We start from the raw sequence: 57,671 nt of genomic DNA, 5'->3' as shown, positions 1-57,671 counted from the left end.
GCATAGAGGTTTTGTTTTGTGCGTACGCAAAAAATGTAAACAAAGCTGGTATAAGTGTAATAATAAGGTTTTTGTACAACATACCTTGTAAAGGTTTGGTAACTGAATGGGTGTTATTTTATGGAGGAGTTTAGTTCTGTATGAGTATTATACAAGTTAGTTGCCCTCGTAAGGCAATCGTTAACATACAGACTCTACTATTAGATTCAAAATTATTTTTGATTCCATAAAAGAATTGCCTGTAAGGTTTGCAACCAGATAGAGCTAACCTGTCCTTACATTCAAATAGATTGTCTATGAACGGATTGTCACTTCAAAAAATCAAGTAGGCGCTTTTATTAATCTGTAAAAATCTTCGAATCCGTGCTACCCATGATTCAGACAACCGACAAACAAGTCGTCACTAAACTGAAATCCGATTAACGAGATTACACATGAGCCATTAACCTAAAAACGGATCGACACAACAAACAACTGGCATCCAGGTTAGATTCAAAAATAACTTGTAGTCAGGTTGCTTTTAAAAATTACCTGCATACAGGTTGAAACCTGTGAACAAGTGGATTTCCGGTTGACTCTCTGAACAACCTGAACTCCAGTTAAAATAAAAAAAGACCTGAGTTCCGGTCAAAAAAGTTTTTGCCGTGAGTTAGGCACACGAGGTCTCTTGCCGTGAATTCATAGCAAAACAAAATTTGCCGTGAATTATGATCAAATCCTGTTTTCATGACCAGGCAACCGAGACAGGCTCAAACAGGAACCGTGCCGTGAACTATGCGCAAAAATAAAATTGCAGTGAATAAAGAGAAAGCACTCTGCTGGTCGAACTGACTACCTTGTCCTTTCTAAAAATCATTTTGCATTGAACTAAGCGTATTCATGGAGATTGATTTACTGCTCTTTAAATTGGAGATAGCTCCTGTTTCAATCTTTTTCAGGGTACTAATATCCCTGCAACATGACACCCGTTTACAGAAAAAGCCTTTTTGTTCAGAAACAAAAAGGCTTTTTCTGTATTACTAGAAGAGAATTTACTAACAAGCTGCCACAGCTTCTTCTTTGAATGACTTACGAGGTTTCAGATTTAATGTCTGGAACAACATTTTATCTGCATCTACTTCTGGGTTTGGAGTTGTCAGCAGTTTATCTCCGGCAAAAATAGAGTTAGCTCCTGCCAGAAAGCATAGTGCCTGCTCTTCTGTATTCATACGTATACGACCTGCGGATAAACGCACCATTGCACGTGGCATAATAATACGTGCAGTAGCAATCATTCGTACCATTTCCCATACAGAAACACGTTCTTGATCTTCCAGTGGAGTACCTTCTACAGGGACTAATGCATTCACAGGCACAGACTCAGGATGTTCAGGAAGGGTCGACAGTACATGCAACATGCCAATACGATCGTTTTCAGTTTCTCCTAATCCAATGATACCACCCGCACATACAGAGATACCAGACTTACGTACATGTTCAATTGTTTCCAGGCGATCGTCGTAATTACGGGTAGTGATGATTTCGTTGTAGAACTCCTCACTCGTATCCAGGTTATGGTTATAAGCATACAAACCTGCATCTTTCAGTTTCATTGCCTGATCAGGTGTCAGCATACCCAATGTACAGCATACTTCCATACCCATTTGGTTTACACCTTTGACCATATCCAGTACTTTGTCAAAGTCTTTGTTGTCACGTACTTCCCGCCAGGCAGCTCCCATACAAAAACGAGTACTGCCATTGTCTTTGGCTCGCTGGGCTGTTTCCAGCACTTCCTCTACCTCCAGCAATCTATGCACTTTTACATTAGTCTGATAGCGTGCGGCTTGTGGACAATAGGCACAGTCTTCCGGACAACCACCTGTTTTCACTGAAAGTAAAGTACAAACTTGCACTTCCTGTGGGTCGTGGTGCTGACGATGTACAGTGCCTGCACGATAAATCAAATCTAATATAGGAGAGTTGAAAATTTCAGCGATTTCTTCGCGGGTCCAGTCGTTACGAATCATAATTAATTAAGTTCTGGGTTCTTGGTTTGAAGTTTAACGTTGGCAAATCATCCCTTATTCAGAAAGAACGCAAGACGTATATTATCTTAGCGAGGCAAAATTACGATAAAAGTACAACAAAAAATCTACCCTTGATAAGGTTTCTGTGTTTTGGATGGAAACGAAGGAATCGCAAATAGAGTTTCCTAAGGTTATTCAAATAGAGTTTCCTAAGGTTATTGATGAGTAAATATACTTTCTAATAGGCGTATACCTTAGAATGGGAAGTCAACAGACTACATAAACAATTAAAGTTAATATCCCATTCTTATACAATTCTTGTCTACTTTCTAAGAAAAGCTGTGAGAGTCTGATTTATACATTTTCTAAAAATAAATAACCTTATCTATTTCGGGTAGCATATAGTTAAGTTGACTTAAAATAAATGGAATTTCTGTTATATTCTTTTGGAGGATATATGTGCTTGTTAATGAGGCGATTTAGGTCTGTAGTTATTCTAGTCCAGTTTTTAATCATGGAAAAAGCATATTTTATTTTTATGTTCTCACAGGTGGTAACCGGAAGATAGTTCACTCTTTTTGTTAAACAAGAAGAATAATTTGCCCCAGGAAGAAAAAATATGCATTTTGCCTGAATAAAAAGCGCATATCTGCATCAAATCTTACGTGAGGTATATATCTTATTATTTTCATATCTGCCTTTTTTTAATTACCTCGCTGTAAATCAGTTGAATAAAATAAAATTATTACATGCGCGTAACATACACATCATATTGCACGTATTGAGTACGAGTAAGCTAATTTATGAAAATTAATAGTTTAGATAAAGAAGACCTGACCATTCTGGTAGTAGATGGAGAGTTGGATGCAAGTTCTTCCATTTTGCTGGATGAATCAATTGAATCGGTAGTTGCGCAGGGAAAGAAGAAAATACTAATTGACGGACAATCCTTGAATTATATTTCTTCTGCGGGGTTAGGTGTTTTCATGTCACATGTACAGGAATTTGAAGAAAAAGGAATACAAATGATTCTTTTCGGCCTGAACGAGAAAGTTCTGCGGGTATTTCAGATACTAGGCCTGGACCAGCTCCTTTCCATTACAGCTTCAGAGGACGAAGCCATACAATTGTTAAATGCAAGTTTGTAATATTGGATGACAAAATATTTACTAATTACAAAGCCTGCATAGGATGTCAAATCAATATGTAAGTGAGATGAATTACCACTATCAGTTTTCGTGTGACCGGAGGAATCTGAAATCAGTGCGGGATTTTGTAGCATCTGTACTGCGTGACGAGAATTTTTCTGAAAATGAGATTCCTGCAGTTGTATTGGCTGTAGATGAAATCTGTGCTAATCTGATTGTTCACTCCCATCAGTCAGATCCTAATGATGTAATCGAAATTTGGTTGAAAGTTACTCTTGAAACCGTAATTTGTGAGATTATTGATCAGGACAGTATGTTCTATGACTTTTCAGCCCATAAAAATCCGGATATTCACCAGATTGTACGGGAAGGAAAAAATGGAGGAGTTGGCTTGATGCTTGTTAAATGTCTGGTTGATAAAGTAGAAGTAGAACGTCATGGTACACAAAGTATATGGCGTTTGACTAAAGAATCTCCACGCCCTGTATTTAATTCATAATCAGGATAAACTATTGTTTTTTGCTGATCCAGAGTTATTGCTCTGGATTTTTATTTTCTGGTTTGTATGTGTGATTACCAGTTGTATGTTTGGTAAGTAAAAAACACAGAAAACTTACAACTATCTCTTTATTTTCTGAGGGACAGACTATTTACTTTAAAAAATCGTTAAAATTGCGTTCTGTTTTTACGAAACTTTACGTATGCGAATTTTTCACCGAATAATGATTGTAGTGGCCCTGGTTTTGTATTGGGGATGTAAGACCAATAAATCGGCTACTCAAAACACTACTACCAATCCAGCAGACCCTGTTATTGCCTACCTTGGCCAGACGCCAGTGTATCGTTCAGAGTTTTTATATGTATATGATAAAAATGGCGGTATTGCAGATACTACCAATCAGGTAAAAAGTATTGCAGAATACCTGGATCTGTATCTCAACTTCAGGTTAAAAGTTCAGGAAGCTGAAAGCATGGGACTCGATACACTAGGTTCATTTAAACAAGAGCTTTCCGGCTACCGTGAACAATTGGGAGAGCCTTACTTGGTTGACAGCAGTGTAACACGTACGCTAATACGAGAAGCCTATGAGCACATGAAAGAAGAAATCCGGGCTTCACATATTCTGCTTTCTGTATCTCCTGAAGCTCCTCCTGAAGATACAGCAAAAATATATAACCAGATTCTGGAAATCAGACAAAAGGCACTCAATGGCCAGGACTTTAATGAACTGGCACGACAAAGTTCCCAAGATCCTTCTGTACAAACAAATGGTGGTGATCTGGGATACTTTACTGCTTTGCAGATGGTGTATCCTTTTGAGAAAGCTGCCTATCAGACTCCGGTAGGTTCTATTTCACAACCTGTACGTACTAAGTTCGGCTATCACCTGCTGAAAATAGCAGATCGTCGTCCTAGTCGCGGAAAAGTAACCGTAGCACATATTATGGTACGTATCAATCCGGATGCTCCGGAAGCTGATGCCAAAGCTGCAAAGCAGAAGATAGACGAGATCTACAGTCGTATTCAAAAAGGCGAAAGCTGGGATAAATTATGTGCTGATTTCTCAGAAGATGGCAACTCACGTAACAAAGGTGGTGTATTAGCACCATTCAGTACAGGTAGTACACTTCCTGAATTTGAAAATGTTGCCTTTGCACTAAATAATAAAGGTGATATCAGTCAACCTATACAAACACCTTATGGCTGGCATATTCTGAAGTTAATTGAGAAGAAGAATCTGGAAACTTTTACCCAACTGGAACCAACCTTACGCCAAAAGGTAACGAAAGATTCCCGTTCAGAACTCAATCGTAAACTACTTTTAGACCGATTGCGTAAAGAAGATAAACTGGTTGAGAATGCAGATGTCCGGAAAATTGCTTTTGCTCAGGCTACAGACTCACTAAAGAGAGCTGTATGGAAATACAATGAGACGGATAAAAACTTGGGTCTGACGTTATTTACAATCAAAAATCAGAAATACACAGTTAAAGAATTTTTTAACTATGTAAAAGCCAATCAACAGCCTCGTGAGAAACTGACACCAGTTTATCAGATGCAATTGCTTTATACAGAGTTTGTCAATGAGTCTCTTATCAAATATGAAAAGCAACATCTGGAAGAGAAGTATCCTGATTTCAAATATCTTTTAAAAGAGTACCATGATGGGATCCTGCTGTTTCAACGGATGGAGTCAGAGGTATGGTCTAAATCATTATCTGATACAATCGGACAAAAGCGATATTATGAAGCCAACAAGACTAATTATCAGTGGAAGCAACGGGTAATAGGGACTATTTATAATGCAGCAGATAACAGTGTACTTACAGAACTAAAATCCAAACTGGCTAGCCGACCTTTTGCGGTGACCAATCCAAAGTATCCGGCATTGTCTTTTGCAAAGAATGTAACTACATTGACCCCTCAACAAAAAGAACAGCTTGATCAGATTATTCAAACGTTGAATCTGGACAAAGCACTCATAGTGGAAATTTCCGGACACGCAGATAAGAGCGAAAAAGCTGGGACATCAGCGGCCCGTAATCAGGCAGTAAGCACCTATCTGACAGAACACGGCGCAGATATCACACAATTGATTATTCGCGATTTTGGCTCTTCTACTCCAGCGTCTCGTACTGATGCTAAACGCAATTCGCGTGTAGCATTTGCGATGGTGAGCAATGATAAGAGTGTTCTGGAAAGACAGCTGAATGCGAAAAAGCCATTGAGCATCGAAATTACGGAAGGTATCTTCCAAAAAGGAGATAATGCAGTACTTGATCAGATTACCTGGAAACCTGGTACATATACAATCAATAATAATGGACGTGTTGTATATATAGAGATCGTAAGTGTAGAGGAACCTCGGGTTAAAACATTTGAAGAAGCACGTGGTCAACTGATTTCAGATTACCAGAGTTATCTTGAAAAAGACTGGCTGAATAGTCTTCGCCAGAAATTCCCGATAAAACTGGTAGATACAGAAATTGAAGCCTTGAAGAACAGAAAATAAGTAAAGTCCCGCCCCGGCGGGATTTTTTGTATACCAACCATTTGCATTCATTAAAATGAAGTTTATACTCCATACTATCCTTTTTCTTGGGTTTCTGTATTTGCTTGTATGTGTCATTCTGTTTTTCCTACAGGAAAAGTTATTATTCTACCCTGAGAAATTATCTTCTGACCATAAATTCAGTTTTTTAACTTCGTTTGAAGAAATTAATCTTCATCCAGATTCCAGTACTACAATTAATGCCTTACTATTCAAACATCCTGATCCCAAAGGTGTAATTCTGTATTTTCATGGCAATGCTGGTTCGCTGCAAAGTTGGGGAGCAGAAGGAGAATACCTAAGTCGGTTTAAATATGATGTACTGATGGTTGATTATAGGGAATATGGAAAGAGCCGAGGTGTGGTAAGCGAACAAAATATATATAAGGATGCACAATATATATACGAATATCTAAAGAAAGCCTATACAGAAGAAGAGATAATCGTTTTTGGAAGATCACTGGGTACAGGCATCGCTACATTTGTAGCCTCTCAAAATTCTCCGGAAAAACTGATTCTGGAAAGTCCTTATTATAGTATGCGAGCTGTTGCTCAGGATCGGTTTCCATGGCTTCCCATTCGATTATTGTTACGATATCCCCTTCTGACCTATACCTTTATTGACAAGGTACGCTGCCCTATCTGTATTTTTCATGGAACTCAGGATGAGGTTATTCCTTATCAGTTTGGCTGGCAATTGAAAAAACTATTGAAAAAAGAGGATCGGTTTATTACAGTGCAAGGAGGGCATCATAATGATCTGGGACAGTTTTATGAATATGAGAAAGCACTGACTTTGTTTTTATTATGAAAATAAAGTGGGTATAAGTTAAAATAGACAAGTATACAAGCATGGGTTTATAAATCTATCGGTTTTTATCTTTTTTCATATAATTTCTTTTGACTGCTTGCAAAATCAACTAAAAAATCTTTTTTTCGATGACGTTTTGCAGTGTATACCTAATCACCAAACCACATTGATTTATGTTCCTAAAAAATTACGTACGTGAGACCTCTCTTTTTTTGCTTGCTTTAAGTGGTGTACTTCTTTTGAATTCCTGCGGAGGTGAGAAAAAAGCAGATGAGACTACAGCAGTAGATACTGCAGCAACCATGACAGAAGATACTACAGCCGTTGAACCTACTGCTACATCTCCTATTCTGAGTGCACTTCCTAAAACCAGCGATATTCCTGCTACAATCCAATTGACTGGCGCTGATTTTAATCAGTCTTTGATTAATCCATCCAGTAAAGTGGCAAGTTACACTACTACCAATGATAAAGCTGCATTGAATCTGGGTGCTTATGCAACTGATATCGGCTACCTGAGCGTATACAAAAAAACACAGGATGTCTTGACTTATCTGAAAGGGGCACAGAAACTTTCTGACCATCTTGGATTAAGCAATGCATTTGGAGAAGCTATGCAGAAACGTTTTCAGAGCAACCTGGCTACAGAAGATTCTCTGGTTAAGATTGTAGATGAGTCTATGCTATATGTTCGCAAATACCTTGCAGACAATCAGCGTGATGCTACTGGTGCTCTGGTTGTTACTGGTAGTTTTGTAGAAGGCTTATACATTTCAACAGGATTGATTAAGAAATATCCAAAAGATGTTCCTGCGGATGTACGTAATGGTGTATTGACTCAGTTGATTCTTGATATTATCAAACAGAAACAATCACTGGCAGACTTGATTACAATTCTTAAGAGTGTAAAGCAAGATGAAGCAGTTGTGGCTTATACTCAAAAGCTAAATGATCTGTATGGACAGTTTGAGGCACTAAAATTCGAAGAAAGCCTGAAAAGCAATGCAGGAAACTTTGCAGTAACAGATAAGACATTAACAGAGATTACCAAAAAGGTAGAAGCTATTCGTGCTGATATTGTGAAATAAGCAAAATATATATCTATATAACAAAGAGCGTGTTTTAGTAATAAGACACGCTTTTGTTTTTATACTAATTTTTAATCGGGATTAAACGTTTGCCTTTATTTCTTATCTAACTGCTTGGCAACTCACTACAAATAGTAACAGATCTTAGTGATTACTTTTGTTTTTAACTTCTCTACGCTTTGGAAGACAAACAGATTCTAGAGCAGTTCCGGATTGCGGAAACGCGAACTGCTGCATTTAATGCGTTAGTAAAAAAGTACCAGCAAAAAATCTATTGGCACATACGGAAGATGGTCATAGATCATGATGATGCAGATGATTTAACACAGGAGGTCTTTATTAAAGTTTGGCATAACCTTGGTGAGTTTCGGGCAGAGGCTCAGCTGTATACCTGGTTATATCGTATTGCCAGCAATGAGTGTCTCAACTTTCTAAGCAAGAAGAAACGGGCTTCTCTGACCTCTATTGATGATGTTGTTGCTAATGAGCTAAGTCAGAAACTGGACGAAGGGGTACTGATATCAGGAGACGAGATACAAATCAAATTACAGAAAGCGTTGTTACGTTTACCCGATAAACAGAGGCTTGTATTTAATATGAAGTACTATGATGAACTTACCTATCAGGAAATCTCTGAGATTACCGGAACATCCGAAGGTGCATTAAAAGCGTCTTATCATCTGGCTGTGAAAAAAATAGAAGAATATCTGATTTCGAATTAAACTTTTATAAAAAGAACAAGTCAAAGTTGTAGAAATCTGCTGCTTATACCATAAAAATAGATGTAACCGCCTGTGAGTGATGGAATCAAAAATTAATCTGCAAAACCTAACCAGGGAAAATATTTTTCAAATACCGGAACAATACTTTGCCTCATTGCCTTCTGCAATTCAGAAACGTTTGGCAGAGGCAAGCAATACTGCGTTGAACAACGATAAACCATTGTTGGAATATAGTGCTATAGAGGAAATAACCATAGATCACATTTTTATTACACCGCCCGATTATTTTGAAAATCTTTACCAAAAAATTCAGAGCAAAATACTCAACCAAAGCAATTCTCCAATTAAACTGAAGTTATCTGCATTGGATGGTTTTGAATCAGAACTGGAAAATAAACATGAACATATAGTGCCTGAAAACTATTTTGAGACACTATCAAATCGTATCATTACACGACTGGCTTCTTCAGAAACAAGTAAACCATTGGATTTTGAGGAACTGGATAATGCTGAATCAGGGATATTGGCAAGTATACCTAAACAGAACATATTCCAGATACCTGACAACTATTTTGAGAAGCTGAATATTCAGCTGGACGAAGATGATGTGATTGAAGAATCGACTAGTGAGAAAACAAAATCCATACGATTGATTCCTTCATGGGTAAGATATACAACTGTAGCAGCCGCCTCTGTGCTTTTATTGATGACAGGATACTGGTTTTATTCGTCGACCACTTCTTCTTCTCAGGAATGTACAGAATTACTTTGCAATCTGACAGATGAAGAAATACTACATTATCTTGAAAAACAGGATACCCGATTGACAACTACTCAAATGCCTGCTATCTCAACCAAACATACAGATAGTGAGATAGTAGATCCAATAGATATAAGTGATGAAGATATATTGAATGCTGCCGAAGGTATAGAATAATAATTATTTTTAACGAACATGATATTTAGAAAGCAGAAGATGAGGACATGGATACATGTGCTGTTGTTAATGATAAGTAATATAACTGTAGTATTAGCTCAGGACGAAGATACAGGAGAGGATAGGGTACAATCTGCTAAAGTAGCATTGATTACTCGTCGGCTAAACCTGACAACAGAGCAGTCTTCTCCTTTCTGGGCAGTATATGACGAGTTTGATAAAGAAAGAAAAGACAATATTCGATCTCTGAATAAACTGAAAGATAGGCTTCAGATTGCTTCTGATGATGAATTGAAAGCTGCATTAAAACAAATGATAGAGGTAAGGCAAAAAGATGTATCTATTGAAAGAGAATATCTAAATAAGTTTACAAAGGTGATAACCTCACGTCAAACTGCTGACTTGTATAAGGTTGAGTTTGAATTTCAGAAGGCCATATGGGACAGAGTAGTAAAAGGATCTGGAAAAAATGGAGAATCCCTTGAAAGTGAACGAGTTGCTTTTCTGACAAATAAGATGAAGTTAACTGCTGAACAAGCGAAACAATTCTGGCCGGTATACAATGAGTTTGAAAAAGAGAAAGAGCAGAGTCAACAGCTTGCATCACAAGTACGAAACAGTATTAGTTCGAGCTCCAGTGAAGAAGAAATAAAAAGTGTATTGAAACAACTCATTGAACTTCGGCAGAAAGAGGTTGATAGTATGAGACGTCAGGTAGATAAGTTTCTGAAAATAGTCAATAGTCGTCAGGTAGCTATGTTTTATAAAGGAGAGATCGACTTTCGAAGAAAGATTATCCGGGAGTGGCGGGAACAGCGTAGGGAACGTATTGACAATATGGGAGGACGACGCCAGCAGTTTCGGGACCACTGATACAAGTACAATAACGGTTGAATTATTAAAAATACCCCAACAGATAAACTCTCGGGGTATTTTTATGTAAACGAATTAGATCTTACCTACCATATCTTCAGGTTTTACCCATTCATCAAATTCTGCTTCAGTCAGATAGCCAAGTTTTAATGCCGTCTCTTTCAGCGTTTTGCCTTCTTTGTGAGCAGTTTGGGCAATCTCAGCAGCTTTGTAGTAACCAATTTTTGTATTGAGGGCAGTTACAAGCATTAGTGAGCTTTCTACGTGCTTGCGAATGTTGGCTTCCAGTGGCTCAATTCCTTCTGCACACTTATCGTTAAAGGATACACATACATCTCCAATCAAACGGGCTGAATGCAGGAAGTTATAGATCATAACAGGTTTGAACACGTTCAGTTCAAAGTGACCATTAGATCCGCCAATATTGATCGCAACATCATTACCTAATACCTGAGCAGCAACCATTGTCATCGCTTCACACTGTGTTGGATTTACTTTACCTGGCATGATAGAAGAACCCGGTTCATTATCAGGAATAAAGATCTCACCTATCCCTGCACGTGGACCTGATGACAACATACGGATGTCATTACCGATCTTCATCAGACTTACAGCCACTGTTTTCAATGCGCCATGAGCCTCTACAATTGCATCATGAGCTGCCAGTGCTTCAAATTTATTTTCAGCAGTAATAAATGGAAGACCTGTAAGGCTTGCAATATGTTTGGCTACATTCTCTGAATAATTTGGAGGAGTATTGATCCCTGTACCAACAGCAGTACCACCCAATGCCAGTTCTGATAAGTGTGCCAATGTATTTTTAATAGCTTTCAACCCATGGTCCAGCTGAGATACATAACCTGAAAATTCCTGTCCCAATGTCAGAGGTGTTGCATCCATGAAGTGAGTACGTCCGATCTTTACTACTTTCATGAATTTTTGCGCTTTGGCAGCTAGCGTATTGCGAAGTTTCTCTATACCGGGGATAGTTACTTCAATCAACATTTTGTAGGCTGCAATGTGCATTGCAGTTGGAAATGTATCATTAGAGGACTGGGATTTATTGACATCATCATTGGGATGCAGTGCTTTCTTCTCATCTGTAAGGTTTCCTCCATTGATAACGTGAGCCCGATACGCAACAACCTCATTTACGTTCATGTTAGATTGTGTACCAGAACCAGTCTGCCATACAACCAATGGAAACTGGTCATCTAATTTACCTGCCAGCACTTCATCACATGCTTTACCGATCAGATCACATTTTTCTTTTGGTAGTACACCTGCATCCAGGTTTGTCAATGCCGCTGCCTTTTTCAGATACGCAAATGCCTGGATAATCTCACGAGGCATCTTATTAATATCCTGAGCTATTTTGAAATTTTCAATGGAACGTTGGGTTTGTGCACCCCAATATACGTGGGAAGGTACTTTTACTTCTCCCATCGTATCTTTTTCAATTCTATAATCCATGAATCAAAAGAATAAATTGAGTAAAACGATCAAAAAATAATCTCTTTGTAAAATAATAGTCCCCAAACTATTTAAGCCAGTTAAAGTCCGGGCTTTCAGAAATAGCCGTTGCCAGTTCCTGTAATGTTAGAGTATCATTCAGTAAGTCATAGATTAAGCGGACTACCTGTGTTTGCTTTTCCTCCGAGTTGACACTACACGCAAAAGTAGAGCCTTCTGAATCAAAGTTTACATCTTCCAGAAAAGCTGGATCTTTCCTTTCTATATAGTTAGCAATCAATACCTCCCATGTATATCCTGACACATCCAGACCTGCATTCTCCAGAATTTTAATTTGATCTTCATACTCTCCATCTAAATCATAACTGGTATCTACTCCATAGCAAGGTTCATTATTGGCCATAATTTCTGCCTTGATAAATGTCAAACTAAATGGAGGATAAAGTTCACTGTCATCCCATCCTTCATCATGAACATTTCTCATAAATTTACTTAGTGATTAACTAGGTCTGATAGCGCAAATGTACAAAGCAAATTAACTTTTAATGCCTTTAAACCAGATTTTATAAAAGGTTAATCGAAAAAAGTTTCCCAAAAACAAAGCCCCGCAACAGATCTGGTATTGCGGGGCTTTGTTTTTTATTTGATCAGATTTTTTTGTCGGAGTATGCGTTCAAAAAATTTGAGATCGTTATCTGAGTTAAAGATATTAAAAGGAAGATGGATAAATTGTCCACGGGATAATACCAGTGTATAGGCATCTTTCTCTTTGTAAACATCTTTTACCATATCCCAGCCAATCTGCATTCCTTCTTTGGCATTAATCATGGCATTGATCTGCTTGGTATTGATGTCATAAGAAAATTTATCAAACATCACTTTGTATTGTTCAAGCTGAGAGATGCCAGTAAATTGAATGGCCCAGAACAAAACATAACCCAATGCTACCAGAAACGCAATAAGATAGATCCACCAGTTGGTATACACCTTTGTTACATTGAGAATAATGTTTAAAACAATAATTCCAACAGGCACAAACACCCAGTACCACTGAGTTTTAAGGAGATGTGTCATTCCAAGCCGTACATATACTTTTTTATCCATCTGATACTTTTTCGTCTTCGCGCCAGGTACAGGTACAGCCTGCTGTTGCATCATTGGATTACGGAAAAACTGATTCGGATTACGTGCCATATATGGTAAAAATTAATAAATATGCAATATAGTGTATTTTTTAATTGGTTGATTATTAGATGCGTATATGGTGATTTTGCCTTTTTATCTAAAATTGTATAATGACAAGAATGATAAAAAAATGTATACTTTATATGTCTTCACTATGAAATAGTATGAATTAAAATAGTTTCTACACTTTTCCCCAATCAGGAATACAAAGGTAGATAAGTAATTATATAAATAAAACCGTTGACAGAGAAGAATTTTAAATATTTTTTCAGCAGACAAAGCCTTGATAATCAGCAAATTAAGCATGTATACAGATAGGATACCATAGAAAAAATATCCAAGTAGAGAAACCTTACAGGAGTAGTATCGTAGAATATAATATACTGATAGTCAAATACTTGCAATCAGCTATTTTATATTGTTTAATTTTTAGACTACAAAACCTTGCAACTCATGAAAAAGAATTGGATTTTAGCTGTAATTATTGCAGTAGGTGTAACTTTTAGCGGATTTGCCCAAACAACACCTTCTCAAACTACGCCTTCTCAAACAACTCCTTCCGGCAATAAAAAAGATAAAAAGATGGAGAAGAAAGAAAGAAGAGATAGCACTAACACACGTAAAGCCCCTGTTCAGAAAACAGATACAACTGGACGTAAATAAAAGACTAATTACATATAGAGGTATATATCGGAGCCGATGCCATGCATCGGCTTTTTATTTAGAAGGCTTTCAAACTGATATCCAGACTTTTAACAGAGTGTGTCAGCGCACCTACAGATATATAGTCTACTCCACTTTCTGCCACGGCTGCGATTGTCTCTTCCGTAATCCCGCCAGAGGCTTCTGTTGGAAAGCGCCCATCAATTAAAGTAATGGCTTCCCGCATGCGATCCGGAGGCATATTGTCTAGCATGATTCGGGTTATGTCACCGATTTGCAATACCTCTTCTACTTCCTTTAGATTGCGGGTTTCCACAACAATATTGAGTTTTTTTCCTTTCTCTTTCAAGTATTGATGGGTTGCCTGTATAGCTTGAGTTACTCCTCCCGCATAATCGATATGATTATCTTTCAAGATAATCATATCAAATAGGCCAAACCTGTGGTTTAAGCCACCTCCAATAGCTACAGCCCATTTTTCCATAAGCCGGAAGTTCGGCGTTGTTTTTCGGGTATCCAGGAGTTTGGCTTTGGTATGCGAAATCAATTGTACTAATTGATGTGTATAGGTAGCAATGCCACTCATACGTTGCATACAGTTTAAGACAAGTCTCTCTGCCTGCAGAATAGACTGAGCCTTGCCTGTAACAGTAAGTCCAATGTCTCCATATTTTATCATAGAGCCATCTTCAATCAGGGTTGTTACCTGGAGTGTAGGATCAACTGCATGAAAAATGTAAGACGCCAGTTCCATTCCTGCCATCATACCTGTATCTTTAATAATGAGTCTGGCCTGACGCTGAGCATCAGCCGGAACTGCTGCTAGTGTAGAGTGGTCTCCATCTCCGATATCTTCGTGAAGAGCAGTCTGAATGAATGTATCAATAGATTGAGTATTGAGATAAGTAGGGCGAAAGTTTAGAGCCATAGATAAATACTGGTTGTTGCGTCTATCCAGAGCAGGATAAATGCATTTTTTAGGAATGGTCTGAATGATGCCGAAAACTACATTTTTCAACGGATAAAATGTTGTTACAACATACCATATTTCTTTTATGATTGAAAATACTACCTTTTAGGAAGAAAACGGGATAGCTTGTATGAAATTTTAAGCATTTCATTTGTTTCCTTGTAACGAAACCTATAATTTTGCCCCCTCAATTTTCAAAGCTTCTGCTACCTACGCCTTCCTTTTATTATGGCATCGTCTTATTCAGTCAAGTTATTTTCGGGTACCGCATCGCGATATCTGGCAGAGAAGATTGCGTATTATTACGGGAAGCCTTTGGGAACCGTTACTTTACAGCAATTCAGCGATGGCGAAATGTCGCCTTATTTCGAAGAATCAGTAAGAGGATGTGATGTGTTTCTGATTCAGTCAACATTTCCACCTGCAGACAATCTGATGGAGTTACTTCTGATGATTGATGCGGCTAAACGTGCTTCAGCAAAATATGTAACCGTAGTAGTTCCGTATTTTGGGTATGCACGTCAGGATAGGAAAGATAAGCCCAGAGTTGCCATTGCTGCCAAACTGGTCGCAAACCTTCTCTCGGCAGCTGGAGCAAGCCGGCTTATGGCATGTGATCTCCATGCGGGTCAGATTCAGGGATTCTTTGATGTTCCTGTCGATCACCTGGATGGATCTGCTGTTTTTGTTCCTTATTTCAGAAGTCTAAAGCTTGATAACTTGATTATTGCTTCACCAGATGTAGGTGGAGTGAGCCGGGCAAGAGCATTTGCCAAGTATTTTGGTGCCGATATTGTGGTTTGTGATAAACACCGGAAGCGGGCCAATGAAATTGCTTCGATGCAGATTATTGGGGATGTAGAAGGGGCAAACGTTGTTTTGATTGATGATCTGGTAGATACAGCAGGTACTATTACCAAAGCAGCTAAGATTATCATGGAAAAAGGTGCAAAGTCTGTGCGTGCTATTACCACACACCCTATTTTGTCTGGAAGCGCCTATGAAACGATCAATAATTCTGTACTGGAAGAATTGGTTGTAACAGATACTATTCCACTGAAGCAGGAATCTCCAAAGATCAAAGTCCTTACTGTAGCTGAGCTTTTTGCAAAAGCTATTCGTAATGTACATGATCATGAGTCAATTAGTACTTTATTTTTACAAGTATAGTTTATATTTTATTTATTTCACTTAATCAATTTATTTTATGAAAACAATCGAGGTTATAGGGTATAACAGAGCAAATCTCGGAAAGAAAACAGCGAAAGAGCTGCGCACATTGAGCCAGGTACCTTGTGTACTATATGGTGGAAAGCAGCAAGTTCACTTTTCCGTTCCAATGATTCTTTTCCGTGACCTGTTGTATACTCCAGAAGTTCATCAGGTAGATCTGAACATTGAAGGAACACATTACAAAGCGATTGTACAGGATGCACAGTTTCACCCAGTAAATGAAATGATCTTACACGTTGATTTTCTGGAGTTGGATGAAAATAAACCTGTAAAAATGAATATTCCAGTTCATTTACAAGGAACAGCGGTAGGTGTGACGAAAGGGGGGAAACTGATTTCAAAACTACGTAAACTTACTGTTAGCGCACTACCTAAAGATATGCCTGACTATGTAACTGTAGATGTATCAGGACTGGATCTAGGTAAGTCTATCAAAGTTGGCGACGTAAAAGCAGAAAACTTTGTTATTCTGAATTCTCCTTCTAACCCGGTTGCTTCCATCGAGATCCCAAGAGGTCTTCGTGGAAAAGGTGCTGAATAATATATATTCGCTCAAACAAAAAAGCTTCCTTGTACAGGAAGCTTTTTTGTTTCTAATAGCTACTTCTGTTAAAGAAGTACTTTTCGACATTATTTGATTTTTGCCGATAATACCTCGATCTGCCTATCAATAGTATGATAGACTAATAACTTATCATATGCATCTACATACACAGCTGCAATAGGGCTACTGCTATGAATAGGTGTTTTTCCGATAACACTTCCTGTAATAGTATAAAGTGTGGTACTTTTAGCAACAGGGTTAGTTATAGCTACAATGCGTAAACCTGCTCCAAAGTTATAATACTGAACTTCATTGTTATCTGAGAGATTCGCTGCTGTTTCAAAAAGTGACTGTCCTTCTTTATCCAGAATAGCAATAGTGCGATTTTCAAGTCTGGCAATAACCCAGTCCTTATGCTTGGGTTCTAGACACATACGAAATACATTGTTGCCTGATGTATGATATAATTGCTTACGTGTTGTGATTTTACCGGTAAAGTCTGTATAAATAATCTCTCCTTCTTTGGTAACAATAACAATATGGGTTTGCTCGGGGGATAATCCTGTTTCCACTAAAAAACGACTTTCTGTACGCGCTTTAAGGTCTACAGGGAAGCCCGGATAGACTTGTCCACGGCGATTAAGCAACGTGAGTTTTCCATTGGCTTGCAAAATCACAAAATAGTCTTTGTCCTGAATGCGTACATGCTGAGGTGTACACTCTAATCGATATCCTGTATGAAGCGGGTTCCACCCTTCTAAAATAGCTCCTGCTTTATTATACATGTACAGGTTCCCTAACATGTCAGATACCAGAAACCTATACTCTTTATTTCCATCATAGTCTACCATAGATAACGTATGGAGATTGGTGGTGGCAGGTATTTTTATTGGGAATGGAGCTACTGGCGATCCATTACGATCCAATATATGCAATTGGTGATTTGTAGTAAACAGATATTGCAGTTTATTATTTTTAAGATAATCAATCTGATAGATTTCCGATTGTATCGGACTATCCATCCATTTACGCCACAAGATTTGACCCGATTGATTAACAAGATACATTCGGTTTGCTGCATCTTGTACTATTACTTCCCTACTGTGGTTTATGTGACTGCGCACCAATATTGGTGACATTCTAAGTAGGGTGTCAGCTGTCGTTTTCCAGGAAACAAAGAATGTATTGGCGACAGATGACGCAATAGGCTTACTGCGATAATGTGCTGTTATTTCTGTTTCAAAGGTATTACTGTGTTCACTATAAAACCCCATTGTCAGATGTTCGAAATCTTTTAGTGAACTGCTGTATTGTTGCATAATCTGCTGCCAGTGAGGAGCTGCCTTTTGGTAAAATAATGACCATGCATGGCTTACATCTATCTGAATAGTGAAATATGCTGAATGTTCACTTTTAAATAAATTGCGTTTGATTGCAGACTGACTCCACACGTCTCCGGTTTCTCGTATATCTAGTAAGTTTTTAAGGCTTTGTACAGAGTTGCCAAATACAACATACTGGTTAATAATGGTATAAAAGCATTGAGGGAAGCCATTAACTTCATTGCCAAATACACTTGAAGGAAATTCCGGTTTATATATTTGATGAATAGCCGCACCTTTGTATTTTTCCTGATAAGAAGATTTTTCATTCCCCTCATCATATTGTATCGCAACCTCTCTAAGTTGTTTAGCGGCATTGGATACATCATTAGTTCGTACACAAAGGAGACGATCTGGTTGACTCCCTGTTGTCTCCACAATGGCTAATGCCATTTCATTTGCTATCCACGAAAAATACCTGGGACGAGAGATAGAATGATACAAGGAATCGTATTGGTAGTGTTTCTTAAAATAAAGCTGAGGCTTGCTAAAAGTCCAGTGATACAGTATCGCTGTTTGATTGGGAATCATGGACAAACAGGACACAGGTTGAGCTTCCTGCTCCTGAAACATTGTTAAATAATTGATTTGATTACTTTTCGGATTGAGATGAGTATTTCCTTTTAAGTGAATACTATTTTTATCCTGAGTCAACTCCAGGTTTGCAAACAGACCCAATGTAGAGAGGAAACCTGCATCTGATGAATAGTTGGTAAATAGCTGTACTAACCTTGGTGTGACAGATAGATTTACATATACCTGTAATGGACCTTTAGATACTGACGCAACCTTGTTCCAGTTATTCCATTGTGTATCCCTATTAACAGTTCCTTCATTGAGTTTACGTATCACATCTTCTACCAGAAAAGAAGTGTAACTACCAATCAATAAGTCATCTGTAAAAATAAAAGAAAATGATTGCCGGGAAGATTGATCGGTAATGTCTGTGATCTGATAGTCACCAAAAGTCCTTGTATCTGTCCGAAAGCCAGTGTTAGAACGAAATTGCTGGATTAGTTTTTGTGTACTTTCTTTTTCCCGTTCACTTAAGGGAATATAAAAAACGTAATCAAAATCGTTACGGGTTGTTACATGTAACGACATAAGAATCTTCTTCTTTAGAAGAATGTCTTTACTTTCCGGATATTTCTGCAGTATATTCAAACGGGAAAGAAGTGTTTGAAAATAGGGAAGCGATTGTATTTGCTGCCCTATATCATTTTTCTTCCAGTCTGAAACCACATTCAAAGGATTATCTGCTTCAACAACGAGTAGCGAATGTATAGGCACTGCAACCCATGCAGGAGAAAGTTGACGACTAAGCCACCATTGGTAAGCTCCAAATCCAACAATTCCCACAATGACAATGCCTGCTATAGCAAGAAGATATTTTCTGGTCAAGAATGGTTTGTTTTATAAATGCAGACTGTGAGTGTGCTAAAAAGAATCTTTTTATACTGCTACTGGAGCCTTTATACCAGGATGTGGATTATAGTTTTCAACAATAATATCTTCATAGTTAAAGGCAAAGATATCTTTCACATCCGGATTGATCTTTAGTGTAGGTAAAGGTCGGATATCTCGGGATAGCTGTAGCTCTACCTGTTCTAAATGATTCAGATACAAATGAGTATCCCCACCTGTCCAGATAAAGTCACCTACTTGCAGATTACAAACCTGGGCAATCATATGGGTAAGCAAAGCATAAGAAGCGATATTAAAAGGAACTCCCAGAAACACATCAGCACTGCGTTGGTATAGCTGACAAGACAACTTTCCATTGGCTACATAAAACTGGAATAGGGCATGACATGGCATCAATGCCATCTGGCTAATCTCGCCAACATTCCATGCGCTTACAATCAGACGTCGTGAATCAGGATTCTTCTTAATCTGTGCTATAACATCTGAGATTTGGTCAATTACTTTGCCCTCTGCAGCTTCCCAGCTACGCCATTGTTTTCCATATACAGGTCCTAACTCTCCATTGGCATCTGCCCATTCATCCCAGATACTCACTCCATTATCTTTTAGATATTTAATATTGGTATCACCTTTTAGAAACCACAGCAATTCATAGACCACAGACTTCATATGAACTTTTTTGGTTGTCACCAAAGGAAATCCCTCATTCAGATCAAACCGCATTTGATAACCAAAAACACTCAATGTACCTGTGCCGGTACGATCTTCCTTACGGGCGCCATGCTCCAAAATATGACGCATCAAATCATGATACTGTTGCATAAAAAACGAGAGTAAAATTCTGACAACGAAGGTAGCCGAAAGCTGGATTTTTTACAAGAGATGAATCTTAAATCCCTTTATTCACGCTCATGGAATAAGTTCCCCGTAAGTTTATGAATATAAGGAGTAATATTGTATTTCCACTTGATCCAAAATGGCGCCAGATCCCAATGTTTTTTTAATACATCCTTTAATCTTTTAATGGCTTGTCCTTGTTGATTATCTTCAAACGTTTTTGAGCCTGGCAGGAAACGCATATTGCCCCATATTTCATTAAAATAATAGCAGTGTGCTTTTCTGACAACTCTGAGAATGAAGTCAATATCCATTGAGTAGTGGTCATTGATATCATATAAACCAGCTTTTTTATGCAATGCTTTATGATAAAAATAAGCTACTGGATTATATGGATGAACGCTTTTCTTTTTGACCAAAGAAATAAACCTTAAATCCTTGGGCTCATTCAGATGAAAAGAGTCTTCGGTTTGCCATATACGACAATTTGCAACAGCAAAAGAATTTTTTGGAAGAGTTTGGAATAACTCACAAACACGATTCAATACTTCCGGTTCATAGTAATCATCCGCATTTAAAAAACCAATAACACTTCCATTTGCTAATTCAATACCTTTATTCATCGCATCTGACTGACCTTTGTCTTTCTCAGATATCCAACGAATATGTGAATATTCCTTTGCAAGATCTCTTATTATCTCAACAGTTCCATCTGTACTTCCTCCATCCACAATGATATGTTCTAAGCTTGAACAGTTCTGCTGTACAACATTCTGAATACATAAGTGAATAAACTCTTTGCTGTTGAAAACAGGTGTAATAATGCTTAAGAGAGGTGGATTCATTAAAGACACAATTATAAATAATTTGAGAAAACTAAAATTGAGAGGCTTTAAGATATACTAGCCCTTAATGCAATAGTATATGCATTTTTAGTAGTAATAGCTGTGTCTCTCCATGAAAACTGTTTAACTCTCTCATAGCCCTGAGCAACTAATTGCTGACGGAATGATAAGTCTGATAATAGTGATGATATGGTAATTTGTAAAGAGACTTGATCTTTAGGTGAAAAGTATGCAACTGCATCACCTCCTATTTCTTTAAGTGAGCTAGTATTAGAGGCAATAACAGGACAGCCATATTGAAATGCTTCTAATATGGGAATTCCAAATCCTTCATACAAAGAAGGATATACAAAAGCAATGGCATTCTGATACAGAAAAGATAATTCTGCATCATTTACTGCTATATGAACTAGCCTTTCATTAATGCCTAAATCTGTAAAATATTTCTTCTCTGCTAATGAAAAAGGTTTTCCAGTACACAAAATCTTGATCGTATTATCCTGGTTCACTATTGGTAAGATTGCTCGTAAGAAGAAATAAAAGTTTTTGTATGTGTCTCTCCCTCCAACATATAAAAAATATCTGGTAGGGATATCTATAGGTTTAGGTATGCCTGTAAGTGAATTACCATGGTAACAAACGGTTATTTTTTCTGCAGGGACATTATAGAAATTAATAGCATCTGTTTTGGTTGTATGTGATATGGCTATAATATGGGCGGCGTTTTCTAAAAGAACTTTCTTTTTTACCATGTATGGATCTTTGAGAAAGAACTCTGGATATAATTCATGTGTAAAATCGTGTACTGTTAGTACAAAAGGCTTTCCATTCAGATATTCCAGAAAATAATCGTCATAATAAGTAGGATGGAAGACATCAAAATTGCCCTCTTTTAATGCTTTTATTGTTTTTTGCTTATTTACTGACTTAAAATCGGGTGTTGGATTTACCTTCTCTTTTAGTTTATATAAATACTTTTTGCCTCTGAATTTTAAATCGGGTAAGAAGTCACGAATTTCTGGAGGAAATTTTTTTATTTCTGTAGATAATGATCTTAAATATTGGTTTTCTGAATACTCAATAGGCAATTGCCATTCTATACCTAAGGTAGACAACTCTGTTATAAGCTCAAAAAAATATCTTGATATACCTCCAACTCGCTGCATTTCAAAAATCTGGTGGTCAAATAATACTCTCATGGTATTTAAGGTTGCTTTGTATTAGTGAAATATTATTTAACTCTGTTTTCCTGTATCTTATTTGAATACAGAATCAAGTACTTTTCCAACAGCTTTATATTCAAAGTTATCCTCAAAAAAATATTTTGCGGTTGATTTTTGTTCATGATAAAAAGCTTCATTTGTCAGAAGATTTGTAATGGCTTGAGCAAATTCCTCTGGAAGGTCTGTAACAATGCAACCATTATTTCTCTTTTGATTAAACCCATCTACACCTTTACTAGTACATACAACTGGCTTTTCGTAAGATAGTGCTTCCACTACTTTTATTTTCATACCAGTTCCCTGTAACATGGGGCAAATGGATAACTTTACTTTTTCATATATGAAATCAAGATTATCTGCAAATTTAATCTTTGTTACATTAGGATAATCACCTATATAGCTGGTAATATTCCCTACTATTAATAGCTGATATTGTGGATTTAGAAGAGGGTAAACATAATCAAAAAACCAACTTATGCTTTTTTGATTATGAATGTTATCACTTCCTATAAAGAGTATATCATACGAATAAAGCTCTGTTGTTGAAAGAAGAGAACGTTTGTGAAAAAATTGTGGAATGTAAAAGAATGCAGGCTTAGTTGTAAACTGGGAGAAAAATATGCGTTCGTCATCAGAAATACAAAGCACTTTGTCAAATAAGTTCACACGCCTTATTTCCTCTTCTAAAAGATTTCCGATCCTAATATTACCATTACTTAGATAAAATGCCTGTAATGTTGCCGAGTCTTCAATACCCAAAAGTGTAGTAATATTAGTAAGAGGAATATCAAGTACCAGATTTGCCCAGTATACATAACTTATTAGAAGATAGTTATAATTCTTTGATGAAAGAATCTGCAAAAACTGGTCTTTCATTTCCTGACTGACCATGTTGGGCAGATTCTCGTATGCATATTTCTGCTGAGGGGGTAGCTGAGGTGATATCTTGTTGGCTAAAGTTGCCAGTTTTCTGGAAAGAAACATCAATGATCGAACGATAAGATTGCTTCTGAAACTGTCTTTCCTTCCGTTCTTTGTCTCTTTTCCTTTTTTCCTCCCTTTTTCGCTAAAGTCAAGAATAAATACATTATCAATAAAGGAACTTGCTTCGAGTTCTTCTTTATCTGTTGAGGTGATTTGTATCTGACTACAGCAGAGATCAATACTGAAACCTCTGTTTTTCAGATAAGCAATTAGTTCATAATATCTTGTATCAACTCCACTCTGTCGTTTCAAAAAATTGTATGGATATATAATTAAAATTCTTTTTTCGCCTCCTATCATAAAGTATGGTTTTATTTTATGCTATCAATTAGTGATCTCCCTGGATAAATATATTATTCTACTATTGTAACATTATGCTCCAGATGATAAAAGCTAATCTGTTGTTTTATGTATTGAATAGGATGAATAGGTTTATAATCCTTTTTAATCATTCTCTTGATGAAAAGCTTAACCAAGTAAGAATTTTTCTTGTACCATTCCAGAAGCACCAGGATTTTGGCTCGTTTAGTTTTTGCTTTGCGCCAGTCGTTTTCAAGTACACCTAGTTGCTTTCCTACTCTAAACTTATTAATATCTATTCCTTTTAACGTATTGGGATTAATTTGCAAAGCTTTTGCAAATGCAATATCAATTAATTTACAAATTCTGCGTTGATGTTCTATTGTCTGTAAAGATGCAAACGATGTCGCTTGTTTGGGATGAATGCGCCAAGTTGCCAGATACTTGGGGATATGAATTGTATGATAGAGAAGAGAAGCTCTCATTGTCCACTCAAAATCAGCAATTGATCCATAATTTGTTAAGAACAGTCCGATCTTTTCAAATAAACGTTTACGGATTAATAGTTGAGTAATTGACATATAAACACCTCCTTCTGCACAATGTACCAAGCCATCATAGGGTGCATATCGTATATTGGACTGATTTGTCTGAATAAGACCATCGAAATAAATTGGGACATCGTCCCAGTCTAATAATGAAGATGCTTCACCTTGTTCGTCTATCACTCTTAGATTACAATGAGCAATATCACATACCTGATGTTTGTCAAGTGCAGACACCATTTGCTCAATACATTGCGAGACCATTGTATCATCGCTGGTAGCAATGTAAATATATTCGCCTGTTGATTTATCAATTCCTTTATTCCATGCATCATAGGGTCCTTTAGGAGGAAACTGATAGAGATGAAATCTTGTGTCTTTGCTTGCAACTTCTGTTAGTAACTCCCAGGAGCCATCATTAGAATATCCATCAATAACAATACATTCCCATTCTGCTAGAGTTTGGTGTAAAATGGTCTCTATGCGTTCACTGATAAAAGGATAACTGTTTAAGTTAGGTAAAATAATAGATACTTTAGGAGGAAGAGGCATGACAAGATAAAAAATTTGTTTTAGAGTGATTGCTATCTATATCTAACTTTCTTAGTAGCAAGCTTAAGCTACCTCACAAGTGAGGTACTTCTTTTGGGGTTGTTATGTAAACGTAGAGTAATGTATTCAAATAAGTCATACTTAAAATAAACCTTGAATATAAGGTGTTCTTTCTTTTACCAGTAAATATTTCGTTTGATAATTTTTGCCGGATTCCCTGCAATCAATACATTTTCCTCCTCAAACTTTGTTTTCACAACCGAATTAGATGCAACTACACAACCATTGGGAATAGTTGTTCCTTTGTAAATAGCCACATTTGATCCTATCCAGACCTTATTTCCAATATGTATTATATTAGAATCTGAAGACTTCTTTCCTTCATATTGGATTTCATGAAAATCTTCATCAAGAAATTGACAATCCCATGATATAGCACAATATTCACCAATTTCCAGTCCATGCATAATAATCACTTTTGTAAATGGATTTATATATGTTCCCTTTCCAATCTTTACAATTGCCTTGCCTCCTATGTCAAACCTACATCCTCTACCAATTGAAACGTTATCAAACGTTATAATCTTTCCATATATATTGAGAAAAGTTACATCTTTGTTATGAGTAAAACCTATGTAGTCGACACCTATTTTAAGAAGACCATGTGTTGAAATATTCTTCCAGCCTCTAATAGTAGCACTCTGATGGGATATAATATTTCTCTCATTTACCCAATAGTATATATATTTCAAGAAAACCAGTATAAAATTAGATTCTGATTGTTTACATATCTTGTATACTTCTTGGATTCTCTTGATATTCATACAGACTAGAAATAGTTGATTAATACTACAAGTAACCTAAAATAAACTATTTACTTTCCTCCTCAGTCTAATGTAAAATCTGATCATCCAGTTATTGGTCAGTTTGTCAATACTTTTTTGTAAAAAATCATTTTTATAGGTGAGAGAGTTAATGATGGATGTATAATGTTCATGAATATAGACTTCGAAAGATCTTTGTGTGAAAGAATTATGTTTAATAAGAAACGATACTATTTCTTCTATACGTTTTTGATCTCCTTTACTGCTCTTATTAGAAGAATATATTCTGTTAAAAGAGATGAACTCATCCATAAAATAAAGCTGGTATTTTTCACTGCATCTAATCCAATAATCCCAGTCAAATACATAATGTAGGTGCTCATCAAGTAGGCCTACCGTTTTTAGGATCTCTGTTTTCCAGAAGGCTGAAGGTTGAAGTATATAGTCAATCTCTCTCAGATCATTGACTTGATATTGTGTTACATAGCTTTCTTCATGCATAATCTTAAGGTTTTTATCTGTGCGATACCCTTTCGCATAGATAAAGCATGCATCCGGTGTATTTCTAAAAAACATAAAAACCTTCTCAATACACAATGAATCTACATAAACATCGTCAGAGTTCAACCATGCAACAATGTCTCCTTTGGCCATTTGGAATCCTTTATTGATAGCATTGGCTTGGCCAGTGTCAGATTCACTTTTCCATCGATAGCTAATACCTTTACATTTGTTAAATTCAGAATCCGTTGAAGAAATGTAAAAGTTAAGTCCATTATATTCCTTTATTACACAGTTTTCCTTGAGAATCAACTCATATTTCTTTACCTGATCCATTGTTGAATCAGATGATCCGCCATCTATAATTATATAATCAATATAGAAATCACCTGTTTGTTTTAGAATAGACTCAATAGTTTCTGATATGAATTGTCCCTGATTGAAGGATGGTGTTATAATCGTTATGGTTTTAATGTTTTCCAAGGACTATGTCATTAAATAGTATGTTTTCAAGTGTTTGAATAAATCGGAGCCTATTTCATTAGAAATTATAGCGAACTACTTCTGCAATATCTCTTAGCTGGTTATTAGGCATTCCTCTTCTCGTAAGGGTTACGAAACGTTTGTACCAGAGAACTCGTTTCTTATTTATCAATTTCTTGGTTAAACGATTTAAGGATTTATTTTCCACTAAACTTATAAAATATTGAACTATCTTTTCATTCAGATAGGTTTTATATATCCATTTAAATTCTTCATAGCGTCTTGTATCTTTGGAGCCTGTCTTATGTAATGGATGTATTCTGTAAATAGAAAGATATCTTTCTACTGCAGTAAACTTATCAGATGCTTTTTGTGCTCGTATATACCAATCCCAATCCAATACATAATGCAATGATTCATTTAACGGCCCTGTCGCCTCCCAAAGCTTACGTGTCCAAAAGCTTGATGGCTGGATAATATAATCATAACACTTCAGATCTCTATACCTTGCCCATAATACTACATCACTTCCGATCATAGTATGCGTATTTTCAGTCATATGGCAACAATTACCAAATACTAATTCCTTTTTATTAATATTGAGTTGCTTGGCAATAAAATGTAAAGTACCTGGCATAAACATATCATCTGAATTAAGCCAGCAGAGAATATCTCCAGTTGCCATGTTGAGCCCTTCGTTTATAGCAGATGCCTGTCCATTATCTTTTTTGCTATGCCAGTATGAAATTTGAGACTCATATTTTTTTATGATAGAAACCGTATTATCTGTACTGCCTGCATCTAGAATAATATACTCCAGGTTAGGATAATACTGTCCAAGAACTGATTGAATAGTTTCTTCTATATACTGCCCCTGATTATAGCTAGGTGTAATGACTGAAATTTTAGGAAAAGCAGAAGGATCGTTACTTGTGGTCAACATGGTAAAAATGTTTATATTCAAGCATGCTTGAATAATATACGAATGTATTAGAAATAGTTAGTTTTGTTAGTATAAATAGCTGTAAGATGTTTCGCAATCCTATACTATCAAGTAAAACTCCTGTTGAGAGCGCACTATTACTTTATAGCTTTGATTGGGCAGATCCAATAGGTGTAAGATAGATTTGACTTACTTTCGGCTCTTTTGCATTTTCTAAAACGAATTTTATGCTAAGATTTAGCTTTCATTTCATACGATAATCTATTGTTCAATAGTTGTGATGAGTGCTAATTAGTTATAATATCTTTATCAGATCTTCTGCAAATTTGCGAATATTCTTGCTATAATCCACATTTTGTTTTTGAGGAGGCGTTTCTAAAAACATAATCAATTTCTCTGCCAATTCATTTTCGTTTTGTGGATTAAAGAAAACTGCATTGCGATCAAGCTGTTCTTTATGTACATCTATATCTGAAGCAATCAGGTATTGATTCATCGCCTTAGCATCTTCGACAACTGTACTCCATCCTTCAAACAAAGAAGGCTGCACAACTGCAATGGCATTCTGCATTAATTTTAACTGTTCTTTACGATCTAGAAAGCCCAAAAATCTAACATTCTTTTCTAATCCATTTGTTTTAACATAATCTTTAAGACTTTGAAAATAGTCAGGATTTCTGTAATCACTTTCCTTTCCAGAAAAAGCAACAATAAAATTATTCAGTCCTTTTTCAAGCAAAACCCGGATTGCTTTCAAAACAATAATATGATTCTTATGAGCCCAGAACTGATTAGGCGAGAAAAAATAATGAGTATCCAGATTATACTTTTGGCGTAATACATCAATATTTAACCCTGAATAATCCTCATGTGATACTGCAAAGTTAATGACATGTGTTTTGTTCTTTGAATGCGGAAAAAAGCTATGAAAATCCTTTAATGCATCTTTACTGCTAAACACAACCATTGAACCAGACTGAGCAATGGCATTTTGATTCTTCTTCCGAATTTCAATGTCTTCTGCTGAAAAAAACTGAGGAAGATAATGTTCTTGAAAATCTGGTATCCAATAAATTTTGGGTACCATGGAAAAGAAATCAGCTGGTACTAAAAAGAAATGCTCTTTGGTATAGGTATTGTCATGAAAAGGAATATATATTTTGTCAGACCTAAGAGGAAATAACTTACCCAGATCCTCTGTAGTAGGCTTGGGCTCTTGTTTTGGCTTTTTTATAAGAGCTTTACCCAATACAGTAAAGCTTAGCTTATTAATTACTTTTTCAGAGAAACTGTATTTTGGATCACCGCTCCAGAATCTTAAAGAAGATGCATGAGTTATATAAGGATATTCTAAAGAAATGATGAGCTCATATGTCTTTTCATCTGAAAAAATAACTATGTAAGGCTTTTTTCGATCAGGAAGAGTTTTTAATGCCTGAATTAAATTTATATTGTAATACAGTCCCCCCGTCCATGCATTAAGATCATCAGAAAAAATAATACTTACTTTCTTTCTTTTAGCCATTCTATATAGTGTTTAATACCTGATTCAAAGGAAACTTGTTGCTTATAGTCCATGGATATAAGCCTGGTTATATCTGCACACCAGTTAACCGGATCACCGGGTTTATGCTCACCTGAAAAATTAATCTCAATAGAGGGATTCCATTCCTTATAAAAGATAGAGGCTGCCATTTCTATTGTAATTTCTTTCCCGTTTGCAATGTTAATAGCCTCTCCTTTAAACTGTCCATTCTGAAGCACACATTCAATTGCATATAACAAGTCCTCTATATAAATGAAATCCCTTGATTCTTTACCTGAACCAAATAACGTGATAGAAGTACTTTTACGTGCTTTCTGGTAGAGATCCCAGAATAATTGTTTTTGTAGTCCGGGGCCATATGCAGAAAAAATACGTAGGTTACAGGCTTGTGCTCCAAAGAGTTCTACATATTCTCTACATATATTCTCACTCTGAACTTTGTGCCAGCCATAGGGAGAAAGAGGCGAGAGAGGATGTGACTCATTAATAGGAAGATATTGTGGATCGCCGTAAACAGCTGCACTGGATAAATTAACAAACTTGCATGTTGAATTGTATAATCTGATGGACTCAAGTATACTAAAAACATTGTATACATTAAGCCGATAATCCTCCAATGGGTTAGCAAAAGACAATCCTACATGAGCAGCTCCAGAGGCATTAATACAATAATCAAAATGTTGCTTTTTGAAGGCAATACCAAAATCCGGATGGTTACTATCTATAACTGTAAAGTCGGTAGGAGAAATAGGGTGCCCCGGATAATAGGCAATATCACAGCCTGAAACATCGTAACCTTTTTCTAAAAAAAAATGAGTAGCAGCCCTCCCTATGAAACCGTTAGCTCCTATTATAAGTATATTCATTGCTTTTTAGATAAAAAGGAGTATAACCGGCCAGGGATTTGTTGCTCGTCAAAAGGAATTATATTCTTGCGATAAATATACTTGGAATATGCCTTTACAAGTAGAGGAAGTTTACTCCATATACCCAGCTTTTTAACAAAAGCTTTAATTTTTTCTCTCTTAAATTTTAACTGATGTTCCTTAAACTCATTCTGAGTCATTGGAAAATAATTAATAACAGAATCAAAGTGGGTAAGGATCTTTACAATCTTAAAACCGGCTTTCTTGAAACTAGTGGTATACTCACTTAGACTAAATGCATTTTCACCATTATAAAACTTCTGTAAGGGATGGGCTTGCAAAAAGGCTTCTTTTTCAGCAGGAGTATTGGTTACATGATCTCTTACCGTCATAAAAATGCCCTGCAGCTTCAATACCCTATACACTTCTGCAGTAAACTGATCTAGGTTATGGGCATGATGCATCATTTGTCGTGCATATACAATATCAAAACTCTCCGAGTTAAATGGAATACCTTCACCATATACAGTGTGTACTTCTACGTTGGCGAGAGAATGATGCTTTGCTAATTTTCGGATAGCTCCTGCACCAACGGTTTCACTTTGGTCTGGTTCTATCACCATAACCTCATAGCCTTCTAATGCGAATGCAATACTTGAGATTCCGTTTCCTGCTCCTACATCCAGTATTTTTTTTCCTTGAGGTGCATATTCTCTAAGTAAGCGGAGTGTTTCTATAAACTCCTCACTTTGTCGGAAACGAGTCAGGTTAAGATTGAGATCTTCCTCAAGATATGCTTTTTCTACCAGTTCTTTATATTCTGGCTGTGTTCGTATGTATTGTATGGTTTCTTCCCAAGTCATCCTAGTTTTGATTCAGGTACTTAATTATTTTTGCCGGATTACCAGCTACCAATGCATAGTCTGGAACATCTTTCGTAACCACACTACCAGCTGCTACTACAGCTCCTTCTCCAATAGTGACTCCTTTTAAAATGATTGAATTAAAACTAATCCAAGCGTGATCTTTTATCTTTATTGGTGCAGTTAATATACTTCCTTTTTCTTTTGGATGTCCTTCATTGATAATTGTCAAATAACCTGTAGCTCTTTCAAGATGATTTAACTCATGTGAATTTGAATCTATTATACTTACATTATGAGAGATAAGCACATTATTACCTATATCTATTCTATCCCCAGACCATATATAACTATTCTCACCTATATAACAATTATTACCAATTGTAAGATATCCTCCATATGCAAATAATTGTAAATTACCTCTTAAATGAGTATTCTCTCCAATAATAATTCTTTTTCTATCATTCTGTAGGTTAAAGACTGTAGCTTGTTTGTAAAAACGACTTGAAGGAGCTAAAGTAACCTGTTTTAAACATTTATCTATTTTATTGTTATCTATTGCCTCTTCTATAGAGTCGATGTTATTATTTATGATTTTTTGTGATACTTCCTTTTGGTTTAGGATAATTTTATAGATTAAATCCTGATTATGTTTTAATAATCCTCTTAAGATATATCTTGTAAATGTATGTATCATCTCCTTTTCTTATCAAGGTTCTATAATCTCTAAAACGTAAAATTAGAATTTGGATGACATTTATAAAAAAGAGCCAACTATCTTCTTCATTAGGGATTTGAATATGTTATTATCAACTTTATCTCCGGATTTAGCAGTTTCTTCCTCTTCTACATTTCTTTTATTATCTAAGAATCTTTCTAATAACTTGTCATAAAAGTAAATGTTGATAGAATCTTTATAAATCAGAGGTATTTTCTCTAAAAATAACTCTTGCGGGAATGTTTCATCTGTTTCAATATCAGAATGAACACCACTCCCATCTACTCCTATATTTTTAACCAATGATTTACTTGGAAAAAGGCCTAAGCCATTACGCATAAAAACGGAGTAGTACCATCGGATTGCCCAGGAGTTGGTATTGTCCAGCATTGCCGCATAGTCATAATCGGCAAAATTAAATCGTTGCCTGATTAATGGATTTTTCTGAATGATGCTTTTATAGGTTGTATCCCGATCAAACGCTTTCCATTTCTCTGTCCAGGTACCCCATCCCCACGAACTGGTAGCTAATGGACACAAAAAAGTATCTATTTCTGCTGTATCTACAGAAAACATATACCCATTTATGGCATATACATTAGAAACAGACTGATACATTTCCAACCCTTCATTCATATAGTGAAGAAAGAAAGGTGAAGTAATCAGGTCATCTTCCAGTACGATAACCTTACCATATTTGTTTACTGTTTCTGTAACACCCTGAATCACAGAGTCTGCTAAGCCCTTATTTTCTTCACTCTCAACAATATGAACTTCTTTACACCATTGTTGTTGCCGGATTACATTTCTTGTCTCCTTAATCTTTTCAAGAACTTCTGGTGAAGCATCATTCTTTGGTCCATCAGCATAGATATACAAAATCGACTCCGATGCCAAATGATTTTGGGCCAATGCAATCAATGTTTGCTGTGTATGCCAAGGTCGATTATAGACAAAAAGTATAATGGGAGCTAATTCCATAAGTTTTGCCAGAATGATTTCTTTTTGTATAATATATCATGATGGCTTAACTGTGCAATAGGTAGATACCACGAAGAAAGATATGCATCAATTTCCTCCCGAAAGCGAGCTTCTACCAAAATATATTTAGGAGCATGCTTTTTCATATCAATTCCTTTTAAAACAGACAGTTCGAACCCTTCTACATCCAATGATAGCAAATCTATTTTTTTAATATGATGTTTCTCAAGCAAACTACTTAAAGTAGCAACAGGAACCTTAACCTCATATGTGTGTACTTGTTGAACATCACATCCTTTAGCAATATGATTTAACTCTTCTTCTTCTGTTTTCATTGCCCCTTTGACCAGAGACATAAGATTTGAAAACCGCATCTCAATAAAAGATTCTTTAAAGTCAAAAGGAACTAATGCATAGTTTTCCACAATGGCCTTAGGGCGGTTAGCCTTGCATCTTTCATATACTTCAGGTATAGGTTCGATGAGCAATCCCTTCCAATTTTGATATTTTTCAAAAAACAAGGTATTGCTCTGAGTTATACCATCATTGGCACCTGCTTCGATATAGAAGCCATTTCTGAATTTAAGATAAGGATATAGCTTTTTATCTAACTCATTTAATGCAAATGAATTTCTCGTATCCAAAGGTACTTTGGAGAGGAACAGTAGCTTTTTTAGCTTTTTAAGCAACATATACTTCAAAAAGGTTTAATCTAATACCCACCACCAATTGGAATAACAGGTTGGATATCATTCAGAGGTAAAAAATTAAAATCCCTTGTAAAGAAAAATGAGGTAGTCCATGTATAATTGTTAATAGGCCCTAAACCATGCATATCTACCTGAATAAGGTTTTTTACTCGCAAATCTTTGCTTATGTCAGGATGGCGATCCGAATTGTCTAATATGATGAGTCCACCTGAATTCAGAAAATCATGTGCGATAGATGCACACTCATTCCTCAAAATACCATCAACAATAATTATATCAAATTTAGTATCAAATTTTTTGATTGCATCCACATATTGTTCTTCTGTTGCATTTACAATTGTTTGATTGGCAATCTTAAAACCTTTCACCCTTTCATACCAATCAGCATTGTGCTCAATACTATATACTTTTTTAGCTAAAGACGAGAAGAAAAGTGAAGAATTACCACTCCCCCATTCTAAAACAGTTTTCTGAGATAAGTCCAGTTGTTTGAGATACTCAATAGCAGGATACGTAAACCATGGTAAAGGATTCGTATTTTTATCTACACATTGTTGAAGTTGCAAACTTTTAGCATGGCCATAATCTTCATCAATGATTGAAATATAGCCTGGCAGCGGTTTTATCTGAGAACTTAGGGGAACTTCTTTTGCTTTATAATTTAAAGGATAAATAACTATTCTTTTATTGAATAATTTAAAGAAAGAAGACAGTAGTGAAATTGCTAAACTTTTATTTTTTCTCATTGCAATACTTCTAATTTTTCTGTGATTTTGAAGCTGTGTTCTATTAGGATATTACCCTGGTTTTCAGGTATTAATCTCCCAGTTCCATAAAAATCTCCTGGTTCTACATAAAAGCTAAAGGCATTATTAACCCAATCAGCTACTTGTCCATCTATTGTACAATACAAAGTGACTTCATACTTACCAGGAGTAAAAGGAAGTCTGTCAATATTTACTTCAACTATTTGTGCAGTTTCAGCAACATCGGAGTATACATTACCAGTAATTTCGCTGTTGAGATTTGTAATTCTTTGTCCTTGAGCATTGTTAATACCCAACGCTATAAAAAAATTCTTTAATTTTTTCTTTGCATTATTTTTAAAGTAGATGACTATTTTAGCATTTTTTCCAGTTATGAAGTTCCCTGTTGGGTTATTGTTCCAGTTACGTAATTCAAAAGAATGAAATCTGATGATGCCCGATCCGTTTCTGTCTTCTCTTTCTGCAAGAGCTTTATCAACTACAGGCGCGGTTTCCTGATTATAATAATCTATGATCTTTCGGATACCTCCAGTTGTAATAACCTTTCCTTTTTTCAATAAGACACCTTGATTACACAGGCTTTCTACTGATAACATATTATGGCTTACAAATAAAATAGTTCGTCCCTGTTTATGTGCAACATCATCCATCTTGCCCAAACACTTTTTCTGAAATTCTGCATCTCCAACAGCCAATACTTCATCTAAGATCAAAATTTCTGATTCTAAATGAGCTGCCACTGCAAATGCCAATCTGACATACATCCCTGAAGAATATCTTTTGACAGGAGTATCTATAAATCTTTCAATTCCGGCAAAATCTACTATCTCATCAAACTTTTGGTTTATTTCTGCCTTAGTCATTCCTAAGATTGCACCATTGAGATAGACATTTTCTCTACCGCTCAAATCTGGATTAAATCCTGTACCTACTTCCAGAAGACTAGCGATCCGGCCTTTTATTTTGATACTACCTGTTGTAGGAAGTGTAATCCGAGAGAGAATTTTGAGTAAGGTAGATTTGCCCGCACCATTTTTGCCAATAATGCCTACGGCTTCGCCTTGTCTGACTTCAAAATTGATATCCTTCAATGCCCAAAACTCTTCACCTTGTAATTGAGAGGCATCAACGACTTTAGAGAAAGGATCTTCTTTGCCTTGTTTCCGAGCCCACCATCTCTGAAAATCACCTTTTAGAGAGTTTGTCGCTGTTTTGCCTAAGTGATATTTTTTAGAAACGTTTTCTACTTTAACAACTACTGACATTGCTATAACTAACAAAAATGAATAACACTTTACACCATATCCATGGCAACTTTCTCAGCCTTATTAAAAACAAGAGCACCTGCTATAAGCACTAAAAACATAATGAAGATACTATACACGATCATTGCAACAGATACTGCGGAGCTATTTCCTCCTATCCAGATATACCGAAAACATTCTACGATACTTGTCATAGGGTTAAGTCCAATAAGCAAATGATACTTCTCAGGTATCTTAGATAATGGGTAAATAATAGGTGTTGCAAACATCAGTAAGCGCATACTTACAGTCACAAGTTTGCTTAAATCTCTGTATTTGTTTGTAATAGACGCAAGCAACATACCTAACCCCAGCCCTATTAAACTTGTTAATAGCGCCAGAAAAGGAGTAAAAATGATTAACCAGGTAATGCGAATATCTATCCCTTTTATCAGGTAAATAATGATTATAACAATAAACAGTATTAACTGCATTCCAAACGCAATTAGGGAGTTAACAGCAACATTGATAGGAACAATAAGACGTGGAAAATATACCTTACCAAAAATCCCTGCATTGGCATTAAAAGTTGATGCGGTACTTAACAATGTATTAGAGAACAGTGTCCATAAAGCTATACCCGGAAGATAAAATAAGATACGGGGCATGCCATTGGTCGACATCTTGAATATAGAGCCAAAAATAAAGGCATACGTTAATGTGGTGGCAAGAGGTTCTGCTAGGTGCCATAACGGACCCAAAACAGTTTGTTTATAGGCTCCTACAAAATCACGTCTGACAAACTGTGCCAATAGATCCCGGTATCTCCACAACTCTTGTAAATCAATATCCCATACACTGGGTTTAGCTTTTATTTCAATATCCCACTGTTCGGGTTCTTCTGAATGACTGGTTGATGTACTACTTTGTGACATATGCACGATAACTACTTATATGGGTATTTGAACGACAAACAAATGAAAAAGTTTTTGTTCACACAATAACTCTCACTATAGTACAATAAATCAGTATATTTATTATACAGTACTATTATAATTCTTAAACCAGCTTCGGATTTTCATCTGAATCACTCCAAAAATAGCTTCCCGAAATATCCGGATTGACATCTTGGATTGTCCTTTGGCACGGTCTGTAAAAATAATGGGTACTTCCTTGATTTTAAAACCATATTTCCAGGTTGAAAACTTCATTTCTATCTGAAACGCATAGCCTACAAATCGGATCTTATTCAGATTAATGGTTTCAAGTACTTTCCGGTGATAACATTTAAAGCCGGCTGTTGCATCCCGAATGGGCATTCCAGTAATAAACTGTACATACTTACCTGCACAATAAGACATAAGTACACGACTCATTGGCCAGTTAACTACATTGACACCTGTAATATAGCGTGAACCTATGGCAAGGTCATAGCCGTCTTCCGCACAAACCTGATACAGTCTTAACAAATCTTGAGGATTATGAGAAAAGTCGGCATCCATCTCAAAAATATACTGGTAACCATGCCGGAGCGCATAACCAAAACCATGTATATAAGCTGTTCCCAATCCTAACTTACCTTGTCTTTGTTCCATTAATAACCGACCAGGAAACTCCTCCTGAAGTTCTTTTACCTTTTGTGCTGTGCCATCCGGAGACCCATCATCTACAATCAGAATATGAAACAAAACAGGGAGAACAAATACTGCCCTGATGATTTCTTCAATATTTTCAATCTCGTTATAGGTTGGGATAACAACAATGCACTCTTTCACTGAGAACAAAGAATCAATAGTTATAAGATAGCCAAGTTGCAAATCTAATCTATTTCCCTAACAACGCCTACTTTCTTCCTAAAAAACAATATCTACAAAAAGGTGAAAGTGTAATTGAAAGAGAAATACACAGCTAGGTTTTCAAGCAGGCAATACTGAAAGTAAACAAACAAAACCGATGGAGGGCAAAAAAAATACCTGCATTCTTTCGATATTTCATACATCAGGCTTTTACAGGCATACTTTTGGTTGTGTTATTAATCTGTTACTTAAAAAAGATTTTTTATATCTTTTTAGAATTTTAAATCACAAAAACAAAGTGTGTTGGCTCCAATAATTAGTATTTAAATACAAAATACCTGTTCCGGAAATCATTGTAGTAGATTTATTGCATTTAGCGTGCAGAAAAAACTCTAATATCTTACATCTGATATGCTAACGATAATTAAGTAAGTATCTTTGACATACTTTTTTGGAAGCCTTGGAAAGTGTCATATAAATAATGATAGTATGATACTGTAAAATTGAACAAAAGGCATACTCAAACCAACCAAAAGCTAGGGAATAATGCATCTTATTTACTATCCACAAAAGAACACATTTGTTCTTTTTAATGATTTTACTTTTGTTGGGATTCCAGAGGAGAAGAAATTCTGGCACTTTTTGCGCAAGATGCCTAAAAATCTTTTAGAGATTCTGCAAGAGATAGGCTTCAATGTTACCAAACCGATGGAAGGGACGAATTTTTTTGACGAAAAAAAAGGGTTATTTCGTACAACTGTAAATCTGAATGTCTATGATCCGGTGAGACAATTGCATATATCCGGCACAGGAAAGACATGGATTGATGCATTGAATGATCTGGTCGTTAAACTGAATGCATCTGCCAATGCGGCACATGCTTCCTGAATAAAATTAAATTCAGGAAATAATAGGGGATAGTAAACTAACTTGTTTGCTATGCACAGTAAATTGAATAGTGCTTCCACAAACAAGGGCATGGTTTTCAGCGTCGTGTCCAGTTGGAAAGCCAAAACATACCGGATAGTTATATTCTTTTACTGCATCCCATATGATCTCATTGACCTCTTTACCGAAAGGTTTATCATTGTCTTTCATTGCTGTAAAGTGTCCAACAATTAATCCAGCCAGATTTCGTAATTTACCTGCCCGTTTCAGTTGTATCATCATACGATCAATATGATAAAGATACTCATCTATATCTTCAAGAAAGAGAATTTTTCCAGCTGTATCTACATCTGATGCTGTACCAATACAACTAACCATCAGAGACAGATTTCCCCCAATAAGCTGTCCATTAGCTGTACCTTTGCGTTTGGCAATCAATGGGTACTCTCTTATATCTGTCTTATCCAGCCCTAATGCACTCTTCAGAGTCTGTAGTGATTGTGCCGAATCACGGGTGAAGAGTAATGGCATGGTAGCATGGATGCTTTGTATACCCAGATTGTGAATGTGTAGGTGTAGGGCTGTAATGTCACTATACCCTATGATCCATTTCGGATGTTGCTGAAATTTATTAAAGTCCAGATTATCAATAATTCGTGTAGTCCCATATCCTCCCCGTATACAAAAAATCGCCTTGATCTCTGGGTCGTCCAACATCTTTTGCAGGTCTTGTGTACGTTGCTTATCTGTTCCTGCAAATTGGAAATGTTCTGCAAATGCGTACTTGCCAATGACAACTTTTAATCCCCAGCTTTTAAGTATCTCAATAGCTGGCAGTACATTTTCACGGGATACTGTTTTAGCAGGAGAAACCAGAGCAACTTTGCTTCCTTTTTGTAAATAGGGCGGTTGAATCATATCCAAATCATCTGTCCTTGTGTAGTTGTTACCAGGAACATGTGTAAAATATTTTTTTGATTACCAGATTGTTTATCTTCTTTCTTTGTATACTGCCCTACTATCTTTCCAAAGGAGCCATTGAAATAAGATTGTGCAAAAAACGTAAAATTTCAGTTGCACGGAAAGGGTTTTTGCCGTAATTTTCAGATTTTGCGACGCATTTGCCCTAACCAATTATGAACGTTTCGACTTCCGAACCTTTTCAAATTGTCTACTCCATCTATCAACACGAATATTTAGGCTATCTATTCGAAAGTTTTGTCGTACAGCTAAATGAAAAAGGAACCCTTACACTTAAATGTCAGAATATTTCTTCAAAAAATGCAGACGAGTTTTCAGCAGGACTTGACGAAACCGATTTTCAACTGATCGAATGGACAGATTCTCTTCAACAGGATGTGATCTATCGAAAATTCAATAATAAGAAAATCAGTATTACCGATTTCTTCCTTAAAACCTATGACTCTAAGAAGGGAGACAAAGATCTGCAGCAAGCTATTGAAGGATATGTAGACTCTCAAAAGTCAAAGATTCTCGAAAGGCTAACAGACAGACAGGTTTTTATCATGGGTAGTGATGGTAATCCCACCTGGAAACAGCTGGACTTACTTCCTGAAAAAGCAACTGTACTGTTTCACTTTCGCCGAAATGAAACGGAAACAGTCTATTTCCCTACCATCAAATATGCAGGTGAGAAAGTGAACTTTCAGTTTCAGAATGCGTTCATTGTGTGTGATGAACCTGCCTGGATGGTACTCAATGACAAACTGTACAGTTTTGCGAAAGAAGTAGATGGTAAAAAACTACGTCCTTTCCTGAACCGAAGTAATATCATTATTCCCAAAAGTGTAGAGGAAACCTATTATCAAAAGTTTGTAGCCCCTCTTATTGCTTCTTTTGATGTCTATGCAAAAGGATTTGAGATTCAATCTGAAGGCTATGCACCTAAGCCCTTGCTATTGCTTACTGAATTTCATACTGCCAAACAAACCGCTCTTTCGCTTTTTGATGAGGGAAGCAATGTAGCTGTAGCAGAAGAAGAGGATGGCGAAAGCCAGATTTTGTTTGATCTGTCATTCCGGTATGGTCATGCTACGTTTAAAGCTTCTGAAACAGGAGCACCTGTAAGTGTAAGTCTGGAGAAAAGTAATGGTTCGTATATTTTTCACAGGATTCGCAGAAAGCCTCAACTGGAAACAGAGAATATTGAGTTTCTAAAGAGAACAGGACTTGAATTGAAACATGGCCGGGTGTTATTACCTAAAGCTGAAGCTTTTACCTGGTTGCATGAATATAGTGAATTGATAAAAGAATCTGGTTTTGAACTGCAACAAAGTTCAAACAATGGTAAAAAATACTTTATAGGAAACAGTAGTATCAATGTACAGATCAATGAAAACCGTGACTGGTTTGATATCTACGCTACTGTACGGTTTGGAGACTACGAGATGCCGTTTATAAAGCTTCGGAATCTGATTCTACGTAAAAAGCGAGAATTTACATTGCCCAATGGCGAAATTGCGGTGATCCCAGAAGTATGGCTTACTCAGTATTCAGAGTTGATTGCTTTTTCAGAGAATCATGATGGCGGTGATACCGTAAGTATTCGTAAACATCATCTGGCTTTGGTTGCCGAACTGAATCGTGAAAATCTGGCTCAGGTAACCATCAGCAATAAGCTGGAACAGTTGCGAACATTTGAACATCTGGAAGATCAACCCATGCCTCAAGGGTTTGTAGGAGAGCTTCGTCCTTATCAGAAGGCAGGGTATAACTGGATGCATTTCCTGAAGAAATATGGATTTGGCGGATGTCTGGCTGATGATATGGGTTTAGGAAAAACCAGTCAGGCATTGGCAATGTTACAATCTCAGAAGGAAAGTAACCCAGATCAGCCTTCACTGGTTATTGTACCTACTTCGCTGGTTTACAACTGGGAACTGGAAGCTAAGAAGTTTACGCCTGACTTGAGAGTGTTTACTTACATTGGTACACAACGTGATAAAAATGTAGAGCAGTTCAATAACTATGATGTGATCATTACTTCGTATGGTATAGTACGTATTGATATTGAGCAGCTTAAAAAATATTTCTTCAACTATGTGATTCTGGATGAGTCACAAGCCATTAAAAATCCTGGGAGCAATGTAGCCAAAGCCGTACGTGAGCTGCATTGCCGGCACCGCCTGGTATTGACAGGGACGCCTATAGAAAATAGTACGCTGGATTTATGGTCACAGATGTCATTTGTTAATCCAGGTCTATTGGGTAATGAGCAATTCTTCCGGAATGAATTTCTGACTCCGATAGAAAAGAGAAATGATGACCAGAAGTTACGACGATTACATGCGATAATTCGTCCGTTTGTTTTACGCAGACACAAGTCTCAGGTGGCTAAGGATCTGCCAGAGAAAATAGAACATATTCAGTACTGTAAGATGGAACCTGACCAGGAGGAAGCGTATGAAGAAGCTAAATCTTATTTCCGGAATAAAATTCTGGAGAATATAGATGAAAAAGCAATGGCTAAGTCCCAGTTATTATTAATCCAGGGACTTACCAAGTTGCGTCAGATTGCCAATCACCCCAAAATGGTTGATCCCAGCTATGCAGGTAGCTCAGGTAAATTGCAGGATGTACTTCATCGCCTTGAGACAGGTATTAGTGAAAATCATAAGATTTTAATATTTAGTCAGTTTGTAAAACATCTGAATATTATCAGGCATCATCTGGATAAAAAAGACATCACCTACGCATATCTGGATGGTCAAACCAAAGATCGTCGTGGACAGGTAGAGCTGTTTCAGGAGAGTGAGGATATTCCGGTCTTTTTGATTTCACTTAAAGCTGGTGGGCTAGGACTTAATCTTACAGCAGCTGATTATGTATTCATATTAGATCCTTGGTGGAATCCTGCTATTGAGGCTCAGGCAGTTGACAGAGCACACCGAATAGGACAGCAGCAAACGGTATTTACCTATAAGTTTATTACCAAAAATACAGTTGAGGAGAAAATACTGGCTCTGCAGCAACACAAGATGCGTCTGGCAGGTGATCTGATCACAACTGAGGAATCCTTTGTAAAGTCGCTTTCTAAAGAAGATATTCTGACATTACTTGATTAATTCATCCACTTTTCCATTCTAATCAGAGTTCTGATGAAATGCTATATTTTATCAGAACTCTGGTTCATCAAAAGCCAGGTAAAAGAGAGCCATATTCTTTTACCTGGCTTTTGATATATGCGGTCAGTTATGCACAAACTATTTTTTCCTAAAAGCAATCCAGTTGGTTCCGTCAATGGATGAATTGCGGTTTATTCCAATCACAAAAAGTTTTGCAGTGAATAAACCGCAGAATAATTTTGATCGGAATTCACCGCAAGTTGCGTTTTAACTGGAACTCTGGTTACTTTTTATTTTAACTGGAGTTCCGGTTGGCTCTCTGTGCAACCGGAACTCCAATTGTTCACAGGTTTCAACCTGTATGCAGGTAATTTTCTGTGTTGACCTGTTCGCAAGTTGACGACTCATGTATGATCTCGTTAACTGGATTGCAGGTTCTGGCTTACTGGCGACTTGTTTGCAGGTTGCCCAGACCGTTGCTATCCGTCTAGTCTGGTTTATTCGACATCTGTAGTGGCGCACCCACGTCTCTTATCGTGTCCTATCAATGCTGTCAAGGTAAGAAAACCACTCACACTACCTCATCTGTCCTTCTGGAAGAATCTCGTGGCAAGACTGGCGGCTTTTCCGACTGGAGTAAATTCTTTCTCTCCAAAACCAAAGAGGGCTCTATTTGTCACAAGATTCTTTCAGAAGGACAATAAAGAAATATGAAAAAAAGAGATACACTCCCTTACCTTGACAGCATTGAGCGGATGCTGCGTTGGTGGGTAAAACCCTGTTTGTGTACAATCACACATCTGAACTTAACTCAATTTGTACCAACGCAACGGACGTTGCTTTCAATCTAGGTCCGAACGGATGTTCGAACCAGTGCTCTCTCTTTAAATCCTTCATTTCTGGAAAAGTTATGGAACACGATAAGACATATGGGTGTAACCCTACATCGGGGCGGAATACAGGCATTGTCCGGGTGTCGTTCGTAAAAACACACAATGAAGGGAACGCATTCTATCCGTGAAAATCTCTCCAATCCGTGTCATCCGTGATTCAGACTGTGATAAGCTATCAAATATAATTGACTTATCCTTAAAACAGAGGAGTGAGGCATAGGATAAGGTATCCTAGCTCCGCTCGAAAATTGTACTTTCCCAACTTGAACCACCGGTTTTTTAGCTCATTTTTTAGTTCACAACCGGACTAAAAACGAGCTAAAAATCCAATCAAAAAATTTGCACTTTTCAAATTAAATAAAAAACCTTAAATAGTATAAAAATTTATAAATCAACATATTACCAAATAAAATACAGGCTTACTAATTATACTATACCTTAGAATACAGTTTTTAGTTCACTGGCACTCCCTTATCTATAAGGGAGTGCCAGTGAACTAAAAACATTTCTAGAGTATTTTTACAAGATAAAAGAACTACAAATGCATCAAAATGAAAAATAAAAAAAGCTGAAGAGAACACTATACTCACTACTACTCTAAAAGATACTAAAGAACGGGCTATGAGAATCCATAGCCCGCTAAACTATCCTTTCACAGTGAAAATGGGTTTTGTCTCAGCAACTTGCCGAACTATACCAGCTTCCAGTTGTGTATCTATAACCGGACGTACAGGTTTAAACGCAAAAGGGGCTTCTTTTTTCAATTCATCGTGCCATTTCTGGAGTATATCCCGCCTGGATTTGATTTCTGTACTCTCCGGATCAATAGGTGTAATGATATGAAACTCTTCCAGAAACTTTGCAAAGGCAGCCTCATCGTATTTCATAGATTCGCCACGCGATAGACTACGCCCTGCACCATGACTGGCACTAAAATTACTTTGCTCATTGCCACATCCTGCCAGAATAAACGATGAGGTTCCCATAGACCCGGGAATCAATGCAGGTTCTCCTGTCCATGCAAAGGGTGTGTTTTGTAGCTGTTCTGCACCTCGTGCCGGACACGCTCCTTTACGATGCAGGAACCATTCTTCGCCAGCGGTTTCCTGTTGCCATACCATGTTATGGCCTGAATCATACAGCAAACGAAAGTCCGTCTCTCCGAAAAACTCTGAAAACACTTTCTGCATCATCAGTCCCAGAAACAGCCGATTGGCAAAAGCAAAGTTGGCTGCGTTGTATAAACCCATAAAGAAGTTCTCCACAAAACCTGCATACTTCTCAGATATAGGCAAGGGCAAAATTCCGTTATCAGGTTTTCGCAATCCTGTTGGATACAGGTCTGTAAGATAGTCCTTAAAAGCCATCGCTGTTGGATAACCAATGCTAACAGAACCAGTATGAATCATCACCACAACAGCATCTTTCTTAAGCCCCCATTCATAGGCAATAGCACCCTCTGTAATATCAGCCACACGTTGAACTTCTACAAAGTGATTGCCACCTCCAATAGAGCCTAATTGTGCATCGTAGGAGGTATAGTCAATACTTGTATAATTCTCCAGACCATTGAAAATACCGCCAGCCTGCAAAGACCCCCGATCTATTACCCGTTGCAGATCGGTTTCTTGCTGTAGTGCATTATACTGGCGCCACAATCCCTTGCCTGCTGTTTCGTGACTGGTTTCCCATAAGCCCTGTAAGCCGTGTTGAAGCAAGGCTTTCTTCTGGCGGGGTGTAATCGGCAACTCACGACCTCCCTGAAAGTATACATGACGGATTCGCTTTGTCATCTCTTTCAGCTTAGAACGAACCTGGTCTTCCGACAGATCTGTTACATATAACCGCATGCCACAATTAATATCCTTGCCAATAGCCTGAGGCAGAATAAACCCTTTTGTAGTAATTGTTGTTCCGATAGGTATACCCGATCCTTTATGGAAATCAGGTGTAATAGCAACCCGACCAATACCAATATCTGACGTACCGAAGAAATCGGGATCAGTGTGTTGTATCTGTTCAAGGGTATGCTGCAATTCAAGAAAACCCAGCAATTCCTCAATGGCTGAGTTTTCAACTTTTACCTGTTCATTGGCAAATAGATGCACCGGAATACCGTAGGCATTGCCAATAACAGATTCAAATGAAGAAATTCGCTTCATCAAAAATCAAAATCTTAGTAAACTTGTATAAAAGAAAATTCGTGCAAGTCTGAAAAGACTCACAACTCCTGATGTGGAGTTTGAATAAGAGGAATCTGGTGCCTGGCACCGATGGTAAAGCAGCCGCCTTTCTGAAAGGCACTGCAAAGATAAGGGAAACGTTTTTAATTATAAAACATTCGGATACTTGAATATTATAGAACTTATTGAGCAAGGCGAAAGTAGTACACTGGAATTTAAGAGCACCATTGAAAATCCTGCCAAAATTGCCAAAACGTTAGTTGCATTTGCCAATACCGGGGGAGGAATACTACTGATAGGCGTAACAGATGATAAAAAAATATGTGGAATAAAATCTGAAGTAGAAATAATCGGCTTGCTGGAAGAGGCTTCAGATATGTATTGTCATCCGCCTATTCTTATTCGCTATGAGCTTATTCGCACAGACGGGAAGGAAATACTAGCCGTAACCATACCCGAAAGTGAAGACAAGCCTCATCTACTGAAAGAAAAAGATGGGGAAGAGACAGTATATGTACGCATGCACGATAAGAGTGTTCCTACAGGAAAACTAACAGCCCGTAACCTGGGAAGCTATGGGAATGGTGCAGATAAAACATTGATGCAATCTGGGAATGTGAAGAACCTATTGAAATACCTTTTTTCTAATGAATACATTACAGCCAAACGGTATGCAAAGCTAATCAACATTTCAGAGCGTAGAGCTACCCGACTGTTGATGGAATTGTCCAGCCATCAGATTGTGTTGCCAGTTGAGAGAGACAAAGATGTAGTCTATACATTATCATCCAGAAATCTTTCCGGAAAAGTGTAACATGCCTTATTTACAAAGGCATGTTACAGCTTTACCCCTAGTTTCTGTATTTTTTGCCTACTCCAAAGGCATAACTCAGCAATATATTGATACTTGTATTGCGACGATCCGGAGCTGAAGAAACTTGAATAGGAGTCAGACTTTGCTGAAAGCGGAAGTCTGTTTGCACCCAGCGGGCTTTGGAAACCTTGAAGTTAAATCCTACACCTGCTAAAAATCCCAGGTCTGTACTAGCAAATGAACTTGTATTCTCTACATCAGGTTGGGTTACGCCGTTAAGTGTACGATCTTTCGCCTTAGCATTAAGCAAAAAAGCAATGCTTCCACCCAGAAAGATATTCGGGCGAACTTTTCCTTTCAGATTCATAAAATACCGGGCCACAATTGGTACATCAATGTAGTTGATCCGCTGGATAAACTTACTACCATTGTAGTCATATTTAGCCCCCTTTTGTGCAAATAAGATATCCCCAGAGATTCCAAAGTGGCTTATGTCGCTGTACATAACATACAAGCCACCTGTGAAACCAGGCAAAAAGCTATTGTTTGGCGCATCGCCCGTAATCTTTGAGATCGTGGCACCTAACCGAGGACCCACACTCCAACGCTGTTGAGCCTTCACGCCTGAAAAAGAAAGCAATAGAATAAAACAAGTACAGAAAAATAAAAAACGCTGCTTTGTCTGCATAAAATAGGTGTAAGTTGATAATAAAACGTGCAAAAATAGAATGAGATATCTACGTTTGAAAGGCTTTTTTGTTTTCGTCTTTCCGTACTTTTGTAGCCATTACTTATTTCCGGAGAGAACAATTAAACTTAACATTCTCTCTTTCAGATATATTTATTGACCATTTAGAATGCTGCAACCTATGAGTATACAACAAAAGCTAAAGGATAAGCTAAACCAACGGGAAGCCAGTGGCAGTTTGAGAAAGCTATCTGTTGCAGATAAAAACAAAATAGATTTTTGTTCAAACGACTATCTGGGTCTTGCCCGTAATCCAGCCTTACATCAACGTATTCAGGAAGCCTATACAAACGTTTCAGGTATTCACAATGGTGCCACAGGCTCCCGATTGATTTCCGGAAACTCTGAGCACCATCTCTCTCTGGAAAAAAAGCTTGCCAGCCTGTTTCTGTCTGAAAGTGCATTGCTATTCAACTCTGGCTATGCAGCCAATACGGCTATCCTTTCAGCAATTCCACAGAAAGGTGATACAATCATTTACGATGAATACATCCATGCCAGCCTAAAGGAAGGTGCCCGTCTGAGCTTTGCGAATCGGTTTGCGTTTCATCACAACGATCTTCATGATCTGGAACGAAAAATGCAAAAGGCAACAGGAGATATCTTTGTGGTAGCAGAATCAGTTTACTCTATGGACGGAGACTTTGCTCCTCTACTGAAATTGGTAACACTGTGTGAAAAATATGGGGCAAATCTAATCTGGGACGAAGCTCACACTACAGGCGTTTGGGGTAGGGGAGGGAATGGTATTGCTTGTATGGAGAATCTTCATAAAAGACTATTTGCAAGGGTCTATACCTTCGGCAAAGGACCAGGTGTACATGGAGGTTGTATCGCCGGATCAGAAGTCTTGATTCAATACCTGATTAACTTTGCCCGGCCACTGATTTATACAACTGCATTACCCCTGCATAGTCTGGTGTCTATTGAAGAGTCATTCCGCTTTCAACAAGATCATACAGATCTGCAAACTTCTTTGCATGAAAGAATTCAGTTTTTCCGAAAAACACTCACAGATCACCCTTCTCTGAAAACCCATTTTATTGATTCACAGAGTCCTATACAAGCAGTAAAAATTGGAGGGAATCAACGTACCCGAATGGTTGCCACTCAACTACAACATCTTGGTTTTGATGTACGTCCTATTCTGTCGCCTACTGTTAAAGAAGGTGAAGAACGATTACGTATCTGCCTACACCTGTATAATACAGAACAGGAAATAGAAGCATTAATAGAAGAACTATCAGCTGTTCTCCAGAATGTCCCTGTATCTGTTGAGAAGTAAGAATACAATCAACCCACTATGCATCCATCCAAACTATACTTTATTACAGCTATTGGTACAGATTCTGGCAAAACCCTGATCAGTGCCATAGTCACAGAGGCATTACAAGCCGATTACTGGAAACCCATTCAGGCTGGCTTTCCCCGTGATACAGAAAAAGTTCAGACACTGGTAAGTAATTCAGTGTCGCAGTTTCATAGTGAAGCCTATCTCTTACAACATCCTATGTCACCTCATGCCGCAGCCCAAAGGGAAGGAGTCAAAATAGATATTCACACATTGTCTCTACCCAATACGCATAATACACTGATCATTGAAGGAGCTGGGGGAGTGCTGGTACCTGTCAACCATCAACATTTTGTGATAGACATTGCCCAAAAATTTGAGGCAGAAGTTATTCTTGTAGCTAACATCTATCTGGGTAGCATAAACCATACACTACTCACTATCAACGAACTAAAACGCCGTAATATCCCTGTAAAAGGAATTATATTTAATGGTCCTGCCAATGAAGATTCCGAACAGTTTATATTGAACTACAGTCAATATCCGTTATTGTTGCATGTCTATCCGGAAGAACAGATCACTCCAGAAGTAGTACTCAGCTATGCACAACAATTGAAAAACTCCTTTATTGTGTAAGTAGTTGTCGAATATACTTTTACATTTTCTTCTCGGAACTATAACCCTTTTTTATTTTCTTACTCTCTGCCTTGATTGAGGCAGAAAGAATTACGTTATAATTATTGTATGAGTACGAGCATTGATAATCTGCCAGAAATAGATCAGAACGACTGGAAGACACGGGATCAGAAAGCCATCTGGCACCCATTTACTCCTCTTACCGATAGCCATAAAATAGTACCTCTCACAGGCGCCAAAGGCTGTTACTTACATCGTGCTGACGGACGGAAAATTCTGGATGCTATTGGCTCCTGGTGGGTAAATTTACATGGACACTCCAATGAATACATTGCAGAGAAAATAGCACAACAGGCACGTACGCTGGAACATGTGATCTTTGCAGGCTTTACCCATGAGCCAGCTATTACACTAGCAGAACGCTTACTGGAAATCCTGCCACAAAATATCTCAAAGATATTTTACTCAGATAATGGGAGTACAGCTACAGAAGTAGGCATGAAAATGGCCTTTCAGTACTGGCACAATCAGGGCATACAAAAACGACGCATCATTGCGTTTGAAGGAGCCTATCATGGGGATACCTTTGGAGCCATGTCAGTAGGGGAACGGAATACATTCACTACCCCGTTTCATCCATTCCTGTTTGAGGTTGAGTTTATTCCTTTTCCGGAAAATCCAAAAACCTATACAAAAGATCTCATTGAACATACACGTGTGCAGGAAGATGTTATCCATCGGTTTAAAACATTAGCTGAAAGTGGAGAAATTGCAGCGTTTATCTATGAACCCCTGATACAAGGTTCTGCAGGTATGTGTATGTGCTCTCCAGAAATACTGAATCAGTTATTAGGTATTGCGAAACAACATCAGATACTCTGTATTGCAGATGAAGTGATGACAGGATTTGGGCGTACTGGAAAGCTGTTCGCCTCTGACCATTGCGAAATTAAACCTGATATCATTTGTCTGTCTAAAGGTTTAACAGGAGGAACACTGCCATTGGGTGTAACGGCCTGTACCGATGAAGTACAACGCCCCTATCATACCAAAGATTTGCTGAAAACATTCTTCCACGGGCATTCCTTCACAGCTAACCCATTATCCTGTGTAGCAGCAAATGCCAGTCTGGATTTACTACTGTCTGTTAGTTGTCAGGAAGCAATTATCCGCATTGAACAAAGTCATGCTTCTTTTGCCAGGCATATAGCATCACATCCAGCGGTGCTGGACATCCGGCAAACAGGTATTGTGTTAGCGCTCGAAATCAGAACAAATGCGAAAACATCTTATTTTAACGAAGTACGCAACAGCCTATATGACTATTTTCTGGAACACGACATCTTACTCCGTCCAATGGGAAATGTTATTTACCTTATGACACCTTATATCATTACAGATGAAGAACTACAGGTAATTTATCAGGAGATTGAAAATTTGTTAAACAAAATGGTGGAAAACGAATGATTCAGAAACAGCTATATACAGGTTTATTATTTATATACACAATCCTATCTGTTCAGGGGCAGGAATTAGAGGCTCCTCTTCCTCAAAAACCATTTCGCTGGGAAGATTTCAGTGTGCAAAAACATTATACAACACTGAAAGTAAATCATAAAACGATTGATTCGGTACAAATATCCCCTATGCAATCCGGTCCAGACAAAGCAACGGTACGTCAAAGCTTTCAGAATGCCGTTCTATCTGGTCAGCCTCGTTTATATCCCTTTGAATATCAATACAATGTTGTATCTTCACCTGACAAGAAGCTGTATCTGGTGTATCGCTATGACTATAGCCAGCCACAATTACAAACCTCATTCAAAATACTGAATGCCAGTTTTTCGGTTCAGCAGAGCTTTTTGCTGCCTGTTGATAATGGAACTACTAGTCATGGGTATTGGATTGACAACAAAGGGGATGTCTATGCAGTCTATACAGAATCGGATGATGCCATTTATGTAATGCGCTACCAACCTCAAACTCAGTCATCAGATTTACTTGAGGTAGGAGCAGATGTAACAAGACGCAATCGGTTTGTGCTGATTCCAGAGTCAGATGGAACAGTATTTTTGGCAAACATTGCAGAAGATATGGAGCATAATTGGAAAGGAATTATGTTTACAACTTTCGATTTTAGGGACAAACGTATACAAAACCTGTTCTTCTTTCCAGCAGAAACGTTACAGGATAAATTAAGTAAAAAGTTATCAGATGGTCACTATGAAATTATTGACGCCAAGGTTTCTGGCTCCGAAAAAACTGTAGTACTTCAGAAAGTTGCTATTCAGGGTAATCGCTATGTATATGATCCATTTGCAGGTAATGACCCTATGCAGTGGATATCCCGAAAGCAGCAAGTACAGTATGGAGAAAAGATAACAGTAACCATTGGCTCTGAAAACAGGATACTTCAGAAGAAGGTAGAAGATGGATTTCTGACGAAAGAACGTTAGTTCATCTCAGAAACACCAGGTGCAGATAACAGGTAAAGACTGAAGTCATCCGGATTAAGGAATGTAATCTATCAAATGACTATATATTATGACTATTTTTTCTCGCTCTGCGTACCTTTCTTTTGCATTTATTCTTATTTCTCTTACCTGGATACATGCACAAACCAAACTTACAGACAAAGATGTTCAGGAGATTCAATCCAAAGCCAAGGGCAATATAACCGAACTGGAAAATCTAATGAACTTTGTCACCTTCAATGCAGCCAGTACCACTGAAATTCAGAGCGTGATTGAAAGATCTTATACAGCATCATCCAATAACCATCTCTTTTTTAATAGAAAGGTCGTGATTGAAGATGATCTTACTCCTGGCTTTAATAAAGACAATACAAAAGACCTGGAAGCCGATAAGTACCTGAACACATTGGATGTATATTATGAAAAAACATCTGAACCTTCTATTCACCTTACCAATGTGCAGGTTTCCAATGTCAAAAAGAAAGATTATCTGTATGTGAAAGTTGTCTTTGACAGCAAGTTTGACAGCAAATTCAAAAAATCGTCTGTTGCCTATACTACTAAACAACGCATGGCTGTTATTCGGGCAGATAAAATCGGTTATAGCTGGCAGACTCGTATCATTGGTATTACATTTTATGATCCATTCAAACCGATTACCTCTACCGAAAACGATGTAGTTGTAATCAACACCAACCCGTATGCAGATGAAAAACAACCGGATCTTTCATATGAGAAAGGAGAAATCAAACCAGCCTATACTACTGAACAAAGACCTTTCAATATAGGGGTTAAGGTAGGAGTTGCGTCTTCTGTGTGGGTGGGAGATGTGGGAAACAACTATGAGTTGGGGGGAAGGCTGGGAGGTGTTGCCGGTATTTATATGCGATATTACGGAAAGCGGTATAGCCACATAGGCTTAGGCATGGACATGTTATATGTAGCAAAAGGAGCAACTGTTACTACTCAATCGTCTGGTATAAAGACAGACTTCCAGCTTAACTATGTAGAAGTACCTGTGTTTGTCAACATTTTTATTCTGGGTAAAGATCGGTTCAAACCATATATAAACCTGGGTTATGCACCGGCATTCCTGCTTTCAGCTTCTTCTAAAAGAAGTAACGCCAGTGAAAGTCTTGATCAGACAGACTACTTTCAGAGCTACGATGGCAATGTGATTCTGGGTCTGGGCTTCGACTTTAAAGCTTCCAGACGCAATCGTATGACGGTTGACATGCGATTTGACCTGGGAACATCCAATATCCTCAACACCAAATACAGATTCTTATTTGTCAACGATAATCAGATTTCTCAGGGAGCCTTTTCTCTCAGTGTAGGTTATGCATTTGGATTGTAGAATCGTATACCTTTAATTCAAGGTAATAAAAGAAGCTGTGTGCTTTAAAATTAATTATTCTGAGGAACACAGCTTCTTTTATTGAACCACTTCCTATCTGAATCTGATAACACCTTCAGGTCTCTTGGAAATTTGTCAAAATCAATAAAGTCAGCAATAGCTCTGTCATTGGAGATATACACATATACACTGGTAAAGAAAGCAACTAGCTTATTTCATAACTCCCAGGATAATAGGCAGTAGAGCTAGAATCCCGTTACCCAGGTAATGAATAATGAATCCAGCCCAGGTACTTTGATATTTCTGGGAAGCAAAGCTCACCAGTAATGTAGTAGGTAAAAGATAGATTATTGTCCAGGGATAGATAGGGAGATGAAATAACCCCCATAAGATGCCATGATAAACCCATGTTGTATTACCCCAATGCAACTCCTGTCTTGGCAAAATATACCCCCGAAACCAAAGTTCCTCCCCAAGAATATTAAAAAATGTAAGGAATAGAAAATATACGATGATTATCCAATATGCCCCTTGCAACTTCACACCCATAAAAAATACTAACTCTTTACCGGGTACGGTCTTATTGGGATTTAAGATTTCAGGTAAAAAATCAGGTGGACTTAACAGATCTATGGAAGCGAGATATTGTGCTGTTGGAGTAAGCAAACCTGTAAGCAGAAAGCTTAGTATAAATAAGCCAATACAAATTATAATACCCTTAAATGAGAGTTTTTTGAATCTCAACCGATTTCGCCATTCAACCAAGTTACCTTCTTTCGATATTCCTACAAATGTAGCTACAATCATTAGTAACAAAGGAATACTATAACTACTAATAAAGGCCCAAAAATCAGAAAAACCACTTGCCTGCAATAATGGCATAAGATTGTAAATACAAATTCTGAATACCAATGCCGATCCAGTAAACAAAAGGATAGATTGAATTAAGTTAAGTGGCTTAATTACATTCATAAAAATTCATCTGGAACGATAATCAATAATAGAGATATACATATATACAACTTTTGCTTCAAAAAGCAACACACTTAACCCCAAGACTATTAACACATTACCAATATAAGATCTCTGAGTAAGATGCGACTGGCACAAAAGAATAATAAAAGACATTTATCTAAATAGCCCCCTTCTATTTATTCAAAAACCTGCATAACAACTATGCAGGTTTTTCGTTTTTTAGCCCTACTTTTGCGCTTCTACTCTTGGATTGCCTCATGATTGCATTTTTATTCTTTCTGGTCTTTCTGCTGGTTTACATGGTTTTTGCAGTGTATGCCGAACGTAAACTCTCTGCTTTTATCCAGGATCGTCTGGGACCTACAGAAATTGGCCCTTATGGCATGTTCCAAACCCTTGCCGATCTGGTTAAGTTATTACAGAAAGAAGACATTGTTCCTGTCAAAGCAGACAAATGGGTATTTCTGGCTGCTCCTGCCGTTATCTTCACAGCAATCTTTGCAGGATTTGCTGTTATGCCACTTACTCCTACATTACAGGGGTCAGGCGCTGTAGTAGGGGTGTTTTATCTGCTGACTATAGTTTCTATTGATATTGTGGGTTTGTTAGCCGCTGGCTGGAGTAGTAATAATAAATATTCATTGTTGGGCGCTATGCGTTCTGTAGCACAGATCGTTTCTTATGAGATACCTGTAGGGTTGTCAGTATTGTGTGTGGTGGTACTATGTCAGACACTGGACCTTCAGGAGATTTGTTATCAGCAGGGAATTTATATACGTACTCTCCCCGTATATAGTGAGTCAACTAATTATTTATTTGGCATCAAACGGCTGGGCATTGATATGACAGAAGTAGGAGGGTTTCTGACCTGGAATGTGATTCGAATGCCCTTATTCTTCATTGTGTATATTATTTTTTTTATAGCTACACTGGCAGAGGCAAACAGAGCGCCCTTCGATATTCCGGAAGCCGAATCAGAACTTGTAGGTGGATTCCATACAGAATATTCTGGATTCCGATGGGCATTGCTCTTTCTGGCAGAATATGGTATGATGCTGCTGGTTAGCTTTCTGGGAGCTGTTTTGTTTTTTGGAGGCTGGAATACACTTTTTCCGAATATAGGACCCGTACGGCTGGCCGACTGGACCAGTGGCATGCCAGGCACTATATATGGAAACATCACAGGTGCATTCTGGATAATTCTAAAGGCGTTCATCGGCGTATTTATACAAATGTGGGTACGCTGGACATACCCTCGTTTACGGGTTGACCAGTTGATGCATTTATGCTGGAAGGTATTGACTCCGTTATCATTGTTGCTGCTGTTTATTTCAGCTTTATGGAAGCTTTTGTAAAGCATTTCCTATTGAAAACCGACTTTGTTTTGAACACATTTTATTGTCAGGCTGTTTTTGAGTCTGTAACTGAGGATTGAGATTATGCAAAAAGGGGCTAACAATTCATACTTTGGCAATATCTGGGAAGGCATTGCGTCTTCCTGGCAGGGTTTAAAACTATCATTCAAACATATCTGGGAGGCACGTCAGCGTCGTACTCCTATAGGTATTACAGATCCTGATTATTTTAAACAGGAGACAGGGATTGTTACTCTTACCTACCCATATGAGTCACTACCAGTACCTGATAATGGCCGCTATCGTCTGCACAATGAAATGGAAGATTGTATAGTATGCGACAAGTGTGCAGAGATCTGTCCGGTAAGCTGCATTGACATTGAAGCAGTCAAATCAACGGAAGAAATCCGCAAAACGTCTGATGGTCACTCTGTGCGCCTCTATGCTGCACGATTTGATATTGATATGGCCAAGTGTTGCTTTTGTGGACTATGCACAACTGTTTGCCCTACTGAATGCCTCACCATGACCAAAACCTACGACTTCAGTGAGTTTGATATTCGTGATATGATCTATCATTTCTCAGATCTGTCACCGGAACAAGCGGTAGAGAAACGTCAGAACTATGAAACTGTGCAAGCTGCCAAACAACAGGCCAAAGCATCAACAACCAATGTTCAGCCAACAGAAGAAAAAACGGCAGAGCAAACGTCTACAATTCCAGCGACGGCTAAACCTGTGATGAAGAAACCAGCGATAAAACCTGTCACCAAGCCAGTAATTACAGATCCAACACCTTCTATTTCCGAAGAAACATCCTCTGTTACAGAAGTAACTCCTGAGATATCTCAGACAATACAAGAAGTTGCACCACAGGATACTAAAGCAGAGGAAGCAGACCAGTCTGAGCAGGCCCCTGCCAAACCTGTTATGAAAAAGCCTGTAATTAAACCTATGATCAAAAAAAAGACGGATGAGTAATCAAGTTTGTGGTTTTTCTGTTTCTTTGAATTCTCATTTTTATTAAACATAGCTGTAGTTTGAATATCGCATTCTATTGTTTTGCCGCATTAACAGTACTGTCAGCCCTTGTAGTACTCTGGACCCGGCAACTCCTGTATTCTGCCTTTGCCTTGTTATTTACATTGCTGGGTATGTCGGGTCTTTATGTACTGGCAGGTGCCGACTATGTAGCTATTGTTCAGATTATGATTTATGTGGGAGGTGTACTGGTGTTGCTTATTTTTGGCATTATGCTTACCAATCGTCCTGCCACCGGTCATGCACCTACATCCGGAAGAATCAATCAGTTTACAGGCATTCTGGCAGCAGGCGGATTATTTGTATTATTTTTCACTGTGTTCCTGAAAGCAAATCTACCTTTTCCTGCACTAAAATCTTCACCCCATTCATCTGTAACTCCTATTGGTATTGGATTAATGACAGACTACCTGCTTCCTTTCGAGATAGCAGGCATACTTCTGATGGTAGCATTGATGGGAGCTGCCTATATCGCAGGTAGGAAACGTTTGTAAACCTTTGAGAACATAAAATAAGTCAGTTACCGGAAGAATATTATTGTGAAAAAGGACAGTGTCAATAGTGAAAGATTACCATTCCCCCTCTACCATACTCTCATACATTAACTAAGGTCCTTTCTACTAAAATTGCAGCGAAGACAGAATGATTTGCATAAAATGCAACCTATCTAGGGTATTCCTTCGTTTTTATTGTTTTATTTGACAATCCGACTTATCCTATTCTTATGCTACGATACATTTTTACAGGGTGTATAGGGTTTATAGCAACGCTTAGCTTTGCTACTGAAATACCTCTTAAAACAACAGATTTTGTATATGAACCCCAGATTCATACAGTCTTGTTTTATCCAACCGGTTCTGATCCGGTAGCTGCAACTCTACAGCCACCAGTAGTTTCTATACAACAAGCCACTCCGCTGATACTAGAGTTTGATGAACTGGGAGATAAAATCAATTACTATCGGGCAAAGGTAGTATTCTGTAATGCCGACTGGACTGTATCCAACCTGAGTGATATGGATATCACTCCCCGATTTAATGAATTCACATTTGAACAACCCCAACTATCTGGAAACAATGCACGGGTATTGTATACACATCAACGGCTGGAAGTACCACAAGTAAAGCTACCAGGAAATTATTTATTGGTTGCCTACCATGAAAATAACCCAAAGGATCTGGTTGTCACCCGCCGGTTTGTAGTCTACAATACACAGGTAGTGATTACCCCAAGAATTACGTTTTCTACAGGGATTACTGAACGCAACACCAATCAGCAAGTAGAATTCACCATCGATTATGGTACTCTCAATGTCGGTAACCCCTGGACGGATCTTAAGGTGGTAATCCGTCAAAACTACCAGTGGTATACTGCGATTACGAATCTCAAACCCACTTCCGTACGGGAAGATCAGCATATAGCAGAATATCGGCAGTTTAACCTTGAGAATAACTTCCCAGGTGTTAATGAATTCCGGTTTTTCGATATTCGAAGCATACGTACACTCGGACAGAATGTAGCGAAAATCAACTCATCTCAGGATACAACACAGGTTTATCTGGCTGTGGGAGAATCCCGCAACCGGGAAGGTTATAGTCAGGTAGTGGATCAGAATGGTCGGTTTGTTATAGATCAATATGAGTTTAGCAATGGTAGTACTGAAGCCGACTATGTACGTGTATTTTTTACATTGAGAGCAGACCCTGTGAAAGACCCTGTCTATATATGGGGTGGACTAACTGATTGGCAGACAAGCAATACCAACCGTATGACTTATAATGCGGAAGACCAGGTTTATAGAGGCTCTCTTCTACTTAAGCAAGGATATTATAATTTTCGGTATGTGGTAGCCAAACCTGGTAATAAACTAGATGAAGCCTGGTTTGA

52 protein-coding genes (2 of these 52 cut by a window edge) are annotated in these 57,671 nt (G+C 37.6%); 23 read left to right on the top strand and 29 right to left on the bottom strand.

What is annotated here, in order from left to right; genetic code table 11:
• Both QNI15_RS27700 and bioB read right to left on the bottom strand, forming a co-directional pair.
• Positions 1-82, bottom strand: partial view of an alpha-2-macroglobulin family protein gene (locus QNI15_RS27700; RefSeq protein WP_314034875.1) — the beginning only. 6,116 nt of this gene lie to the left of the window's left edge; only the first 82 of its 6,198 coding nucleotides appear in the window; it begins with the start codon at positions 80-82; its stop codon lies beyond the left edge, outside the window.
• 952 nt (positions 83-1,034) lie between these two features.
• Positions 1,035-2,009, bottom strand: coding sequence for a biotin synthase BioB (gene bioB, locus QNI15_RS27695; RefSeq protein WP_313991614.1), 975 nt, complete (start codon positions 2,007-2,009; stop codon positions 1,035-1,037).
• A gap of 803 nt (positions 2,010-2,812) precedes the next feature.
• Here bioB and QNI15_RS27690 point away from each other — a divergent pair.
• The 8 genes from QNI15_RS27690 to QNI15_RS27655 all read left to right on the top strand — a co-directional run bounded on the left by QNI15_RS27690 (position 2,813) and on the right by QNI15_RS27655 (position 10,641).
• Positions 2,813-3,157 (top strand): STAS domain-containing protein, encoded by a 345-nt coding sequence (locus QNI15_RS27690; protein WP_313991618.1) that lies wholly within the window; start codon positions 2,813-2,815, stop codon positions 3,155-3,157.
• A gap of 43 nt (positions 3,158-3,200) precedes the next feature.
• Positions 3,201-3,656 carry an ATP-binding protein gene (locus tag QNI15_RS27685; protein WP_313991620.1) on the top strand — a complete coding sequence of 152 codons (456 nt, stop codon included), beginning with the start codon at positions 3,201-3,203 and terminating at the stop codon, positions 3,654-3,656.
• A 202-nt stretch (positions 3,657-3,858) separates the two neighbouring features.
• Positions 3,859-6,171, top strand: coding sequence for a peptidylprolyl isomerase (locus QNI15_RS27680; RefSeq protein WP_314034872.1), 2,313 nt, complete (start codon positions 3,859-3,861; stop codon positions 6,169-6,171).
• Between the two features lie 55 nt (positions 6,172-6,226).
• Positions 6,227-7,021 carry an alpha/beta hydrolase gene (locus tag QNI15_RS27675; protein ID WP_314034870.1) on the top strand — a complete coding sequence of 265 codons (795 nt, stop codon included), beginning with the start codon at positions 6,227-6,229 and terminating at the stop codon, positions 7,019-7,021.
• Between the two features lie 173 nt (positions 7,022-7,194).
• Complete coding sequence (locus QNI15_RS27670; RefSeq protein ID WP_314034868.1) at positions 7,195-8,109, top strand: hypothetical protein; 915 nt, start codon at positions 7,195-7,197, stop codon at positions 8,107-8,109.
• Between the two features lie 179 nt (positions 8,110-8,288).
• Positions 8,289-8,831 carry an RNA polymerase sigma factor gene (locus tag QNI15_RS27665; RefSeq protein WP_313980889.1) on the top strand — a complete coding sequence of 181 codons (543 nt, stop codon included), beginning with the start codon at positions 8,289-8,291 and terminating at the stop codon, positions 8,829-8,831.
• A gap of 79 nt (positions 8,832-8,910) precedes the next feature.
• Entirely contained in the window at positions 8,911-9,768 is an 858-nt protein-coding gene (locus QNI15_RS27660; protein WP_313991629.1) for a hypothetical protein, read from the top strand.
• An 18-nt stretch (positions 9,769-9,786) separates the two neighbouring features.
• On the top strand, positions 9,787-10,641 hold the full coding sequence (locus tag QNI15_RS27655; protein ID WP_313991632.1) for a hypothetical protein: 855 nt from the start codon (positions 9,787-9,789) through the stop codon (positions 10,639-10,641).
• 75 nt (positions 10,642-10,716) lie between these two features.
• Here the strand turns inward: QNI15_RS27655 and fumC are convergent, their stop codons facing one another.
• From fumC to QNI15_RS27640, 3 genes are all read right to left on the bottom strand, one after another.
• Positions 10,717-12,114, bottom strand: coding sequence for a class II fumarate hydratase (fumC, locus tag QNI15_RS27650; RefSeq protein WP_313991634.1), 1,398 nt, complete (start codon positions 12,112-12,114; stop codon positions 10,717-10,719).
• A 67-nt stretch (positions 12,115-12,181) separates the two neighbouring features.
• On the bottom strand, positions 12,182-12,598 hold the full coding sequence (locus QNI15_RS27645; RefSeq protein WP_313991637.1) for an Imm51 family immunity protein: 417 nt from the start codon (positions 12,596-12,598) through the stop codon (positions 12,182-12,184).
• Between the two features lie 155 nt (positions 12,599-12,753).
• Positions 12,754-13,308 carry a YcxB family protein gene (locus QNI15_RS27640; RefSeq protein WP_313980897.1) on the bottom strand — a complete coding sequence of 185 codons (555 nt, stop codon included), beginning with the start codon at positions 13,306-13,308 and terminating at the stop codon, positions 12,754-12,756.
• Positions 13,309-13,752: 444 nt separating this feature from the next.
• Between QNI15_RS27640 and QNI15_RS27635 the strand changes: the two genes are divergently transcribed.
• A complete protein-coding gene (locus QNI15_RS27635; RefSeq protein ID WP_313991640.1) occupies positions 13,753-13,962 on the top strand; it encodes a hypothetical protein in 210 nt (69 codons plus the stop codon).
• A 58-nt stretch (positions 13,963-14,020) separates the two neighbouring features.
• Here the strand turns inward: QNI15_RS27635 and nadC are convergent, their stop codons facing one another.
• Positions 14,021-14,890, bottom strand: coding sequence for a carboxylating nicotinate-nucleotide diphosphorylase (gene nadC, locus QNI15_RS27630; RefSeq protein WP_313991643.1), 870 nt, complete (start codon positions 14,888-14,890; stop codon positions 14,021-14,023).
• A 270-nt stretch (positions 14,891-15,160) separates the two neighbouring features.
• On the opposite strand from nadC, the gene QNI15_RS27625 reads away from it, so the two are divergent.
• Together QNI15_RS27625 and QNI15_RS27620 are read left to right on the top strand one after the other, a co-directional pair.
• Positions 15,161-16,102 carry a ribose-phosphate pyrophosphokinase gene (locus QNI15_RS27625; protein ID WP_313991646.1) on the top strand — a complete coding sequence of 314 codons (942 nt, stop codon included), beginning with the start codon at positions 15,161-15,163 and terminating at the stop codon, positions 16,100-16,102.
• A 37-nt stretch (positions 16,103-16,139) separates the two neighbouring features.
• Positions 16,140-16,706: a 50S ribosomal protein L25/general stress protein Ctc gene (locus QNI15_RS27620; RefSeq protein WP_313980903.1), complete on the top strand. Its 567-nt coding sequence runs from the start codon at positions 16,140-16,142 to the stop codon at positions 16,704-16,706.
• Between the two features lie 89 nt (positions 16,707-16,795).
• On the opposite strand, the gene QNI15_RS27615 is transcribed toward QNI15_RS27620, so the two are convergent.
• The 19 genes from QNI15_RS27615 to QNI15_RS27525 all read right to left on the bottom strand — a co-directional run bounded on the left by QNI15_RS27615 (position 16,796) and on the right by QNI15_RS27525 (position 37,023).
• The gene (locus QNI15_RS27615; protein ID WP_314034866.1) at positions 16,796-19,492 is read right to left on the bottom strand and encodes a DUF3352 domain-containing protein; all 2,697 of its coding nucleotides are present in this window, start codon (positions 19,490-19,492) and stop codon (positions 16,796-16,798) included.
• A gap of 51 nt (positions 19,493-19,543) precedes the next feature.
• Positions 19,544-20,338, bottom strand: a complete 795-nt coding sequence (locus QNI15_RS27610) for a thymidylate synthase (protein ID WP_313991652.1) — start codon at positions 20,336-20,338, stop codon at positions 19,544-19,546.
• Positions 20,339-20,415: 77 nt separating this feature from the next.
• Positions 20,416-21,198 carry a glycosyltransferase family 2 protein gene (locus QNI15_RS27605; RefSeq protein ID WP_313992391.1) on the bottom strand — a complete coding sequence of 261 codons (783 nt, stop codon included), beginning with the start codon at positions 21,196-21,198 and terminating at the stop codon, positions 20,416-20,418.
• Between the two features lie 47 nt (positions 21,199-21,245).
• Positions 21,246-22,397, bottom strand: coding sequence for a glycosyltransferase family 4 protein (locus QNI15_RS27600; protein WP_314034865.1), 1,152 nt, complete (start codon positions 22,395-22,397; stop codon positions 21,246-21,248).
• A gap of 57 nt (positions 22,398-22,454) precedes the next feature.
• Positions 22,455-23,657 carry a glycosyltransferase family 4 protein gene (locus QNI15_RS27595; RefSeq protein ID WP_314034863.1) on the bottom strand — a complete coding sequence of 401 codons (1,203 nt, stop codon included), beginning with the start codon at positions 23,655-23,657 and terminating at the stop codon, positions 22,455-22,457.
• A gap of 101 nt (positions 23,658-23,758) precedes the next feature.
• A complete protein-coding gene (locus QNI15_RS27590; protein WP_314034861.1) occupies positions 23,759-24,802 on the bottom strand; it encodes a glycosyltransferase in 1,044 nt (347 codons plus the stop codon).
• Between the two features lie 176 nt (positions 24,803-24,978).
• Positions 24,979-25,554, bottom strand: a complete 576-nt coding sequence (locus tag QNI15_RS27585) for an acyltransferase (protein ID WP_313991663.1) — start codon at positions 25,552-25,554, stop codon at positions 24,979-24,981.
• A 108-nt stretch (positions 25,555-25,662) separates the two neighbouring features.
• Positions 25,663-26,610: a glycosyltransferase gene (locus tag QNI15_RS27580; RefSeq protein WP_314034858.1), complete on the bottom strand. Its 948-nt coding sequence runs from the start codon at positions 26,608-26,610 to the stop codon at positions 25,663-25,665.
• A gap of 58 nt (positions 26,611-26,668) precedes the next feature.
• The gene (locus tag QNI15_RS27575; protein ID WP_314034856.1) at positions 26,669-27,553 is read right to left on the bottom strand and encodes a glycosyltransferase; all 885 of its coding nucleotides are present in this window, start codon (positions 27,551-27,553) and stop codon (positions 26,669-26,671) included.
• A 295-nt stretch (positions 27,554-27,848) separates the two neighbouring features.
• Positions 27,849-29,078, bottom strand: coding sequence for a glycosyltransferase (locus tag QNI15_RS27570; protein ID WP_313991671.1), 1,230 nt, complete (start codon positions 29,076-29,078; stop codon positions 27,849-27,851).
• Positions 29,057-29,965, bottom strand: a complete 909-nt coding sequence (locus QNI15_RS27565) for an NAD-dependent epimerase/dehydratase family protein (protein ID WP_314034854.1) — start codon at positions 29,963-29,965, stop codon at positions 29,057-29,059. Before QNI15_RS27565 ends, QNI15_RS27570 begins: the two co-directional genes overlap by 22 nt.
• Positions 29,962-30,828: a class I SAM-dependent methyltransferase gene (locus QNI15_RS27560; RefSeq protein WP_314034852.1), complete on the bottom strand. Its 867-nt coding sequence runs from the start codon at positions 30,826-30,828 to the stop codon at positions 29,962-29,964. The genes QNI15_RS27565 and QNI15_RS27560 overlap by 4 nt, the downstream gene beginning before the upstream one ends.
• Position 30,829: 1 nt before the next feature.
• Entirely contained in the window at positions 30,830-31,525 is a 696-nt protein-coding gene (locus QNI15_RS27555) for an acyltransferase (RefSeq protein ID WP_314034850.1), read from the bottom strand.
• A gap of 60 nt (positions 31,526-31,585) precedes the next feature.
• Complete coding sequence (locus QNI15_RS27550; RefSeq protein ID WP_314034848.1) at positions 31,586-32,527, bottom strand: glycosyltransferase; 942 nt, start codon at positions 32,525-32,527, stop codon at positions 31,586-31,588.
• A complete protein-coding gene (locus tag QNI15_RS27545) occupies positions 32,518-33,171 on the bottom strand; it encodes an FkbM family methyltransferase (protein ID WP_314034846.1) in 654 nt (217 codons plus the stop codon). The genes QNI15_RS27550 and QNI15_RS27545 overlap by 10 nt, the downstream gene beginning before the upstream one ends.
• A gap of 68 nt (positions 33,172-33,239) precedes the next feature.
• A complete protein-coding gene (locus QNI15_RS27540) occupies positions 33,240-33,983 on the bottom strand; it encodes a hypothetical protein (protein ID WP_314034844.1) in 744 nt (247 codons plus the stop codon).
• Complete coding sequence (locus tag QNI15_RS27535) at positions 33,980-35,269, bottom strand: ABC transporter ATP-binding protein (RefSeq protein ID WP_314034843.1); 1,290 nt, start codon at positions 35,267-35,269, stop codon at positions 33,980-33,982. The genes QNI15_RS27540 and QNI15_RS27535 overlap by 4 nt, the downstream gene beginning before the upstream one ends.
• 29 nt (positions 35,270-35,298) lie before the next feature.
• Positions 35,299-36,183, bottom strand: a complete 885-nt coding sequence (locus QNI15_RS27530; RefSeq protein ID WP_314034842.1) for an ABC transporter permease — start codon at positions 36,181-36,183, stop codon at positions 35,299-35,301.
• Positions 36,184-36,285: 102 nt separating this feature from the next.
• Positions 36,286-37,023 (bottom strand): polyprenol monophosphomannose synthase, encoded by a 738-nt coding sequence (locus QNI15_RS27525; protein WP_314034840.1) that lies wholly within the window; start codon positions 37,021-37,023, stop codon positions 36,286-36,288.
• Positions 37,024-37,590: 567 nt separating this feature from the next.
• On the opposite strand from QNI15_RS27525, the gene QNI15_RS27520 reads away from it, so the two are divergent.
• Positions 37,591-37,932 carry a hypothetical protein gene (locus QNI15_RS27520; RefSeq protein ID WP_314034838.1) on the top strand — a complete coding sequence of 114 codons (342 nt, stop codon included), beginning with the start codon at positions 37,591-37,593 and terminating at the stop codon, positions 37,930-37,932.
• 12 nt (positions 37,933-37,944) lie between these two features.
• Here QNI15_RS27520 and QNI15_RS27515 read toward each other — a convergent pair whose 3' ends face one another.
• Positions 37,945-38,850, bottom strand: coding sequence for a S66 peptidase family protein (locus QNI15_RS27515; RefSeq protein WP_314034836.1), 906 nt, complete (start codon positions 38,848-38,850; stop codon positions 37,945-37,947).
• A 218-nt stretch (positions 38,851-39,068) separates the two neighbouring features.
• Between QNI15_RS27515 and QNI15_RS27510 the strand changes: the two genes are divergently transcribed.
• A complete protein-coding gene (locus tag QNI15_RS27510; protein WP_314034834.1) occupies positions 39,069-42,017 on the top strand; it encodes a DEAD/DEAH box helicase in 2,949 nt (982 codons plus the stop codon).
• Between the two features lie 1,537 nt (positions 42,018-43,554).
• Here QNI15_RS27510 and QNI15_RS27505 read toward each other — a convergent pair.
• Positions 43,555-45,072: an RtcB family protein gene (locus tag QNI15_RS27505; protein ID WP_314034832.1), complete on the bottom strand. Its 1,518-nt coding sequence runs from the start codon at positions 45,070-45,072 to the stop codon at positions 43,555-43,557.
• A gap of 187 nt (positions 45,073-45,259) precedes the next feature.
• Here QNI15_RS27505 and QNI15_RS27500 point away from each other — a divergent pair, with 187 nt between their 5' ends.
• Positions 45,260-45,907, top strand: coding sequence for an AlbA family DNA-binding domain-containing protein (locus QNI15_RS27500; RefSeq protein ID WP_313980961.1), 648 nt, complete (start codon positions 45,260-45,262; stop codon positions 45,905-45,907).
• A gap of 37 nt (positions 45,908-45,944) precedes the next feature.
• Here the strand turns inward: QNI15_RS27500 and QNI15_RS27495 are convergent, their stop codons facing one another.
• The gene (locus QNI15_RS27495) at positions 45,945-46,595 is read right to left on the bottom strand and encodes a porin family protein (RefSeq protein WP_314034830.1); all 651 of its coding nucleotides are present in this window, start codon (positions 46,593-46,595) and stop codon (positions 45,945-45,947) included.
• Positions 46,596-46,776: 181 nt separating this feature from the next.
• Here QNI15_RS27495 and QNI15_RS27490 point away from each other — a divergent pair, with 181 nt between their 5' ends.
• The 5 genes from QNI15_RS27490 to QNI15_RS27470 all read left to right on the top strand — a co-directional run bounded on the left by QNI15_RS27490 (position 46,777) and on the right by QNI15_RS27470 (position 52,413).
• The gene (locus QNI15_RS27490) at positions 46,777-47,940 is read left to right on the top strand and encodes an aminotransferase class I/II-fold pyridoxal phosphate-dependent enzyme (protein WP_314034829.1); all 1,164 of its coding nucleotides are present in this window, start codon (positions 46,777-46,779) and stop codon (positions 47,938-47,940) included.
• An 18-nt stretch (positions 47,941-47,958) separates the two neighbouring features.
• Entirely contained in the window at positions 47,959-48,582 is a 624-nt protein-coding gene (gene bioD, locus QNI15_RS27485) for a dethiobiotin synthase (RefSeq protein ID WP_314034827.1), read from the top strand.
• A gap of 108 nt (positions 48,583-48,690) precedes the next feature.
• Positions 48,691-50,049 (top strand): adenosylmethionine--8-amino-7-oxononanoate transaminase, encoded by a 1,359-nt coding sequence (gene bioA / locus QNI15_RS27480; protein ID WP_314034825.1) that lies wholly within the window; start codon positions 48,691-48,693, stop codon positions 50,047-50,049.
• Entirely contained in the window at positions 50,046-51,038 is a 993-nt protein-coding gene (locus QNI15_RS27475; protein ID WP_314034822.1) for a hypothetical protein, read from the top strand. The genes bioA and QNI15_RS27475 overlap by 4 nt, the downstream gene beginning before the upstream one ends.
• 88 nt (positions 51,039-51,126) lie before the next feature.
• Positions 51,127-52,413: a porin family protein gene (locus tag QNI15_RS27470; protein ID WP_314034820.1), complete on the top strand. Its 1,287-nt coding sequence runs from the start codon at positions 51,127-51,129 to the stop codon at positions 52,411-52,413.
• Positions 52,414-52,623: 210 nt separating this feature from the next.
• On the opposite strand, the gene QNI15_RS27465 is transcribed toward QNI15_RS27470, so the two are convergent.
• Positions 52,624-53,385, bottom strand: a complete 762-nt coding sequence (locus tag QNI15_RS27465) for a CPBP family intramembrane glutamic endopeptidase (RefSeq protein ID WP_314034818.1) — start codon at positions 53,383-53,385, stop codon at positions 52,624-52,626.
• A 260-nt stretch (positions 53,386-53,645) separates the two neighbouring features.
• On the opposite strand from QNI15_RS27465, the gene QNI15_RS27460 reads away from it, so the two are divergent.
• From QNI15_RS27460 to QNI15_RS27445, 4 genes are all read left to right on the top strand, one after another.
• The gene (locus QNI15_RS27460; protein ID WP_313980977.1) at positions 53,646-54,743 is read left to right on the top strand and encodes a complex I subunit 1/NuoH family protein; all 1,098 of its coding nucleotides are present in this window, start codon (positions 53,646-53,648) and stop codon (positions 54,741-54,743) included.
• Positions 54,744-54,827: 84 nt separating this feature from the next.
• The gene (locus QNI15_RS27455) at positions 54,828-55,724 is read left to right on the top strand and encodes a 4Fe-4S dicluster domain-containing protein (protein ID WP_314034816.1); all 897 of its coding nucleotides are present in this window, start codon (positions 54,828-54,830) and stop codon (positions 55,722-55,724) included.
• A gap of 59 nt (positions 55,725-55,783) precedes the next feature.
• On the top strand, positions 55,784-56,278 hold the full coding sequence (locus QNI15_RS27450) for an NADH-quinone oxidoreductase subunit J family protein (protein WP_314034814.1): 495 nt from the start codon (positions 55,784-55,786) through the stop codon (positions 56,276-56,278).
• 230 nt (positions 56,279-56,508) lie between these two features.
• Positions 56,509-57,671, top strand: partial view of a type IX secretion system plug protein gene (locus QNI15_RS27445; protein ID WP_314034812.1) — the 5' portion only. The gene runs 115 nt beyond the window's last position; only the first 1,163 of its 1,278 coding nucleotides appear in the window; its start codon is at positions 56,509-56,511; its stop codon lies beyond the right edge, outside the window.

The sequence above is a fragment of the Xanthocytophaga flava genome, assembly GCF_030068545.1.
Classification (GTDB): Bacteria; Bacteroidota; Bacteroidia; order Cytophagales; family 172606-1; genus Xanthocytophaga; species Xanthocytophaga flava.
This window is presented reverse-complemented; position numbering and strand designations above follow the sequence as displayed.

Coding starts and splice junctions, on each gene's coding strand:
- bioA (WP_314034825.1), top strand. CDS start 48,691: ATGAGTACGAGCATTGATAATCTGCCAGAAATAGATCAGAACGACTGG.
- QNI15_RS27555 (WP_314034850.1), bottom strand. CDS start 31,525: ATGATACATACATTTACAAGATATATCTTAAGAGGATTATTAAAACAT.
- QNI15_RS27660 (WP_313991629.1), top strand. CDS start 8,911: ATGGAATCAAAAATTAATCTGCAAAACCTAACCAGGGAAAATATTTTT.
- QNI15_RS27510 (WP_314034834.1), top strand. CDS start 39,069: ATGAACGTTTCGACTTCCGAACCTTTTCAAATTGTCTACTCCATCTAT.
- QNI15_RS27675 (WP_314034870.1), top strand. CDS start 6,227: ATGAAGTTTATACTCCATACTATCCTTTTTCTTGGGTTTCTGTATTTG.
- QNI15_RS27680 (WP_314034872.1), top strand. CDS start 3,859: ATGCGAATTTTTCACCGAATAATGATTGTAGTGGCCCTGGTTTTGTAT.
- QNI15_RS27560 (WP_314034852.1), bottom strand. CDS start 30,828: ATGACTTGGGAAGAAACCATACAATACATACGAACACAGCCAGAATAT.
- QNI15_RS27655 (WP_313991632.1), top strand. CDS start 9,787: ATGATATTTAGAAAGCAGAAGATGAGGACATGGATACATGTGCTGTTG.
- QNI15_RS27640 (WP_313980897.1), bottom strand. CDS start 13,308: ATGGCACGTAATCCGAATCAGTTTTTCCGTAATCCAATGATGCAACAG.
- QNI15_RS27570 (WP_313991671.1), bottom strand. CDS start 29,078: ATGGCTAAAAGAAAGAAAGTAAGTATTATTTTTTCTGATGATCTTAAT.
- QNI15_RS27470 (WP_314034820.1), top strand. CDS start 51,127: ATGACTATTTTTTCTCGCTCTGCGTACCTTTCTTTTGCATTTATTCTT.
- QNI15_RS27620 (WP_313980903.1), top strand. CDS start 16,140: ATGAAAACAATCGAGGTTATAGGGTATAACAGAGCAAATCTCGGAAAG.
- QNI15_RS27670 (WP_314034868.1), top strand. CDS start 7,195: ATGTTCCTAAAAAATTACGTACGTGAGACCTCTCTTTTTTTGCTTGCT.
- QNI15_RS27565 (WP_314034854.1), bottom strand. CDS start 29,965: ATGAATATACTTATAATAGGAGCTAACGGTTTCATAGGGAGGGCTGCT.
- QNI15_RS27530 (WP_314034842.1), bottom strand. CDS start 36,183: ATGTCACAAAGTAGTACATCAACCAGTCATTCAGAAGAACCCGAACAG.
- QNI15_RS27690 (WP_313991618.1), top strand. CDS start 2,813: ATGAAAATTAATAGTTTAGATAAAGAAGACCTGACCATTCTGGTAGTA.
- QNI15_RS27600 (WP_314034865.1), bottom strand. CDS start 22,397: ATGAGAGTATTATTTGACCACCAGATTTTTGAAATGCAGCGAGTTGGA.
- QNI15_RS27520 (WP_314034838.1), top strand. CDS start 37,591: ATGCATCTTATTTACTATCCACAAAAGAACACATTTGTTCTTTTTAAT.
- QNI15_RS27495 (WP_314034830.1), bottom strand. CDS start 46,595: ATGCAGACAAAGCAGCGTTTTTTATTTTTCTGTACTTGTTTTATTCTA.
- bioD (WP_314034827.1), top strand. CDS start 47,959: ATGCATCCATCCAAACTATACTTTATTACAGCTATTGGTACAGATTCT.
- QNI15_RS27465 (WP_314034818.1), bottom strand. CDS start 53,385: ATGAATGTAATTAAGCCACTTAACTTAATTCAATCTATCCTTTTGTTT.
- QNI15_RS27550 (WP_314034848.1), bottom strand. CDS start 32,527: ATGGAATTAGCTCCCATTATACTTTTTGTCTATAATCGACCTTGGCAT.
- QNI15_RS27575 (WP_314034856.1), bottom strand. CDS start 27,553: ATGTTGACCACAAGTAACGATCCTTCTGCTTTTCCTAAAATTTCAGTC.
- bioB (WP_313991614.1), bottom strand. CDS start 2,009: ATGATTCGTAACGACTGGACCCGCGAAGAAATCGCTGAAATTTTCAAC.
- QNI15_RS27625 (WP_313991646.1), top strand. CDS start 15,161: ATGGCATCGTCTTATTCAGTCAAGTTATTTTCGGGTACCGCATCGCGA.
- QNI15_RS27535 (WP_314034843.1), bottom strand. CDS start 35,269: ATGTCAGTAGTTGTTAAAGTAGAAAACGTTTCTAAAAAATATCACTTA.
- QNI15_RS27490 (WP_314034829.1), top strand. CDS start 46,777: ATGAGTATACAACAAAAGCTAAAGGATAAGCTAAACCAACGGGAAGCC.
- QNI15_RS27455 (WP_314034816.1), top strand. CDS start 54,828: ATGCAAAAAGGGGCTAACAATTCATACTTTGGCAATATCTGGGAAGGC.
- QNI15_RS27605 (WP_313992391.1), bottom strand. CDS start 21,198: ATGAATCCACCTCTCTTAAGCATTATTACACCTGTTTTCAACAGCAAA.
- QNI15_RS27515 (WP_314034836.1), bottom strand. CDS start 38,850: ATGATTCAACCGCCCTATTTACAAAAAGGAAGCAAAGTTGCTCTGGTT.
- fumC (WP_313991634.1), bottom strand. CDS start 12,114: ATGGATTATAGAATTGAAAAAGATACGATGGGAGAAGTAAAAGTACCT.
- QNI15_RS27685 (WP_313991620.1), top strand. CDS start 3,201: ATGTCAAATCAATATGTAAGTGAGATGAATTACCACTATCAGTTTTCG.
- QNI15_RS27635 (WP_313991640.1), top strand. CDS start 13,753: ATGAAAAAGAATTGGATTTTAGCTGTAATTATTGCAGTAGGTGTAACT.
- QNI15_RS27540 (WP_314034844.1), bottom strand. CDS start 33,983: ATGAGAAAAAATAAAAGTTTAGCAATTTCACTACTGTCTTCTTTCTTT.
- QNI15_RS27590 (WP_314034861.1), bottom strand. CDS start 24,802: ATGCCTCTTCCTCCTAAAGTATCTATTATTTTACCTAACTTAAACAGT.
- QNI15_RS27645 (WP_313991637.1), bottom strand. CDS start 12,598: ATGAGAAATGTTCATGATGAAGGATGGGATGACAGTGAACTTTATCCT.
- QNI15_RS27505 (WP_314034832.1), bottom strand. CDS start 45,072: ATGAAGCGAATTTCTTCATTTGAATCTGTTATTGGCAATGCCTACGGT.
- QNI15_RS27610 (WP_313991652.1), bottom strand. CDS start 20,338: ATGCAACAGTATCATGATTTGATGCGTCATATTTTGGAGCATGGCGCC.
- QNI15_RS27475 (WP_314034822.1), top strand. CDS start 50,046: ATGATTCAGAAACAGCTATATACAGGTTTATTATTTATATACACAATC.
- nadC (WP_313991643.1), bottom strand. CDS start 14,890: ATGGCTCTAAACTTTCGCCCTACTTATCTCAATACTCAATCTATTGAT.
- QNI15_RS27460 (WP_313980977.1), top strand. CDS start 53,646: ATGATTGCATTTTTATTCTTTCTGGTCTTTCTGCTGGTTTACATGGTT.